General features: G+C 32.1%; 44 protein-coding genes (2 of these 44 only partly in view). 21 read left to right on the top strand and 23 right to left on the bottom strand.

Annotation, left to right across the window (positions count from 1 at the left end):
* The 6 genes from APR43_RS10425 to APR43_RS24465 all read left to right on the top strand — a co-directional run.
* Positions 1-841, top strand: partial view of a TonB-dependent receptor gene (locus APR43_RS10425; RefSeq protein WP_053472872.1) — the final stretch only. It extends 1,976 nt beyond the left edge of the window; the window shows 841 of its 2,817 coding nt (coding positions 1,977-2,817); the start codon falls outside the window, past its left edge; its stop codon occupies positions 839-841.
* Between the two features lie 17 nt (positions 842-858).
* On the top strand, positions 859-2,208 hold the full coding sequence (locus APR43_RS10430; protein ID WP_053472871.1) for a DUF5689 domain-containing protein: 1,350 nt from the start codon (positions 859-861) through the stop codon (positions 2,206-2,208).
* 128 nt (positions 2,209-2,336) lie between these two features.
* A complete protein-coding gene (locus APR43_RS10435; RefSeq protein ID WP_053472870.1) occupies positions 2,337-3,194 on the top strand; it encodes a hypothetical protein in 858 nt (285 codons plus the stop codon).
* Between the two features lie 168 nt (positions 3,195-3,362).
* The gene (hflX, locus tag APR43_RS10440; RefSeq protein WP_053472869.1) at positions 3,363-4,592 is read left to right on the top strand and encodes a GTPase HflX; all 1,230 of its coding nucleotides are present in this window, start codon (positions 3,363-3,365) and stop codon (positions 4,590-4,592) included.
* Positions 4,593-4,725: 133 nt separating this feature from the next.
* On the top strand, positions 4,726-5,310 hold the full coding sequence (locus APR43_RS10445; protein ID WP_053472868.1) for a zeta toxin family protein: 585 nt from the start codon (positions 4,726-4,728) through the stop codon (positions 5,308-5,310).
* On the top strand, positions 5,297-5,458 hold the full coding sequence (locus tag APR43_RS24465; RefSeq protein ID WP_165590695.1) for a hypothetical protein: 162 nt from the start codon (positions 5,297-5,299) through the stop codon (positions 5,456-5,458). The genes APR43_RS10445 and APR43_RS24465 overlap by 14 nt, the downstream gene beginning before the upstream one ends.
* A 90-nt stretch (positions 5,459-5,548) precedes the next feature.
* Here APR43_RS24465 and APR43_RS10450 read toward each other — a convergent pair whose 3' ends face one another.
* From APR43_RS10450 to APR43_RS10475, 6 genes are all read right to left on the bottom strand, one after another.
* Positions 5,549-6,499 (bottom strand): DUF3078 domain-containing protein, encoded by a 951-nt coding sequence (locus APR43_RS10450; protein WP_053472867.1) that lies wholly within the window; start codon positions 6,497-6,499, stop codon positions 5,549-5,551.
* 80 nt (positions 6,500-6,579) lie between these two features.
* Entirely contained in the window at positions 6,580-7,089 is a 510-nt protein-coding gene (locus tag APR43_RS10455; protein WP_053472866.1) for a DUF2480 family protein, read from the bottom strand.
* 131 nt (positions 7,090-7,220) lie between these two features.
* A complete protein-coding gene (locus APR43_RS10460; RefSeq protein WP_053472865.1) occupies positions 7,221-7,544 on the bottom strand; it encodes an SUF system Fe-S cluster assembly protein in 324 nt (107 codons plus the stop codon).
* A gap of 89 nt (positions 7,545-7,633) precedes the next feature.
* The gene (locus APR43_RS10465; RefSeq protein ID WP_053472864.1) at positions 7,634-8,059 is read right to left on the bottom strand and encodes a SufE family protein; all 426 of its coding nucleotides are present in this window, start codon (positions 8,057-8,059) and stop codon (positions 7,634-7,636) included.
* A 2-nt stretch (positions 8,060-8,061) separates the two neighbouring features.
* The gene (locus APR43_RS10470; protein ID WP_053472863.1) at positions 8,062-8,487 is read right to left on the bottom strand and encodes a hypothetical protein; all 426 of its coding nucleotides are present in this window, start codon (positions 8,485-8,487) and stop codon (positions 8,062-8,064) included.
* An 11-nt stretch (positions 8,488-8,498) separates the two neighbouring features.
* The gene (locus APR43_RS10475) at positions 8,499-9,713 is read right to left on the bottom strand and encodes an aminotransferase class V-fold PLP-dependent enzyme (RefSeq protein WP_053472862.1); all 1,215 of its coding nucleotides are present in this window, start codon (positions 9,711-9,713) and stop codon (positions 8,499-8,501) included.
* Positions 9,714-9,933: 220 nt separating this feature from the next.
* Here APR43_RS10475 and APR43_RS10480 point away from each other — a divergent pair, with 220 nt between their 5' ends.
* Together APR43_RS10480 and APR43_RS10485 are read left to right on the top strand one after the other, a co-directional pair.
* Positions 9,934-11,289 carry a serine hydrolase domain-containing protein gene (locus APR43_RS10480; protein WP_053472861.1) on the top strand — a complete coding sequence of 452 codons (1,356 nt, stop codon included), beginning with the start codon at positions 9,934-9,936 and terminating at the stop codon, positions 11,287-11,289.
* 115 nt (positions 11,290-11,404) lie between these two features.
* On the top strand, positions 11,405-12,532 hold the full coding sequence (locus APR43_RS10485; RefSeq protein WP_053472860.1) for a Fic family protein: 1,128 nt from the start codon (positions 11,405-11,407) through the stop codon (positions 12,530-12,532).
* An 84-nt stretch (positions 12,533-12,616) separates the two neighbouring features.
* On the opposite strand, the gene sufD is transcribed toward APR43_RS10485, so the two are convergent.
* The 6 genes from sufD to APR43_RS10515 all read right to left on the bottom strand — a co-directional run bounded on the left by sufD (position 12,617) and on the right by APR43_RS10515 (position 17,572).
* On the bottom strand, positions 12,617-13,933 hold the full coding sequence (gene sufD, locus APR43_RS10490) for a Fe-S cluster assembly protein SufD (protein WP_053472859.1): 1,317 nt from the start codon (positions 13,931-13,933) through the stop codon (positions 12,617-12,619).
* Positions 13,934-13,980: 47 nt separating this feature from the next.
* On the bottom strand, positions 13,981-14,370 hold the full coding sequence (locus APR43_RS10495; RefSeq protein ID WP_053472858.1) for a four helix bundle protein: 390 nt from the start codon (positions 14,368-14,370) through the stop codon (positions 13,981-13,983).
* Between the two features lie 85 nt (positions 14,371-14,455).
* Complete coding sequence (sufC, locus tag APR43_RS10500; protein ID WP_053472857.1) at positions 14,456-15,202, bottom strand: Fe-S cluster assembly ATPase SufC; 747 nt, start codon at positions 15,200-15,202, stop codon at positions 14,456-14,458.
* A 13-nt stretch (positions 15,203-15,215) separates the two neighbouring features.
* A complete protein-coding gene (locus APR43_RS10505) occupies positions 15,216-15,704 on the bottom strand; it encodes a flavodoxin family protein (protein WP_053472856.1) in 489 nt (162 codons plus the stop codon).
* Positions 15,705-15,711: 7 nt separating this feature from the next.
* Positions 15,712-17,160: a Fe-S cluster assembly protein SufB gene (gene sufB / locus APR43_RS10510; RefSeq protein WP_053472855.1), complete on the bottom strand. Its 1,449-nt coding sequence runs from the start codon at positions 17,158-17,160 to the stop codon at positions 15,712-15,714.
* A gap of 82 nt (positions 17,161-17,242) precedes the next feature.
* The gene (locus APR43_RS10515) at positions 17,243-17,572 is read right to left on the bottom strand and encodes a HesB/IscA family protein (RefSeq protein WP_012023267.1); all 330 of its coding nucleotides are present in this window, start codon (positions 17,570-17,572) and stop codon (positions 17,243-17,245) included.
* 373 nt (positions 17,573-17,945) lie between these two features.
* Between APR43_RS10515 and APR43_RS10520 the strand changes: the two genes are divergently transcribed.
* Positions 17,946-18,875 carry a hypothetical protein gene (locus APR43_RS10520; protein ID WP_240514945.1) on the top strand — a complete coding sequence of 310 codons (930 nt, stop codon included), beginning with the start codon at positions 17,946-17,948 and terminating at the stop codon, positions 18,873-18,875.
* A gap of 217 nt (positions 18,876-19,092) precedes the next feature.
* Positions 19,093-19,950 carry an MBL fold metallo-hydrolase gene (locus APR43_RS10525; RefSeq protein ID WP_053472853.1) on the top strand — a complete coding sequence of 286 codons (858 nt, stop codon included), beginning with the start codon at positions 19,093-19,095 and terminating at the stop codon, positions 19,948-19,950.
* A 69-nt stretch (positions 19,951-20,019) separates the two neighbouring features.
* Here the strand turns inward: APR43_RS10525 and APR43_RS10530 are convergent, their stop codons facing one another.
* Together APR43_RS10530 and APR43_RS10535 are read right to left on the bottom strand one after the other, a co-directional pair.
* Positions 20,020-23,205: a T9SS type A sorting domain-containing protein gene (locus APR43_RS10530; RefSeq protein WP_053472852.1), complete on the bottom strand. Its 3,186-nt coding sequence runs from the start codon at positions 23,203-23,205 to the stop codon at positions 20,020-20,022.
* 149 nt (positions 23,206-23,354) lie between these two features.
* The gene (locus APR43_RS10535; RefSeq protein ID WP_088636407.1) at positions 23,355-28,613 is read right to left on the bottom strand and encodes a T9SS type A sorting domain-containing protein; all 5,259 of its coding nucleotides are present in this window, start codon (positions 28,611-28,613) and stop codon (positions 23,355-23,357) included.
* A gap of 233 nt (positions 28,614-28,846) precedes the next feature.
* Between APR43_RS10535 and APR43_RS10540 the strand changes: the two genes are divergently transcribed.
* The 3 genes from APR43_RS10540 to APR43_RS10550 all read left to right on the top strand — a co-directional run bounded on the left by APR43_RS10540 (position 28,847) and on the right by APR43_RS10550 (position 33,103).
* Positions 28,847-30,481: a S8 family peptidase gene (locus APR43_RS10540; protein ID WP_053472850.1), complete on the top strand. Its 1,635-nt coding sequence runs from the start codon at positions 28,847-28,849 to the stop codon at positions 30,479-30,481.
* A gap of 65 nt (positions 30,482-30,546) precedes the next feature.
* On the top strand, positions 30,547-32,427 hold the full coding sequence (locus APR43_RS10545; RefSeq protein ID WP_053472849.1) for a M1 family metallopeptidase: 1,881 nt from the start codon (positions 30,547-30,549) through the stop codon (positions 32,425-32,427).
* Between the two features lie 280 nt (positions 32,428-32,707).
* Positions 32,708-33,103: a helix-turn-helix domain-containing protein gene (locus tag APR43_RS10550; RefSeq protein WP_088636408.1), complete on the top strand. Its 396-nt coding sequence runs from the start codon at positions 32,708-32,710 to the stop codon at positions 33,101-33,103.
* 88 nt (positions 33,104-33,191) lie between these two features.
* Here the strand turns inward: APR43_RS10550 and APR43_RS10555 are convergent, their stop codons facing one another.
* The 6 genes from APR43_RS10555 to htpG all read right to left on the bottom strand — a co-directional run bounded on the left by APR43_RS10555 (position 33,192) and on the right by htpG (position 40,754).
* The gene (locus APR43_RS10555) at positions 33,192-34,448 is read right to left on the bottom strand and encodes a hydroxymethylglutaryl-CoA reductase (protein WP_082356437.1); all 1,257 of its coding nucleotides are present in this window, start codon (positions 34,446-34,448) and stop codon (positions 33,192-33,194) included.
* Between the two features lie 214 nt (positions 34,449-34,662).
* The gene (locus tag APR43_RS10560) at positions 34,663-35,397 is read right to left on the bottom strand and encodes a DUF4369 domain-containing protein (protein WP_053472454.1); all 735 of its coding nucleotides are present in this window, start codon (positions 35,395-35,397) and stop codon (positions 34,663-34,665) included.
* 133 nt (positions 35,398-35,530) lie between these two features.
* Positions 35,531-36,352 carry a hypothetical protein gene (locus APR43_RS10565; protein ID WP_053472445.1) on the bottom strand — a complete coding sequence of 274 codons (822 nt, stop codon included), beginning with the start codon at positions 36,350-36,352 and terminating at the stop codon, positions 35,531-35,533.
* 125 nt (positions 36,353-36,477) lie between these two features.
* On the bottom strand, positions 36,478-37,749 hold the full coding sequence (locus APR43_RS10570) for a patatin-like phospholipase family protein (RefSeq protein ID WP_053472444.1): 1,272 nt from the start codon (positions 37,747-37,749) through the stop codon (positions 36,478-36,480).
* A gap of 203 nt (positions 37,750-37,952) precedes the next feature.
* Positions 37,953-38,630, bottom strand: a complete 678-nt coding sequence (locus APR43_RS10575; RefSeq protein WP_053472443.1) for a hypothetical protein — start codon at positions 38,628-38,630, stop codon at positions 37,953-37,955.
* A 240-nt stretch (positions 38,631-38,870) separates the two neighbouring features.
* Positions 38,871-40,754, bottom strand: a complete 1,884-nt coding sequence (gene htpG, locus APR43_RS10580; protein ID WP_053472442.1) for a molecular chaperone HtpG — start codon at positions 40,752-40,754, stop codon at positions 38,871-38,873.
* 202 nt (positions 40,755-40,956) lie between these two features.
* Between htpG and APR43_RS10585 the strand changes: the two genes are divergently transcribed.
* The 3 genes from APR43_RS10585 to APR43_RS10595 all read left to right on the top strand — a co-directional run bounded on the left by APR43_RS10585 (position 40,957) and on the right by APR43_RS10595 (position 43,226).
* Positions 40,957-41,457 (top strand): lipocalin family protein, encoded by a 501-nt coding sequence (locus APR43_RS10585; RefSeq protein WP_053472453.1) that lies wholly within the window; start codon positions 40,957-40,959, stop codon positions 41,455-41,457.
* A 17-nt stretch (positions 41,458-41,474) separates the two neighbouring features.
* Positions 41,475-42,170: an OmpA family protein gene (locus APR43_RS10590; protein ID WP_053472441.1), complete on the top strand. Its 696-nt coding sequence runs from the start codon at positions 41,475-41,477 to the stop codon at positions 42,168-42,170.
* 105 nt (positions 42,171-42,275) lie between these two features.
* Positions 42,276-43,226, top strand: coding sequence for an ABC transporter ATP-binding protein (locus APR43_RS10595; protein WP_053472440.1), 951 nt, complete (start codon positions 42,276-42,278; stop codon positions 43,224-43,226).
* Between the two features lie 111 nt (positions 43,227-43,337).
* On the opposite strand, the gene APR43_RS10600 is transcribed toward APR43_RS10595, so the two are convergent.
* Complete coding sequence (locus APR43_RS10600; RefSeq protein WP_053472439.1) at positions 43,338-45,749, bottom strand: alpha/beta hydrolase family protein; 2,412 nt, start codon at positions 45,747-45,749, stop codon at positions 43,338-43,340.
* 265 nt (positions 45,750-46,014) lie between these two features.
* Here APR43_RS10600 and APR43_RS10605 point away from each other — a divergent pair, with 265 nt between their 5' ends.
* Positions 46,015-47,022, top strand: coding sequence for a 3-oxoacyl-ACP synthase III family protein (locus APR43_RS10605; protein WP_035650216.1), 1,008 nt, complete (start codon positions 46,015-46,017; stop codon positions 47,020-47,022).
* Positions 47,023-47,202: 180 nt separating this feature from the next.
* Positions 47,203-47,874 carry a copper homeostasis protein CutC gene (locus APR43_RS10610; RefSeq protein ID WP_053472438.1) on the top strand — a complete coding sequence of 224 codons (672 nt, stop codon included), beginning with the start codon at positions 47,203-47,205 and terminating at the stop codon, positions 47,872-47,874.
* Positions 47,875-47,976: 102 nt separating this feature from the next.
* Here the strand turns inward: APR43_RS10610 and APR43_RS10615 are convergent, their stop codons facing one another.
* Complete coding sequence (locus APR43_RS10615; RefSeq protein ID WP_053472437.1) at positions 47,977-50,382, bottom strand: TonB-dependent receptor domain-containing protein; 2,406 nt, start codon at positions 50,380-50,382, stop codon at positions 47,977-47,979.
* 323 nt (positions 50,383-50,705) lie between these two features.
* Here APR43_RS10615 and argS point away from each other — a divergent pair, with 323 nt between their 5' ends.
* The 3 genes from argS (at position 50,706) to APR43_RS10630 (ending at position 57,429) form a co-directional block, all read left to right on the top strand.
* Complete coding sequence (gene argS, locus APR43_RS10620; protein WP_053472436.1) at positions 50,706-52,484, top strand: arginine--tRNA ligase; 1,779 nt, start codon at positions 50,706-50,708, stop codon at positions 52,482-52,484.
* A gap of 475 nt (positions 52,485-52,959) precedes the next feature.
* Entirely contained in the window at positions 52,960-56,034 is a 3,075-nt protein-coding gene (locus APR43_RS10625; protein WP_053472435.1) for a SusC/RagA family TonB-linked outer membrane protein, read from the top strand.
* A gap of 18 nt (positions 56,035-56,052) precedes the next feature.
* Positions 56,053-57,429 (top strand): SusD/RagB family nutrient-binding outer membrane lipoprotein, encoded by a 1,377-nt coding sequence (locus tag APR43_RS10630; RefSeq protein ID WP_053472434.1) that lies wholly within the window; start codon positions 56,053-56,055, stop codon positions 57,427-57,429.
* 75 nt (positions 57,430-57,504) lie between these two features.
* Here APR43_RS10630 and APR43_RS10635 read toward each other — a convergent pair whose 3' ends face one another.
* Positions 57,505-57,671: the end of a DUF6607 family protein gene (locus tag APR43_RS10635; protein WP_053472433.1), read on the bottom strand. 736 nt of this gene lie beyond the right edge of the window; 167 of the gene's 903 nt are visible here — the last part of the coding sequence; its start codon lies off the right edge, out of view; its stop codon occupies positions 57,505-57,507.

Below are 57,671 nucleotides of genomic sequence, written 5' to 3' on the forward strand. Positions count from 1 at the left end.
TGCCGAAGCTAATTATATTTATCGTGCACCAAACTTGAAATTACGTTTAACAGCTTTTTATACGCTAATAAAAAACACATCGAAAACTTCTTTTTTCTATGCCGAAGGAATCTTTGATAACGGAGCCGGTTATGACCCAACAGATGCTTTTGTGAGCCAGACTTTAACTCAGCTGGATAAGAAAAATACAGGAGCAGAATTGAGTTTTGAATATCAGATTTCCTCAACTTTTAAAACAACTTTATCAGCGGCTTACGGAAATTATATTTACAACAGCAATCCAAATGTATCGATTACAAACGATGCAAACGCAGCAAAAGACGGGGCGCAGACTACTTTTGATTTTGGTAAAGCGTATCTTAAAAATTACAAACAAGCCGGAACGCCTCAAAATGCACTTTCATTAGGTTTAGAATACCGAGATCCTAAATATTGGTGGATTGGAGCAAATATTAATTATTTAACCGATAACTATATTGATGTTTCACCCATTTCTAGGACATCACAATTTTACATTAATCCCGCAAATGGATTTCCTTTTCCCGAAGCAACTTCTGAGCGAGGAAATGAATTATTACAACAAGAAAAATTTGATCCCATAACCTTATTAAATATCAATGGAGGAAAATCCTGGCGAGTTCATAAAAAGTATATCGGACTTTTTGCCAGCGTTAATAATGCATTAGGTTTAGTATATAAAACGGGTGGTTTTGAACAGGCCAGAAATGCAAATTTTAGAGCACTGAATCAAGATGTATCCAGCGGAACACCATCATTTGGTCCAAAATATTATTACGGTTACGGAAGAACTTATTTTTTAAATCTTACAATCGGTTTATAAATCGAAATATATTTATCATGAAAAACATAATTTTAAATACATTTTTAGCTTCATCATTATTATTTATTTGCAGCTGCAGTACAGAAATAGCAAACCCAAAATTAGAGTGTACTCAACCTGATTTTAAAGTAAACAAAACGGTCGAAAAAGTTTATGAACTTTCAAGTAATACGGCTAAGCAATATTTATATGATGATATTATAGAAGCTTATGTTGTTTCGAGTGACGAAGGCGGGAATTTTTTTAAATCTATTTCATTCCAAACAAAAGCCACTGAAAAAATTCCTGCAATAGGTTTTAGTATCCCAATTGATGCGTCAAACACTTACATTGATTATCGACTTGGGAATAAAGTATATGTAAAACTTAAAAATCAATTTACAGATTTGTATTATGGAGGATTACGGATTGGCAGTTTATATGTCAACAACGCCGGGGATCCAACAATTGGCAGGATTTCTCAAAATGAATATAAAAACGTTTTAAACGCTTCGTGTACTATTATTGATGAAAATCAACTGGTTGAATCACTTTCTATAGAACAGGCATTATCAGATAGTAAATTAAATACATTGATTGAACTTAATGATGTTGAATTTACAGAAGCTGCATTGGGACGTCATTATTTTGAAGAATCGAATAATATTGGAGGATCAACAAACTGGAACCTGCGTGATAAAACCGGAAATCAAATTATTTTTAGAACAAGTAGTTATGCAAAATTTGCAGATCATTTTGTGCCGGAAGAAAGCGGGAAAGTTAGAGGAATTTTAACCAAGTTTGGTACAGATTATCAATTAATGGTTCGTTCAGAAGAAGATGTGGTTATGAACGGAAAAAGAAGCGTTCCATTTTTTGCAGAGGATTTTCAATCGGTTAAAAACAATGTCAATTTTGCACTTCCAGGCTGGAGTAACATTGTAGAAAAAGCAACAAAATTATGGAAAAGCATGGTGTATGCCGGAAATGGTTATGCAGAATTTAATACCACAAGTACAACAGCGGCCGAAAATATTGCCTGGCTGGTTTCTCCCAAAATTAATTTGACAGGTTATAAAAATGCGGTTCTTTCTTTTAGAAGCGCACAGCATGATTTAAAAGTCGATTCGCCATTAAATACACTCGAAGTATATGTTTCAACAAACTTTGACGGCTCAAGTGTAACTAAGGCAAAATGGACAAAATTAGAAGCGAAAATTCCCACATTGTCAAATCCTTCTCGTGAATTTATGAGTTCTGGCGGAATAAATTTATCTGCCTATACCGGAAATATAAATATTGCCTTTAGATATGTAGGTTCAGGAAAAGATAAAACATTAAATGGCGCATTTATGGTCGATGATGTGAAGATTTTTGGTGAGAAATAAGAATTGTATTTATATAAGTTGTTGATTTATAATTTTCTAAAATTGATTTTCTGTTTTTTTAAATTTTAAATTGCCAAATTTTGGCAGAATTTTGTATTTTGGTCATCCCAAATCAATACAAAAACAAAATGAAAACCTACTTTATTGCCATCTTGATGATGGTGTTTCCATTCTTGATGCAGAGTCAGGAAAACGTTAGATTGAAGCAGATCAATATTGTAAAAACAAATTACCAAAACTCTAAAGACGGTGAAATTGTAAATAAAACAATGGTCTTTAAAGAGGGTAAACTTCAAACCATTACAACTTCAGACGTTATTCAGAACTTTTTTTATAACAAAAAGGGCTTATTGGATATGTCTGTTAAAGATAAAGTGGGAAGCGACTGGAAAGAAGTTATCAATTACACTTATGATGCTGATAACAACATTACAAAATTTGTAAAAAAATATCAGGAAGGACCGGATTATATTACAAAAGTTGTCTCTTTTGTTTATGAAGGTGCAAGAGTAAAAGTAACGACTAAAAAAAGTACAAATCACCAAAATTTAGTTGAAGATATTGAATATATCATTGAAAACGGTACTATTGTTAGACGTACATCACGCGATAGAAACAAAGCAATTATCGGGAAAATCGAGTATGTTTATGTAAACGATAATGTATCAAAACATAAAGGATTAGTGGGAGATAAAATCTCTAAAACCTATACTTATGATGATAAGAAATCGGTCGATCAGTTAATTGTTCAAAGCCTTTTTGGAGATAATTATAAAATAATTGTACCAATGATTTCATATCATGAAGACGAATTTACTTTTGAGTCGATTTCATATAATAACGAAATGAATTTCAGCCCTTCGTCAACAGCTTTAGTTGCAGTAAGCCGAAAATACAAATACAACAAATTAAACTTTCCAATTTCATGCTCTCAAATTGAAGAAAATGGAATTGTAAAAACTGAAAAAACTTTTATCTACGAATAAAAAGTTTTCGAATCTTTTTTAAGCCATTTAAAAATCAAGTTTTATTAAAGAAATACTTTTTGTAAAACATGATTTTTAGATGGTTTATCATTTTAAATAATATTTAAAAACGTAATTCTATAATTGTAGTAGTATACAAATGATTAAATTTGTAGCTTATTTTAAGATATGTTAGAGAAAGAAGTTATAAATTTTGAGAAAACAGCCATTGTTGGTATCATAACTCAAAATCAAAGTGAGGAAAAACTTAATGAATATTTAGACGAATTAGAGTTTTTAACTTTTACCGCAGGTGGTGAAGTTATTAAACGCTTTTCGCAAAAAATGGAACGCCCGAATCCGAAGACTTTTGTGGGAACGGGAAAAATAGATGAAATCAATCTTTTTGTAAAAGAAAACGGAATATCGACTTTAATTTTTGATGATGAATTATCGCCATCACAACAAAAAAATATTTCCCGAATTATAGATTGTAAAATCCTTGACAGAACGAATTTGATTCTGGATATTTTTGCGCAAAGAGCCGAAACTTCATATGCAAGAACGCAGGTAGAATTGGCGCAGTGTATATATTTATTGCCAAGACTTTCTGGTTTATGGACACACCTTGAACGTCAAAAAGGGGGAATCGGTATGCGTGGTCCTGGTGAAACAGAGATCGAAACAGACAGACGTATTGTACGTGACCGAATTTCGTTATTGAAAGATAAAATCAAGACAATCGATAAACAAATGAGTATTCAACGAAGCAATCGCGGCGCAATGGTTCGTGTGGCTCTTGTTGGTTATACAAACGTTGGGAAGTCGACTTTGATGAATGCTATTGGAAAAAGTGATGTTTTTGTTGAGAATAAATTATTCGCAACATTAGATACAACAGTTCGAAAAGTGGTGATTAAAAACCTTCCGTTTTTACTTTCTGATACGGTTGGATTTATACGAAAACTGCCAACTCAATTAGTAGATTCTTTTAAAAGTACACTTGATGAGGTTCGTGAAGCCGATTTACTTTTGCATGTTGTAGATATTTCACACCCTGATTTTGAAGATCATATAGAATCTGTAAATCAGACCTTGCAGGAAATTAAGAGCAATGATAAACCAACCATTATGGTTTTCAATAAAATCGACGCTTACAAACATCTAACGATTGACGAAGATGATTTAATTACTGAAAGAACCAGAAAACATTGGACTCTTGAGGAATGGAAACAGACTTGGATGAGTAATGTAGGAGAAGATAACGCTTTGTTTATTTCGGCAACTCAAAAAGAAAATTTTGAAGAATTTAGAGAAACGGTTTACGAAGCTGTTCGTCAGATTCACATAACAAGATTCCCGTATAATAAGTTTTTGTATCCTGATTATAAGGATGCAGTTGAAAAGAAAGAAGAATAAAAATAGAAACGGCTTTTGATTTATTTCAAAAGCCGTTTTTTTATATAATGAATAAACAGGAAGGTTATAAAACTTTATTAAATATCTCTAAAATAAGATTTAGTAAAAATTGATATTTCATATCTTTGTTTAAATTAGTAAGAATTTATATACAGTTTCAGGATGTAATGGAGCTGGTAAAACTACGGCTTCTTTTACAATACTCCCTGAAATTTTAAACTGTAAAGAATTTGTAAATGCAGATGAAATTGCTAAAGGTCTTTCTCCATTTCAACCTGAAAAAGTAGCTTTTGAGGCTGGTAGAATAATGCTTCATAGAATAAATGAATTATTAGATACTAATACAATATTTGCTTTTGAAACCACACTAGCGACTAAAAGTTATAAATCTAAAGTTGCGTTAGCACAAAAAAAAGGTTATAAAGTGATTCTTTTATTTTTCTGGTTACAGGATGTTGAGCTTGCGATTGAAAGAGTAAAAACTAGAGTTACAGAAGGTGGACATAATATAGAAACAGCTGTTATTAAACGAAGATACATTAATGGAATATTAAACTTATTTAATATATATTTGCCAATAGCTGATGAAGTTATGATCTTTGATAATTCATTTGGGAAACCTGAATTATTGGCAGAAAAAATGCTCGAAAGTGAGATTGATATAATCAATGAAATTAAGTACGATAAACTAAAAGGAATTTATAATGAAAACATATAAAAGATCGGCAACTCAAACTAAAATTTTAGATGCGATGGATTTGGTTTATGATAAATTAATTGAGTTCAAAAAGAAATCAAATACTGAATTGGTAATTATGAAAGACGATAAAATCGTTCGAATAAAACCAAAATCATTTAACAAGTAAATAAAAATAGAAACGGCTTTTGAAATAAATCAAAAGCCGTTTTTTATTGTATTATATTTTATAAGAATCTTTTCGCTGTGTTGCGGATTATTAAAATCCAAAATTAACCCCTAAACCAAATACTTCTCTGGTTTGAAGACCTTGAAAAGCATTATCGTCATAAATAGCCTGGAAGGCCAAATTTGCCGATAAGAATTTATTAACCTTCATTATGATATTTAAAGAATAATTGATATCTACGTTTTGAGGATCTTCCAGATAATTAGAATACAAATTCAGCGTGTTTTCTGCAGTAACGTTAGTCATAATAGCTAATTTGTAATAAACAGAAGCATAAAAACCTAACTCGTAACGCATGGTTTTGCCTTCGTCAACTCCAAAATAATCGCCATCTACATAAGGCAGACCAGTAAATCTATCAATTCCACTAGTATAAGCGTTGTCTACAAAAGTGAATTTTGAAGTTAGAGGAGCAAAGTTTATTTTTAAGTTTTCATCTTTAGACCAGTAAATACCAGGTCCAGTAGTAAGATACCCAGGCGACATAAATTTAGTCTGCTCGGTTCTAATTTCTTTTCCGTTGGCATCCTGACCGTAAATATAACCGGTTGTAAATTGAGTTCTAAAGTTTAAAAAGAAAGAGTAATACCATTCACCAAAAGCTCTTTTACCAACAATTGAATTAAATTCTAAACGGTCATCAGTCTTTTTTCCGAAATCAGTATTTTTAGTTTGTAAAAGCCCGTAAGAAGCAAGGATTTTATTGTCCCATGTTACATCGTCTTTTTTATAATTGAAGTCATAGTTTATTCCTAAAGTCCCAGAGAAACTATCCTCACCACCTGCGATCCAGTTATTGAAGCTGGATTGGTTTAATAAAAGAGAAACTGTTCCTTTTGCTTTCCATCCTTCGTCCTCAATTGTATCGTTTATTTTTTTTACCGCTTTTTCGGTATTCTGAATTAGTTCTTTTTCTGAATTTTGGGCCTGAACAAAAGTAAAGTTCGCTAAGATAAATAGTAATAACGTCAGCTTTCTCATGGTTGTTTAGTTTAAGTGTATATTAACAAATATACTAAAAACCAACTGAAGGTTAAGGGAATATTACTTTAAAATGAAGGTTATTTCTTAGATTCTTTGTATAAAGGCACAGCAGAACATGCTTCGCCATACATAATACTGCGGGCAAAAGGCTGTAAATAAGTTGTAGCTAAAATATAAGCACGCATAGGAACCGGTTTTTTAGAACATCCTTTTACAATTACAGGTTTATTTTGGTACGCAGAATAATCAATCTTACTTAAGATTTCTTCGTATAAACTTGAATCTAGATCCTCAATGGTTCCGTTTACTACTTTTTTAGCAAAAGGCGCCAAATGAACACTAACTAAAATTAATGCCCAAGCAGGAATTATAGCGTCTGTAGCGCAATGTACAGCGACATATTGATCTTGGTATTGTGACCAATCATGATTTTTAAGATGCTCTCTAAAGTCTTTTTCTTTCAATAAAAATCCTTCCAAAAGCCATTGCGAAATGTCAATTTGTACACGCATTCCTTTTGGATAATAATCCTCCAAATCAAAAACTTCTAAAGCACTATTGGCAACTTTATTGATAATTTCTTCCATTTCTTTATAGTTTTCAGTCGCAGTTTTCAGTCACAGTTAAAAACTGGGACTGAGACTGTAAACTGTATATGTTTTCAATTGTTTTAGCCACAGTTGAATACTGAAAACTGCGACTGAAAACTGAAAACTCTTTAAAGCATTCCTAATTCTAACTTAGCTTCTTCGCTCATTAAATCTTTACTCCAAGGCGGATCGAAAGTGATTTCAACATCAACATCTTTAATGTGTTCGATTGTTTTTACTTTCTCTTCAACCTCTCTTGGTAAGCTTTCTGCAACTGGGCAGTTTGGAGATGTTAATGTCATCAGGATTTTTACTTCGTAATCTGTATTTACCATTACGTCGTAAATTAATCCTAACTCATAAATATCTACAGGGATCTCAGGATCGTAAATTCCTTTTAAAACTTTTACGATTGATTCTCCTAATTCGTTTGTGTCTATTTCTTGTTCCATTTTGTTATTTGTTTTTTCGCCACGAATTTCACAAATTTCCCGAATTTAAAAATTAGTGTTAATTCGTGAAATTCGTGGCAGAAAGAAATTTAATTTTTATTTTTTGCATCAAAAGCCAAAGCGTACATTTTGATGTTTTTTATCATCGAAACCAAACCGTTGGCACGTGTTGCAGATAAATGTTCTTTTAATCCAATTTCGTCTATAAATTCAGTGTCAGCATTTATAATGTCTTCTGCTTTTTGATTAGAGAAAGCGCGAATTAAAATTGCAATTATTCCTTTAGTTAAAATAGCGTCACTGTCTGCGGTGAAAACAATTTTATCATCATTTTGTTCGCCTTGAAGCCAGACTTTTGACTGACAGCCTTTGATTAAATTCTCGTCGGTTTTGTATTCTTCTTTAATTAACGGAAGACTTTTTCCCAGTTCGATAATGTATTCATAACGCTGCATCCAGTCGTCGAACATTGAAAATTCGTCTATTATTTCGTTTTGTATCTCTTTAATTGTCATAATTATTCTTTAGCAAAATCAACCAGTAAATTTACCAGTTTTTCAATTTCCTTTGGAGGAAAACCATTGTCGAAACCTGCAGTTTCGTATGTTTTTTGATCTTGAGTTATTTTTAAATTTCCAATCGCGGCACCGTCATAAAAACGTTTTTCAGTTGGTGCTTTTAATGCCGAAAGTTTGTTTAAATCTACTTTTGAAAATTCAGCAACAATTTTATTCCATTTCGCATCATCAATTTTAGTTTCAATCGGCTGTTGATCTCTGCCGTTTGTAACATAAACAGTCTGGTTTTGAACCACAATCTTTTTGAAATACCCTCTTGACATTGCAGAATATTCAATTTGAGTTGTAGCCATGTTTGTCTTTTTTTGACTGCAGCAGCCGGTAGCAATAAAAACCGTTAAAAGCAATAAAGATAGTATTCTCATAAAAATAGATGTTAGCTTAGCATTGTTTGTGCCTTTTTAACGGCGTCGACCATTTGGTCAATTTCTTCTTTTGTATTATAGAATGAAAAAGAAGCACGAATCGTTCCCGGAATGCAAAAGAAATTCATAATTGGCTGTGCACAATGATGTCCGGTTCTAACTGCAATTCCTAATTTATCGATAATAGAACCAATATCGTATGGATGAATTCCATCAATATTAAACGAGATTACAGAAGCTTTATTTTTTCCTGTCCCGTAGATTCTTAAACCTTCAATTTCAGATAAACGTTTTGTAGCGTAATCTAAAAGCTCAGTTTCATATTCGTGAATATTCTCAAAACCAACACTGTTTAAATAATCAATTGCAGTTCCTAAAACAATTCCGCCGGCAATATTTGGTGTTCCGGCTTCAAATTTATGTGGAAGATCTGCGTAAGTTGTTTTTTCGAAAGTAACTTCTTTAATCATTTCACCACCACCTTGATAAGGAGGGAGTTTGTTCAGCCATTCTTCTTTTCCGTACAAAATTCCAGTTCCCGTTGGACCACACATTTTATGACCAGAAAAAGCATAAAAATCACAATTTAATTCCTGAACATCCGGTTTTAAATGCGGAACAGCCTGCGCACCGTCAATTAAAACTGCAGCGCCAACAGCGTGAGCTTTATCAATGATATATTTTATCGGATTAATAATTCCGAGTGCGTTTGAAATATGATTTACAGTAACAACTTTTGTTTTTTCTGAAAGCAAAGCATCAAATTCTTCGATGATTAATTCTCCGTTTTGATTAATCGGAATAATTTTTAAAGTTGCTCCCGTTCTTTCACATAACATCTGCCACGGCACAATATTACTGTGATGCTCTAATGAAGAAACAAGTACTTCGTCACCTGGTTTTAAAATAGAAGCAAAACCATTTGTAACTAAGTTGATTCCGTGCGTAGTTCCCGAAGTAAAAAGAACTTCGTGAGCATGTTTTGCATTGATATGATCTTTCACCTTGCCACGAGAAATCTCGTAAGCGTCAGTAGCTAACTGGCTTAAAGTGTGAACGCCGCGGTGAATATTGGCATTAATTTCCTGATAATATTTTACTTCTGCATCGATCACAATTTGTGGTTTTTGCGAAGTAGCTCCGTTGTCGAAATATACTAAGGGTTTTCCGTTTACAGTTTGTGAAAGTATCGGAAAATCAGCTCTTATTTTTTGAATATCTAGCATGTCTTATTTAGAAAAAATCTATTTACAAAAGTACTAAAACTAAATTTGTTTATACAGCAATTCTATAATTTCCTTTTATGGTGTCATTGTTACAAGGCGTTAATGCTGATTCTGTAAAAATAGATTCGGTTTTCTGAATTATCCGAATCAGATTTATAATTTGACTTCTAAAATCGTGAACATAAATTATTTATATTGCAATAAAAATACTGACATCATCATGAAAAAATTTCTTAAAGTACTTTTGCTTCTAGTCGTTCTTGCGTTTTTGTATTTCGTATTTACAACTTATCCAAAACTGGATTTGATTTCCGGTTTTTCGGCCAAAAGTGTAGCTTCGGGGCATTTTATTGATAACCGTTCGCTCGATTTAATTCAAAAAACAGACAATGATATCGATTTGGTTGATTTGGCTAAAAATTCAATTGATGATGCTGGAAAATTTGCCATTTCAAATGTTTATGGTTTAAAGGAAAGAAAAGCAATTTATCGTGAAGGCTTAGGAGCAGTTTTGATAAATGATGATTTTGATGTTTCAAAACCATATTTGCTTCCAAAGAGAACAAAATTGGTAAATAATCTTCCTTTTCCTTACGGAAATAATGAACCAAAAGATTCTGCTTTTGCGAATATTGATTACTCGAAATTAAAAAATGCAGTTGAAAATGCTTTTGATAAAAATGGAGGAAGAACAAAAAGAACCCGCGCCGTTGTCGTTTTATACAAAGACAAATTAATTGCCGAAAAATACGATACCGGATTCAATAAAGACAGTAAAATTTTAGGCTGGTCGATGACAAAAAGTATCACAAGTTCTGCTTTTGGTGTTTTAGCCAAACAAGGAAAAATTGATATTTACAAACCAGCACCAATTGCAGAGTGGAAAAATGACGATCGTAAAATTATTACGATTAATGATTTACTTCACATGAATTCCGGTTTAGAATGGGGAGAGAACTATAGCACCATTTGCGATGCCACACAAATGCTTTTTCAGGCTGAAGATATGGGAAAAGTACAAATGGATAAACCAGCTCAATTTAAGCCAAACACGCATTGGAATTATTCTTCAGGAACTACTAATTTATTGTCATTGATTTTAAGAAGACAATTTAAAACACAGCAAGAATATCTTGATTTTTGGTACAGTGCCGTAATTGACAAAATTGGAATGAATTCTATGATTGTCGAACAAGATATGTCAGGAACTTTCGTAGGTTCATCTTACGGATGGGCAACACCAAGAGACTGGTCAAAATTTGGATTGTTATATCTTCATAAAGGAAACTGGAACGGAGAACAAATTTTAGATGAAAGCTGGGTAAAATATACCGCAACGCCAACAAATACTTCTGAAGGAAAATATGGAGCGCAATTTTGGTTAAACGCGGGAGGAAAATTTCCAGATGTTCCTCGTGATATGTTTTATTGCAGTGGTTATCAAGGGCAAATGGTGGCGATTATTCCATCTCTGGATATGGTTATTGTGAGAATGGGAGTGAGAGAAGGCGATAAAAGTTTTGATTTTAATGGATTTTTGAAAGGGATAATTGAAAGTGTGAAGAAGTTAAAGTAATATTTAGTTATTTAAGTTTTTTAAATTATTTGTTAATTAATAAAAATGCTATTTAAGTTTTTTACGGTTTTCCTTAAATAAGATTATCTTTGTTTAAGTTTTTAAATGTTTTAAAATGGATGTATTTAAGTCTGGCCAATATATTAATCAAGGATATTATAAAAGTTTTCAGCCTAATCTTATAAATAGGAATTGGATCTTAAATAATATGGAAGTTATTCAGCTTTTAAGTAGAGCAGATAGGCATTTAGGTCGATTAGATATGTATTCTGAATATGTAAATATTGAATTATTCATTAGGATGCACATTGCAAAAGAAGCAACTCAATCTTCTAAAATTGAAGGAACCCAAACAAATATGGAAGAAGCTTTTTTGAAAAAAGAAGAAATTGCATATGAAAAAAGAGATGATTGGGAAGAAGTCCAGAATTATATAAGTGCAATGAATGAAGCGGTAAAGTTATTACACAGATTACCATTTTCATCAAGATTGATAAAGCAAACACATAGTATTTTATTGCAAGGAGTAAGAGGAGAGCATAAATTACCAGGTGAATATAGGTCTAGTCAAAACTGGATAGGAGGAGCAAGTATAAGTGATGCTGTATTTATTCCTCCATTTCATGGAAGTATTAATGAATTAATTTCAGATTTGGAGTTTTTTGCAAATGACGAAATTAATCCCTTGCCTGATTTAATAAAGATTGCAATTATTCATTATCAATTTGAAACAATTCATCCTTTTTTGGATGGTAATGGAAGAGTTGGACGTTTGTTAATCACAATTTATTTGGTAAGTAAAGGAATTTTGAAACAACCGATTTTGTATTTATCTGATTTTTTTGAGAAAAATAGAGTTTTATATTATGATAATTTGATGCGAACAAGGACTCATAATGATATTAATCAATGGTTGAAATTTTTCCTTACTGGAGTTATCGAGACCGCGCAAAAAGGAGTTACTACTTTTGACGGGATTTTGCAATTACAAAAAAATCTGGAAGAAAAGTTAAAAACTCTGGGTAATAGAAGTTCAGATGCACGCAAGGTAGTTGATTATCTGTATACGCAACCTATTATAGAAATATCAAAAGTGGAAGAATTAATAGACAAATCTTCAGTAACAGGGTATAAATTATTAGCAGATTTGGAAAGATTAAATATTATTAAAGAGATTTCGGGAGCTCAAAGAAATAAACTTTTTGTTTTTAAAGATTATATTGATTTGTTTAATCATGAATAATTTAAAATGCAAAGTTCGCAAAGTTTTGTAATAAACCTTTGCGAACTTTGCGTAAACCTTTGTGTCTTTGTGGTAAAAACTAAACTACAAATCAAATCCTAAATTCACGCCTAATTTCATGGCAATGATTTTAGTAATTCTTTGTTTTAATTCTGGTATTTTGATGCTTTCGATAACGGCATTTGAGAATGCGTACATCAATAAAGCTTTTGCTTCTTTTTGTGGAATACCACGTGACTGCATATAGAACATTGCTGTTTCATCAAGCTGTCCAACGGTACAACCGTGAGAACATTTTACATCATCTGCAAAAATCTCTAATTGTGGTTTCGCATTGATAGTTGCTTTATCGCTCAATAAAATGTTGTTGCTTTTTTGAAAGGCATTTGTTTTTTGAGCTTCTTTATTTACTAAAATTTTCCCGTTGAAAACTCCTGTTGAGCGATCAGAGAAAATTCCTTTATAATCCTGGAAACTCTCACAGTTTGGCTGTGCGTGATTTACCAAGGTATAATGATCAACGTGTTGTTTATCATTTAGAATTGAAATTCCGTTTAACGTACTTGTCAATCTTTCTCCAAAGTGGTAAAAGTTTAAGTTGTTACGAGTTAAATTTCCTCCAAATGAAAAAGTGTGTACGTAAGCATGACTTTCTTGTTGTTGAGAAACATAAGTATTGTCAACTAAGTTTGCTTCGCTATTATCGTTTTGAATTTTGTAATAATCAACAATGGCACGTTTTTGAGCAAAAATCTCTGTAACTGAATTTGTTAAAACAGGATTTTCATTCAAACTTTGGTGGCGCTCGATAATTTGAACATGTGAATTTTCACCCACAATAACCAAATTTCTTGGTTGAACCATTAATGCAGCTTCATTTCCGGTTGAGAAATACATGATTTCAATTGGTTTATCGGCTACTTTTTTCTTCGGAATATTGATAAAAGCTCCTTCCATTGCAAATGCAGTATTTAATGACGTTAAACTGTCATCTTTACTTGCAATTTGATTAAAGTATGTATCAATAACCATTTTATATTTTGGTTTGGTCAATGCCGATGACATTAAGCAAACATCAATTCCGTCGTGCGTTGTAGAAGATAAATGTGAACTAAAAACACCATCAACAAATACTAATTTATAAGTATCTATTTCGTGTAAAAAGTATTTTTTTACCTGATTAAATTCGATTGCATTTTCTTCCTTTGGAAAAACCGTAAAGTCATTTTTTAAGATGGCATTTAGCGATGTATATTTCCAAGCTTCTTCTTTTTTGGTTGGGAAACCTTTATTTTCGAAGTTTTTTAAAGCATTTGTGCGTATGTCATGTAAATCTGAATGTACATCGACACGCTCTTCAAAAGCCATAAAAGACGATACTAATTTTTCTTTTAAATCCATTTTGTTTTTGTTTCCTTCGGTGTTTCAGGTTTCAAGTTTCAGGTTGCCTATTGAAACTTATTCCCCTTGAAATCTTTTTTATTTAGATAAGTGATAAAGTTTTTTATTTTACCGCTTAAATTTTCATAATCCTTTTTTAAAGCTTCGAATTTTTGTTCCGAAATATATTCAAAATCAAAAACTCGATATAATTGAGATCTTGTTTCTCCGGCTGAACCTTTTGCGATAGATAAAAATTGTCGAAATTCTAAATTTCCATCTCTTTCAAATCCTTCAGCAATATTATCCATCACTGAACCAGAAGAATTTTTTATTTGATTTTTAAATCTAAGATCGGATCTTAACTCTGTATGAACTGCTATAAGATGAATTTCTTTTGCTAATCTTCGAGCTTCTTTCCAAATTTCTAAATCCTCAAATCGAGTTATTGTTGCCATAATTTCTGTTTTAATAATTTTAAGTTTAAACTTACAAAATATAGTTTAACTTTAAACTAAAAAACATGAAACCTGAAACAAAAATTTAGTTCTCGGCCTTAATCCAGTCGTATCCTTTTTCTTCTAATTCGTAAGCTAATTCTTTTCCTCCAGATTTTACGATTTTTCCGTTGTAAAGAACGTGAACGAAATCAGGAACGATATAATCTAGCAAACGTTGGTAGTGTGTGATAACGATAATAGCGTTTTTGTCGCTTTTTAATTTGTTTACACCATTAGCCACAATTCTTAAAGCGTCGATATCAAGACCAGAATCTGTTTCGTCAAGGATTGCTAATTTTGGTTCTAACATTGCCATTTGGAAAATCTCGTTTCTTTTTTTCTCTCCTCCAGAAAAACCTTCGTTTAGGGAACGAGATAAAAATTTACGGTCAATTTCTAATAATTCAGATTTCTCACGAATTACTTTCAACATTTCGTTTGCCGGCATTTCTTCTTGTCCGTTTGCTTTACGAGTTTCGTTGATTGCAGTTTTCATGAAGTTAGTAACGCTAACTCCAGGAATTTCTACAGGATATTGAAACGAAAGAAAAACACCTTTATGTGCTCTCTCTTCAGGAGCTAAATCAGCAAGATCTTCTCCGTCAAGAATAACTTCTCCGTCTGTAACTTCATAGTTTTCGTTTCCTGCAATAACTGCAGAAAGTGTACTTTTTCCAGAACCGTTTGGTCCCATAATAGCGTGTACTTCGCCAGCTTTAACTTCTATATTAATTCCTTTCAGGATTTCTTTATCACCAATTGAGGCGTGAAGGTTTTTTATTGATAACATTGTTTTTTTTATTTTATATAAATGTCAATTCTATTTTTGTTTGTTGGTTTAGGATGTTGGCATTAAAATGCGCGTGTCCTAAATATTCCATGCCTAAATAATCGGCAGTTTTTTTAAACGGAATGTAGAAACTTTCTTCGATTTCATTATCGTGTGAATTTGATATCACACCAATTTTCTTTCCTCTAAGTTTTCTTCCGGTTTCTTTTTCAATTCGGATTAAATCTGAAAACCGATCAAAAAAGACCTTCATTATTCCGCTCATATTATACCAATATATGGGCGTTGCAAAAATGAAAGTGTCATGATTTTCGATAATTCTTTTAATCAAGGGCAAAAAATCATCTTCTATATTTTTGCTTTCGTAATCATAATACGAAATAGTATAATCACTAAGATTTACTACATCAATATTGTATTCTTTTGCAATTTCATCTACAATTCTTGTTGTATTTCCGTTTTTTCTGGAAGAACCTAAAATGATGACTTTTTTATTTTCCATCTTCCAATTATCCTACAGAACCTTCTAAAGAAATCTCTAATAATTTTTGAGCTTCAACAGCGAATTCCATTGGAAGTTTGTTCAATACATCTTTACTGAAACCGTTTACAATTAAGGCAATCGCTTTTTCAGTTGGGATACCTCTTTGGTTGCAATAGAAAACCTGATCTTCTCCAATTTTACTTGTCGTTGCTTCGTGCTCAATTTTAGCAGACGGATTTTTACTTTCGATATAAGGGAAAGTATGTGCTCCACAATTGTTCCCCATTAAAAGGGAATCACATTGCGAAAAGTTTCTCGCATTCTCAGCTCTTGGACTAATTTGCACTAATCCGCGGTAACTGTTTTGTGATTTACCAGCCGAAATACCTTTAGAAATAATAGTCGATTTAGTGTTTTTACCTAAATGGATCATTTTAGTTCCCGTATCAGCTTGTTGGTAATTATTGGTAACGGCGATAGAATAAAATTCTCCAACCGAATTATCTCCTTTAAGTACACAAGAAGGATATTTCCACGTTACAGCAGAACCAGTTTCTACTTGTGTCCAGGAAATTTTAGCGTTTGTTTCGCATAAACCTCTTTTTGTAACGAAGTTGTAAACTCCACCTTTTCCTTCTTTGTTTCCTGGGAACCAGTTTTGAACGGTAGAATATTTAATTTCAGCATCGTCAAGAGCGATTAATTCAACTACAGCAGCGTGTAATTGGTTTTCGTCACGACTTGGAGCTGTACATCCTTCAAGATAAGAAACGTAACTTCCTTCATCTGCAATAACCAGAGTTCTTTCGAATTGTCCGGTTCCTGCCTGATTGATTCTGAAATAAGTTGAAAGTTCCATTGGGCAGCGAACACCTTTTGGAATATAACAGAAACTTCCGTCAGAGAAAACTGCTGAGTTTAATGCTGCGTAGAAGTTATCTTTTTGAGGTACAACAGTTCCTAAATATTTTTTTACTAATTCAGGATGTTCTTTGATAGCTTCAGAAATTGGACAGAAAATAATTCCTTTTTCGGCCAATGTTTTCTTGAAAGTTGTTGCTACAGAAACAGAATCGACAACAATATCCATTGCGACATTGTTCATCATTTTTTGTTCATCAACAGAAATTCCAAGTTTTTTGTACATCTCTAACAGTTCCGGATCAACATCGTCCAGAGTTTTATTAGGATCTACTTGTTTTGGAGCTGAATAATAAGAAATTGCCTGGAAATCTGGTTTTTCGTAACGTACGTTTGCCCATTCTGGCTCAATCATTTCTTTCCACGCGCGAAAAGCCTCGATGCGCCATTCGGTCATCCATTCCGGTTCTTCTTTTTTTAGCGAAATAGCTCTTACAATTTCTTCGTTTAAGCCAATAGGGAAAGTCTCAGATTCTATATTAGTATAAAATCCGTATTCATATTCTTTGGTTTCGAGTTCGATTTTTAAATCGTCTTCTGTGTATTTGCTCATTATTTTTTATTGTCTAATAGTTTTAAAGTCCAAAGTTTGAAGTCAATTTAGTCTTTATGACTTTACGACTTTCGGCTTTTGACTAAAGAGAGAATGATTCGCCGCAGCCACAAGTTCTGCTTGCATTTGGATTATTGAAAACGAATCCTTTTCCGTTTAATCCGCCAGAGAATTCTAAAATTGTTCCGGCTAAATATAGAAATGATTTTTTTTCAACTGCAATTTGTATATCATTGTCTACGAATATTTTGTCATCTTCGCCCTTTGTTTTGTCAAACTTTAAGTCATAAGACAAACCAGAGCATCCACCACTTTTTACGCCTACTCTTACGTAGTCGCTTGCGGCGTCAAAACCATCATCTGTCATCAAATCGATGATTTTCTTTTTGGCTGTATCAGAAACCTTTATCATTGTTTATGGTATTTGTTTTTAAAAGATCATTTTAATCTGCATTTAAATAGTAATCAATTTATTACATAAAATTTAAATGCCAATTTCAACGTTCAAATCAAATTGTCTGCAAAGATACGACTTAAAAACCTTTTTCCATAACGGTTCACATTATTATAACAAATGTTAAAATAGAGAGAAGTTATTTTTGCCTAAAAGTCCTTTGTTGAGTGACTTTTAGTTTACAAGGAATTTTGTTTTTGAACGAAAAGTCAGATGATTCTGTAAAATACTGGTTTACTGTGCTTTAAGTTATTGTAAATAAGCTAAAAAACCGTATTTCTACTTGTTTAGTCGAATAAAATAATGGTATTTTTGCAATAAATTGTGATGAATGATGAAGAAAAACCACACAAACGAATGGATCAGGGCAGTTTTAGCAATATTCTTTATTTTTGGAATAGGTGCTACTTTTTATATATTTAGTAAAGAACTAAAAGACGAGGCAGACAAGGAGGAAGCAAGCAATAAAAAAATTAAACTTGTCAATAACAATAAGGAGTACATTGCTCAAAAAAGTATTCTTGATTCTTTAAATGTTTTGAAATTAGAATATGATGTTGCAATTTTAGAAAAAACGGCCCTTTCGCAGCAATTGGCATTTGAAAAGAAGAATGTCGAAAATTTAATGGAAATTATAAAAGCATCTGAGAATCCTTCAAATACTCAAATTCAAATTTTTAGAAAACAGCTTTCAGATATGCAGACAGCATTAGCCTTTAAAATTGCAGAAATAAAAAGTCTTAAATCTCAAAATAAAAGCTTGCTTACAGAAATTGAATCTCAGAATGTTGTAATGTATAAGCAAAAAGCAGAAAATGATACTTTAATTTTAAAGCAGAAAAAGTTAGAATCAACCATAAAAGATGCTTCAAAACTAGTTCTAAATAATTTTAAAGTGATTGCGCTTCGTGAAAAAAAATCAGGAAAAGAACAGGAAACAGACAGAGCAAAAAGTACTAATAAATTAAAAGTAAGTTTTTCGGTTAACGGAAATGCTGTTGCCAAAACAGGAAAAAAGGTGTTTTATATTCAGGTTTTAGACCAAAAAAATACTGTTTTGGGCGAAAATAAATTAATAGAATTTGGCAACGATAAAGCTTTAGTTTACAGTTTTATTGTAGCAGCAGATTTTCAGGGAAAGGCTTTAAATCTATATGGAATTTTGAATTCTGATGAAAATCCATTTAAAAAAGGAACTTACTTTGTCAACTTCTTCGACAAACAAGAAATAATGGGAAGCGCTTCCATTACTTTGGAATAAAAGTGTTTTTTTTAGCCCACGGATTTTACTGATCTAAGAGGTTTACACAGAATCATTTAATTAGCTGCGTAGCTAAAAATAAAAACACAGTGGAAATCCGTTGAATCCGTAAAATCTGTGGGCAATGTATATTTGTGAGAGAAACATTATTTTGAGAATGCCTAGCAAAAGGAATTTGGATTTCCTAGCTTTGTTTTCTTATTAGAAATTTAAGCTCATGAAACTTTACCCTATAGAATCCGGAAATTTTAAATTGGATGGCGGCGCTATGTTTGGCGTTGTTCCAAAAACTATTTGGAATAAAACCAATCCGGCGGACGAAAATAACCTTATTGATATCGCGGCGCGCTGTTTACTTATTGAAGATGGAAACCGCCTGATTTTGATTGATACCGGAATGGGAGACAAACAATCGGAGAAATTCTTTGGTTATTATTCACTTTGGGGATCACATTCTATTGATAAATCATTGGCAAAATATGGTTTTCACCGAGATGATATTACCGATGTTTTTATGACACATTTACATTTTGATCATTGCGGCGGAAGTATTCAATGGAATTCTGAAAAGACTTTTTATGAACCGGCTTTTAAAAATGCAAAATTCTGGACAAATGAAAATCACTGGAATTGGGCAACAAAACCAAATGCAAGGGAAAAAGCATCTTTCCTTACAGAAAATATTATCCCAATGCAGGAAAGCGGGCAATTGAATTTTATTGAAAGACCAGAAAGTGATTTTGGTTTCTCTAAAGAATTAGGTTTCGGAATTTTCTATGCAGATGGCCATACCGAAAAACAAATGATTCCACATATTCAATATCAGAATAAAACGATAGTTTTTTGTGCCGATTTAGTGGCAACGGCGGGACATCTTCCGCTTCCGTATGTTATGGGTTACGACACAAGACCTTTATTAACAATGCCGGAAAAAGCTAAATTTTTAAATGCCGCGGCTGATAATAATTATTATTTGTTTTTGGAACACGATGCTCACAATCAAATTATAACAGTCGAACATACAGAAAAAGGCGTGAGACTAAAAGAGGTTTTTACTTGCGAAGATATTTTCTAAAAAACATAAAAAAATCCCATTTTCAACTTAATGAAAATGGGATTTTTTAGTTGAACTAAATTGTATTGTTTATTCCAGGATTATTTTTTTTGCAGAAGCGGCATCGCCATTTATTAAGTATACATAATACACACCTCTAGGCAAACCAGATAAGTTTATGGTATTATTGTTTTCGCCATTGCTGAAAGTGAACGATTTTACTAATTGGCCTAATGAATTGTAAACGTTTGCTTTTTCTAAAATAATGTTGTTAATGTGAACCTCACCTTTAGTCGGATTTGGATAAACTAAAGCTTTATCGAAAACAGATTCTTCGATTCCTAATGAGGAACAATTTGAAGAATAAACTGCTGTCACATCTTTTTTATCCAACCAATTTGTATTTGAATAATTTTCATCATCTACGTTAATACAAGTTAGAGTATTGTTTGTGAAATTAGAATAAGTCATATCAAAATTTTTGTTATTCCCATTTTTCAAATTCAAATATCGCAAATTATTATATTGACAATCAAATTTGTTTAACATAACATTTTTAGTTAAATCTAAAAAAGATAGTTTATTATTATTACAATTAAAAGTCTCTAAGGCCACGTATCTATTCACGTCTAAATTTTCTAGATTATTATTACTGCAAGTAAAAGTCACTAACGAGTTTTTACTCACATTTAAAGTTCTCAGTAAATTGTTATCACAGTTTAAAGTGGTTAAAGCTGGATTATTAGTTATGTTTAAAGTCGTCAATTTATTATAGGAACAATTTAAATTTGTTAAAGCAGTATTAAAAAACACATTTAGATCTTGAGAATCGTTAGAAATAGAATTATTACTTACATTTAGATAAGTTAGGTCTAAAAGGTAATATACATTGAGTGCTTTTAATCGATTTGTGTTACAATCTAAATAAGTCAAGAATGTATTTTTGTAAAGATTCAAACCTTCCAGATCGTTTTTGGGACAAAACAAAGTAGTTAAAACAGTATTTTCCGTTAAATCAATATTGGAGATTTTATTTGAACCGCAATCTAAGTAAGTTAAAGATGTAAAGTCTTCAATTCCTGTTAAATTTGTAATATTGCTCGAAGACACATCTAATGATTTTAGTGAAGCTATATTGGTTGTAATTACTTTTCCATTTTTACCATCAGTATCAATTCCCATATCTATCAATTTTTGCTCAAAAGCTGGATCAGGGACAAGAGTATAAGGAGTATTTTCACCACTGCAGTTTGAGTTGTAAAAAGCTTTTGGATCTTTATTAGGTCCCCAACTCGAAGTGCTGAAAGCGTCAACATTAATGCATGTCAAATTTGGATTGTCGATAAAGTTACGTTTACTCAATCTAAGGTTATTACCATTTTTTACATTCAGGTTAAACAGATTGTTAGAGTTGCAATAAAAAGTAGTTAGAGAACCATTATTTGAAACATCAAGATTCAATAACTTATTATTGGAGCAATCAAAGTAAGTTAACTTAATATTCTTCGAAACATCTAACTGTACCAATCGATTATTAGAACAATCAAGATAATTAAAATCAGGATTATGAGGAATTTCTAAACTAGTCAAAGCATTATAACTACAAGTTAGTTGAGTCAGCTTTAAATTATTTTTTAGGTTTAAATCTCTTATTTTTAGGCTATGGCAACTTAGGATTTTTAAATTAATATTTTTAGAAACATCAAGAAAATCTATTGTATAATTATATGAACAATTTAATGTCGTTAAAGCAATATTTTTTGAAATATCTATTGAAGACAACTTATTTTTACTACAATCTAAGGAAGTTAATTCAGTAAAATCCTCAATTCCTGTAAGATCTGTGATGTTTTTAGAAGATAAATCAAGAGTTTTCAGGGAAGAAATGTTTGCTGTTAGTACTTTTCCAGAAAAATTACCTGAATCTAGTCCGAGATTTATTAGTTCTAGTCGAAATCTTGGATCAGGAATAGCGGTGTACCGCCCATCACAAGCTAAGGCATAAGTAGCTCCAGATTCTTTGTTTCCCGTCCAATTTTTATTTGAATAGACTATGTCATCTACAGTGATACATTTCAAATCTTTATTTCCAGAAAAGCTTAAATGATAAATAGAATTCCAGTAAAAAGCGTTATTATTTCCATTTTTTACATTTACACTTGTTAGGGAGTTGTCTGTACAATATAAAGATGTCAAAGCTATGTTTTTTGAAGCATCCAGACTTGTTAGTAAATTCGCTGAACAATCTAAAGTGACTAAAGCAATGTTTTTTGAAATATCAAGACTTGTTAGTGAGTTCTTGTCGAAAAGTAGCGTGATTAAGGCAGTATTTTTTGACACATCCAGACTTGTTAATTTATTAGATGTACATTGTAAATTGGTCAAGGCTAATTTTTCAGAAACATCGAGATTTGTTAGTTTATTATTATTGCAAATAATAGTAGTTAAAGCTGAGTTTTTAGAAATATCCAAGTTTGTCAGCAAGTTGTTTTGGCAATTTAAAGTAAGTAAAGCAGTATTTTTAGTCAGATCTAAAGTTGTCAATTGTTGGCCTTGACAATTTAGTAATGTTAATGCTGTGAAATCTTGGATTCCCGTCAAATCTTTAACTAAACCAACCCCATTACTATTAGCAGTAATGTTTAAAGAAGTTAATGTAGAAATATTAGCGGTTAGCACTTTCCCGTCTGTTGGGCCAGAGTCGTGACCAAGAGCAATCAAGTTTTTTTCAAAACTCAAATCTGGAATAAGAGTATATTGCTCGGTTCCTTTAGCATAGATCTGTACATGATCTATAGTGGCATTAAACCCGATATTATCAAGAGTATTTAAAGAAATACTCAAATCGTAAGATAAATTTTGATCTGGTGTAAAAGTAGTTTCAACAGCTGTCCAGTTGTTGTTTGCGGCAAAATAACTGCTAGAAAGAGTTGTCGCACTTCCGTTTTTGCTAATGTTTAATACAATTGGGTGAGAGCCGTTATAATTGCTGCTTAAATATTTGTATTTAAATTTTACTACATAGGTAACTCCTTCATTTAAAGGAACTTGTGTTGTAATTTTCGGAGTCAAGGCACTATTTGTAAAAGATAGCGTTGCGCTGTTAAATCCTTCCCAATAATCTGCCGTATTTTGAGCAACATTGTTTTGAGTTGTCCAATCGGACAATGCTGTTTTGCTCGTCCACTTTTCGAATCCTCCGTTTGGGACTAAATTTGTCTGTGCATAAATAGAAAAATTTGCTAAAAATAGCAATAAGAGTAGTTTTGTTTTCATAGGCTGATTAATTATTGGAATACAAGGGTATAAAATATTAACGAGATTTCTTTACGTCTTTCCGTAAAAACACTATATTTCTTAATGAAATAAAATCCCATTTTCAACTTAATGAAAATGGGATTTTTTAGTATAATGGAAGTATTATTTTATTCGATGATTACTTTTTTAGCCGAAGCTGCATCTTGATTGATTAAATACACGTAGTAAACTCCTTTTGGCAAACCGCTTAAATTGATTGAATGATTTACATCGGCAGAATTTAAAGTAAATGACTTAACTAATTGCCCTAATGAATTGTAAACATTCGCTTTTTCTAAGCTTACATTTTTAATATTCAATTGGCCTTTTGTCGGATTTGGATAAATTGCCGCTTTGTTAAATACAGAATCTTCAAGTCCTAATGTACAAGTTTCAGAATAAACGGTGGTGCTTTCCTTAATCTTAGACCAATTTGCATTTGCGTATGCAGCATTGTCAACTTTTATACAACCAAGTTTGCTATTTTGCAAGAAGCTTGTATAAAGACCAGCAGCAGCTTTTTTACCATTTTCTGAAGGCAGAACAAAGTTTTCATTATTGCCATTTTGAACATTCAAGGACGTCAATGGGTTTAGTACTAAATAAATGATAGTTAAATTTGGGTTTTTAGATAAATCCAAAGTTGTTAACTGATTTGATGAGGAATTTAAAGTTTTTAGTAAAACATTATTACTTAGATCCAAAGTCGTTATTTTATTGTTGCTACAATCTAAATATGTAAGTAAAGTAAATTTTTCAATTCCTGTTAAATCAAAAATATTACTGTTAGAAAGATCTAAATTAGTAATTGAAATGATGTTTAACGTTTCAATTTTTCCATTAAAACCATCCGTATCAATCTTCAAATCAATTAGTTTTTTCTCGAAATTCGAATCAGGAATTAAAGTATAAGCAGCACAATTTGTGTTGTAAGCCGCTGATGAGTCTTTAAGATTTGACCAATTATCTGTTGAAAAAATGGCATCATCAACCTGAATGCAGGTTAAGTTTGGATTAACTCTAAAATTTGATTGTGAGAAAGAACGATTATTTCCATTTTTCAAATTCAGAAATTCTAATTGATTTCCTGAACAATCTAAAGTAATTAAGGCAGGATTTTTAGAAATATCCAAGTTTTTCAAATCATTTTTATAACAAATTAAAGAGGTAAGTGATGTGCATTTTGAGACATCTATAACTGCTAATTTATTTCCTCTACAGTCTACGGTTTGAAGTTTGGTATTTTTTGACAAATCTAAATTTCTTAAAACGTTCGAACTGCAATCTAAAGTTGTCAGGAAAATGTTCTTGGAAAGATCTAAATATGATAGCTGGGTTGAATTACAATCTAATGAAATTAAAGCGGTATTTGCTGTAAAATCTATTTGATTCAAAGCATAATTGTTTTTGATTGTCAGCGATGTCAATTTGATGTTTTTAGAAAGGTCAATTGTGCTCAATTTATTTGATGAACAATTCAAAGATTCTAAATTTGTAAAATCTTGAATACCGGTTAGGTCAGAAATAGAACTAGAAGAAACATTTAATGAAATTAGGCTATCTATACTTGAAGTAAGTACTTTTCCATTTATTCCATCAGTATCAATTCCTAAATTAATTAGTTTTTTTTCAAAATTAACATCAGGGATTAATGTATAAGCTTTCTCACAAGGAATTTCGCTGTAAACTGCAGTATTATCTTTGCTTGTTTTCCAGTTATAACTTGAAAATATGGCATTATCAACAAGTATGCAAGTTAAATTTGGGTTTAACGTAAAATTAGTATCGTATAAAGAAATGTTGTTTCCATTTTTTAAATTTAGATTTTCAAGCTTATTAGAGTTGCAATATAAAGTACCAAATTCTTTATTTTTGGTTATATCCAAATCTTTTAACTGATTGTTATCACAGCGTAAATGTTTCAAAGCTGTATTGTTAGAAATATCTAAACTTGTTAATTGATTTTGACTGCAAAGAAGCTCGGTTAGTAAAGTATTTTTTGAAACATCCAGATTTGTCAATTGGTTTTTCCCACAGTAAAGAGAAGTTAATAACAGGTTTTTAGAAACATCTAGGCTTGTTAGATTGTTGTCTTCACAATTTAAAGATTCAAGATTTTTAAAATCCTGTATACCAGTTAAGTCAGAAATAGAACTCGAAAAAATATGTAAAAAAGTAATTGATGCAATACTTTTGGTTAGTACTTTTCCATTTTTCCCATCAGTATCAATCTCATTTTTTATTAGTATATCTTCAAAATTAGAATCAGGAATCAAGGTAAAAGCAGTATCACAAAAAGTGTCAGAATAAGTTGCTTGTGTGTCTTTGCTCCATGAGGTATAATTAGCATACGAGTACGCAGCATTATCCACCAGAATGCAATAAAGATTAGGATTATATGCAAAGTAAGCTCTCAATAAACTTTTATTACTTCCGTTTTTTGCATTTACAGATTCCAGATCATTAGTGTTGCATTCTAGAATTGTCAGAGCGCTATTTTTAGTAACATCTAAGTTTTTTAATTTATTATTAGAACAGATTAATTGTTTTAAGTTAAGATTCTCAGAGACATTTAGTATCTCAATTTTGTTAAACTTGCACAGAAACCATGTTAATGAGTAATTTTTTGAAATATCAAGGCTTGTAAGTTGATTTGTTGAACAGTCTAAATTAACCAAAGCAGTGTTTTGACTAACATCTAAGGCTGTTAATTGATTTTGAGAGCAATTTAGATAAGTTAATAGACTATTTTTTGATACATTTAAATTTGTTATCTTATTTCTGTCACAAGATAAAATCTGTAACGTCGCATTTGAAGAAAAATCAAGATTTGTAAAAAGATTAGAATAGCAAGTTACATTTGTTAAACCTGTGTTTTTTGAAAGATCAATATTTGTCAGCTTATTCATTGGCATGCTCAATTCTTTTAAATTGGTGTTTTTTGACAAATCTAAAGTTGTTAGATTATTGCCTCCACAATTTAAAATTTCTAAATCTTTAAAACTTTGAATTCCTGTTAAATCAGCTATTGAGCTACTTGCCACATTTAAAGAAGTTACACCTAAGACACTTGATATGGCGATTTGACCATTTTTGCCATCTTTATCAATACCTAGTCTAATTAATTTGTCTTCAAAATAAGCATCAGGAATTAAAATTGAACAAGTAACTTCATTATAACTAGCAATATCCTCTTTTGCACTAGCCCAATTTGTATCAGAATAAGAAGCGTTGTCGACTAAAATACAAGTCAGTTTTGGATTGTTTTTGAAATCGGGTTCGATTAAAAGATTGTTTTTCCCATTTTTCAAATTCAGATATTCAAGTTTATTCCTACTACAATTTAAATTGATAAGAGTAGTATTTTTTGAAAAATCCAAAAATGCGAATTGATTTGCTCCACAATCTAAAGTTGTTAAGGCAGTATTTTTAGAAATATCTAGTGTTTTTAATTGATTTCCATTAAAATTAAAACTAACTAGTTTTGTGTTTTTTGATACATCAATCGTAAGAAGTTGATTGCTTACACAATTGAAGTTAACAAGATTAATGTTGTTAGAAATATTTATAGAAGATAAATTATTATTGCTTACAATTAAATCTGTTAATAAAGTGTTTTTAGAAAGATTTAGTATCGTTAAAGCATTTTTATCGGCATCTAAATATGTCAGATCATAATTTTGTGAAAGATTTAAGCTGGTTATTCTGTTTTCGAAACATATTAGCTCTTTTAGCGAGGTAAAATTTTCAATTCCCCTTAAATCTGTGATTGAACTTGCAGATACATCCAAAGTAGTTATTGCGCTAATGTTTGCGGTTAACACTTTTCCATCGATATTGCCGGAATCAATTCCAAGAGCAATTAATTTAGATTCAAATTTATTATCAGGAATTAAAGTATAAACATCACAAGTTGAATGGTTAAAGCTTGCCGAAGCATCTTTTTTAGTTGCCCAGTTTGTGTCAGAATAGGCTTTATTATCTACTAAAATACAGCTTAAAGATGGATTTGTTCTTAAATCAAGAGTGGTTAAAATGTCATTATTGTTATTTTTTAAATTTAAACTCGTCAGGTTATTATTTGAACAGTTTAAACTTTTTAAAGAAGAATTTAAGCTAAAATCTAATTGTGTTATCTGATTAAAAGCACTCGAAAAATTAGCCAATGCTAAATTTTTTGACGTATCAAGCCCTGTCAATTGGTTAGAATCAACTTTTAGATCAGTCAGAGCAGTATTATTTTTAATATTTAGATTTGTTAATTTATTTGATGACACATCTACATTAAACAACTTTAAATTTTTAGAAAGATCTATATTTGTTAATTGATTAGATGGACAATATAAAATTTTTAAATTAACAAAACCTTCAATTCCTGTTAAATCGGTAATAAAGCTAGACGCTATATTAAGTTGTGCAACTCTGGAAATATTAAATGTAAGTACTTTTCCGTTTTTTCCATCTTTGTCAAAGCCCTCAGCAATTAGTTTATCTTCAAAATTTGGATCTGGAATCAAAGTATAACCATAACAATTATTACTGAAAACAGAGGTTGCATCTTTTAAACTTAACCAATAACGATCAGAATATTCTGGATCATCTACCTGAACACATTTAAGACCATCATTTCTTTTAATATTGAAAACAGTAAAATTGATATTATTACCGTTTTTTAAATTTAAGGAATTCAGAGAACCATCATTACATTTGAACGAGGTTAATTTTGGGCAATTTGAAATGTCTAGACTTTTGATGCCTGAACCGGAACAATCTAAACTAAGCAATTCCGTGTTTTTAGAAAGATCTAAAACGGTTAATGCACCGTTTGAACAGCTTAAGCTTTTCAATTTTGTATTATTCGTTACATCTAAAGTTGTTATTGGATTAAAAGTGCTGTAAAAATCGATTAATAAAACATTTTTAGAAATATCTATACTTGCAAGTTTATTAAAACCGCAATAAAAGGTTTTTAACGCGGTATTGTTTGTAACATCTAAACTAACCAATTCATTTCTTTGAATATCTAACAAATCTAATTTAATATTCTTTGAGAGATCAATTGTTGTTAATTTGTTATTGGAAAGACCCAAAAAAGTCAAAGCTGTTAATTTTGTAATATCTAATGTCGTAATATAATTATCACTGCATATAAGTTTTTCTAAACTAACAAAGTCTTGAATTCCAGTTAAATCATTGATTGAACTGCCTCCTACATCTAAAACAGTTAATTTGGAAATTTTAGATGTAAGAACTCGTCCGTCAATGACACCAGAATCTATTCCTGATGCAATTAATTTTTTTTCAAAATTAATATCAGGAATTGAAGTGTATTGTGCATAAATTGAAAAATTGATTAAAAAAAATAGTAAAAGTAGTTTTGTTTTCATTGGCAGAGCTAAATGTTTTGACGGCACAATAATACGATAATCATTTCAGATTTTATTACGGGAAGCCGTATTAAAAAAAATATTGAATGAGTAATAAATATCTTATCAGAAGGAAATTAATTTTTTTTAAAAACAGACATAATTTCATAACACAGTGTTAACAGTTAGCTTTTTGTAACAAAAAAGCATAATTTAGACCCCACTTTTAACTTTTACAATTATATTCTAGATACATGAGTCATATAAAACCTCTCAAATTATCTGCTTTTGCATTACTTGTTTTAGCAGGTTACAGCGCGACTTTACAAGCGCAAGTTTCAACTTCTAAAGAATTTATTACAGCGCCTTTATCAGTTGTAAAAAAAGCTCCGGTCAGCGAAAATGAATTAAAAAGATGGAGTCATCTTGATTTAATAAAAGATTCTATTCCGGGAATGAGTGTTGATAAGGCTTACGCCGAATTACTTCAGGGTAAAACAGGAAAAAAAGTTATTGTAGGAATTGTAGATTCTGGTGTTGATATTGAGCACGAAGATCTTAAAGGAATGATTTGGACTAATCCAAAAGAAATTCCAGGAAACGGAATCGACGATGATAAAAACGGATTCATTGATGATGTTCACGGATGGAACTTCCTTGGAAATGCTGTTGCCGAAAATCTTGAAATGACCCGTATCATTAAAAAGAAAGACGACGGTTCTGCAGAATACAAACAAGCTTTAGAACAATATACTAAAAAATATGAAGAAGCTTTAAAAGACAAAGAACAAGTAGATTTTTTATTGGATGTTCATGCAACAATCAAAAAAGAGCTTAATAAAACAACATATAAAGTTGAAGATTTAGCAGCAATTACTTCTACAGATCCAAAAGTAGCAAGAAGTAAAATGATCATGACTCAAATTTTCACAAACGCAGGACCAACTTTTGATCCTGAAGCTGATTTTGAAGAATACAGAGAACAAGTTTACGATCAGTTGAACTACAATTTAAATAAAGAGTTTGACGGAAGAAAAGTGGTAGGCGATAATCCTGAAGATATTAAAAACAACCATTATGGAAATAATATTGTTTTTGGTCCGGATAAAGAAAAAGCACTTCACGGAACTCACGTTGCCGGAATCATTGCACAAGTTCGCGGTAATAATCTAGGCGGCGACGGAGTAGCAAACAATGTTGAAATCTTAACAGTTAGAGCAGTTCCAGACGGAGACGAATATGATAAAGATATCGCTCTTGCAATTCGTTATGCAGTCGATAATGGTGCAAAAGTGATCAACGGAAGTTTCGGAAAAAGCTTTTCTCCGCACAAACAATGGGTTTACGATGCTATTAAATATGCAGCAAAAAAAGACGTTTTAATTGTTCACGCAGCAGGTAACGATGGTTACAATATTGACGAAACAAAAAACATTAATTATCCAAACGATTCTCAGGACAATATCAAGGAATTTGCTGATAACGTAATCACAATTGGAGCAATTAACAAACAATATGGAGAAACTGTTGTGGCAGGGTTTTCAAACTTCGGAAAAATAAATGTAGACGTTTTTGCTCCGGGTGAAGAAATCTATGCAACAGTTCCAAACAACAAATACAAATACTTGCAGGGAACTTCAATGGCATCTCCAAATGCAGCAGGTGTTGCAGCATTGATTCGTTCTTATTATCCAAAACTAAAAGCTTCTCAGGTTAAGAAAATTTTAATGGATTCTGGAGTTGCTCTTCCAGCAAAAGTGGTTCTTGGCGCAAGCGAAAATCCAAATGAAAAACCAGTTGCAGTTTCTTCTGCAGAATCATCAAAAACAGCAAAAATGGTAAATGCTTACAACGCTTTATTAATGGCTGAAAAAATGTCGAAGAAATAAACAATATATAGAATACTAATCCAATGGAAGAGCCGCAGCTCTTCCATTTTCATTATTAAATTAACATGCGAAAAATTATTTTACTTTCTTTTTTGAGCTTAGGTTTAAACGCTTCTTTTGCCCAAAGTACCCCATATTGGCAGCAACATGCCGACTATAAAATGGAGGTTTCAATGGATGTAAAAAACTATCAGTATAAAGGGAAACAAGAATTGGTTTATACCAATAATTCTCCTGATACATTAAGAAAAGTGTTTTATCATTTATTCCCAAATGCTTTTCAGCCGGGAAGTGAAATGGACGCTCGTCTTCATTTTATCAAAGATCCTGACGGAAGAATGGTAAATAAAGTTAAAACTGCCGATGGAAAAGAAGTAAAACAAAGTCGTATTGAATCTTTGAAACCTAATGAGATAGGATATTTAAAAATTTCTGATTTCAAACAAGACGGAATTTCAGCGCAGACAAGAGTTTCAGGAACTATTTTAGAAGTGATTTTGCCTAAACCAATTTTGCCAAATTCAAAAACTACTTTTACTTTAGGTTTTGATGGTCAGGTTCCGGTACAAATTCGTCGTTCAGGAAGAAATAATTCTGAAGGAGTTGAACTTTCAATGTCACAATGGTACCCAAAATTAGCCGAATTTGATTTTGAAGGATGGCACGCAGATCCATACATCGCAAGAGAATTTCACGGTGTTTGGGGTAATTTTGATGTAAAAATTACAATCGACAAAGACTATACAATTGGAGGTTCTGGATATTTACAAGACAAAAACACAATTGGTCACGGTTATGAAGATGCTGGTGTAACAGTTGTTTATCCGAAAAAAGCAAAAACATTAACATGGCATTTTATTGCGCCAAACGTTCACGATTTTACCTGGGCAGCTGATAAAGAATATACACATGATATTGTAAAAGGGCCAAACGGTGTTGATTTGCATTTCTTCTACAAAAACAATGAAAAAACAACTGCAAACTGGAAACAGTTAGAACCATTAATGGTAAAAGTAATGGATTATTACAACCATAGAGTTGGAGCATATCCATACAAACAATACTCTTTTATTCAGGGCGGTGACGGCGGAATGGAATATGCAATGTGTACTTTGATGTTAGGAAACGGAACTCTTGAAGGAATTCTTGGAACTGCAACACACGAATTAGGGCACTCTTGGTTCCAGCATATTTTAGCTTCAAACGAATCAAAACACCCTTGGATGGACGAAGGATTTACAACTTACATCGAAGACAGTGCTTTGAATGAATTAAAAGGAGATAAAAAAGAAGCAAATCCGTTTAAAGGAACTTATGCTGCTTATTACAGTTTAGTTAATTCTGGAAAAGAACAGCCACAGACAACACATGGAGATCGTTACGATGAAAATCGTCCATACAGTATTTCATCTTATGTAAAAGGATGTATCTTTTTAGCACAATTAGAATATGTAATTGGGAAAGAAAGCCTGGACGCTACTTTAAAAAGATATTTCAATGATTTTAAATTCAAACATCCAACTCCAAACGATATCAAAAGAACTGCAGAAAGAGTTTCTGGAGCAGAATTAGATTGGTATTTAATCGATTGGGCACAAACTGCTAATACAATTGATTACGGAATTAAAGACGTTGCTGATAATTCAGGAAAAACAACAATTTCTTTAGAAAGAATTGGAAGAATGCCAATGCCAATCGATTTAAAAGTAGATTATACAGACGGAACTTCTGAAAACTTCTACATTCCGTTAAGAATGATGAATTTCATTAAACCGAATCCAAATCCAAACGAAAAAAGAACAGTTTTAGAAGATTGGGCTTGGGCAATGTCAAACTACAGTTTTACAATTGACAAGAACAAAACAGCAATCAAAAAAATCACAATTGATCCAAGCGGATTAATGGCTGATGTAAAACCTGCAAATAATGTTTTTGAAGTAAAATAATTCAAAACACACTTTAAAATTAAAAGCCCTTAAAATTAAATTTAAGGGCTTTTTTGCTTTAATTCAAAACCTGTGTTAAACGGAAACAAACGGCATCAATAATATTAAAACATAAAATCTCCGAAACACTTTTACTCAATACTTGTATGAAAAATTGTATTTTTGTTATTGCGAATAAAATACAGATCATAAAGAAACTATTTAAAATTGTTTCTTACCGAAACAATGTGTTTTTTACCAAAAACTATTTTGCAAAAAGAATTTTAAATATCTTTGAATTATGAGCACACTAACAAAACCAAATCATATAGGGCGAAAAATAAGCCGTATTCGTGAACTTCGCGATATGAAGCAGGAAGCTTTGGCACAAGCTTTGGGCACAAATCAACAAGCTATTTCGATTATTGAAAACAGCGAAACAATTGATGATGAAAAACTTCAGGCAATTGCCGAAATATTAGGTGTTTCTGCTGAAGCAATTAAAAATTTCTCTGAAGAAGCGGTTTTAAATAATATTCAAAATAATTATGAAGGTTCTGTTATTAATAGCGGACCGGTAGTAAATCATAATTGTAATTTCAATCCTCTTGATAAAGTTGTTGAACTTTATGAGCGTTTGGTTCAGGCAGAAAAAGAAAAGGTTGAATATCTGGAAAAATTATTGAAAGAGAAATAAACTGAAATAAATACATAAAAAAGGACTTGAAAACTCAAGTCCTTTTTTATTTTAATCATAATTTATTTTATGGGATTCAATAGAGAAATTATCTGCCTAATTTTTGATGAGCAGCTGTAAATTGTCCTGAAGACATTGCTGCAAAAATTGATAACTCGCCTGTTAAACATAAAGCAATTGCAATTTCGGCAAGTTTACCGCTTTTTCCTGCGCCATAGCATCCTAATAATTCAAGACATTCTTTTTGGGTAGGAAATGAAGTGCCGCCGCCAACTGTGCCAACAATCATATTAGACATGGTGATGGCAAAGTAAATGTCGTTGTTTTCGATTATTTCCATTCTTGTGACGGCAACAGAAGCTTCACCTGTACAGGCAACATCCTGTCCACAGGCAATAAACAAAGCCGCAAGTCCATTAGAGGGATGCATGCCGCTTCCTACTACGCCGGCTTTTTTTGCACCCGAAACACATATTCTCCATTGTTCGTATAATAATGCCGGAGTAGTCTTTAATACTGATTTAATGATCTCTTCTTTTAACACGATTTCAGCAGTAACTTTTTTTCCGCGGACTCTTGTGTTTAAAGGGCTTATTTTTTTATCTCCCGAAAAATTACCTTCAATAGTCCAGAATACGGGCTTTATTGGGCAGTTTTCGAGTATAAACTGGCATATCCTGTCAGAACAGATCGTAACCATATTTTGACCCGATGCATCGCCAGACGTATATTCTAATCTTAAAATTGAAATATTGCCTTCTATATTTACATTTACATCGTTTAAAATGGCGTAATTACTGCTTTCTCTGGTTAAGGCTGAAAATGTTTCGGTGTGATCCATAACCCATGATGAAAACTTTCCTGCCTCAATTAAGTTTTTAAATTTAAAAGTTGGTGTTCTTTGTACACCTTCCTGAAGCGTAATAACAGTTATTGGCCCGCATTCCCTACAAGCTTTTGCGCCTCTGTTGTAAGAGGCAAGAAGTGCACCCTCAGTAGTGGCAAGCGGTATGTAAAAAGCTCCCTGCGCAACACTTCCGTTAAGTATCAATGGGCCAACAATTCCGGTGGGAATCTGGCTCATTCCAATATAATTTTCAATATTGCCTTTTAGGCTTTCGTTATTATTAAATACTTTTTCACCTGAGATGAAGTCCATGTCTAAATTAAGTGTACTTCGAATGAAATTCAAACGTAGTTTTTGACCATTTATAGAATATGGATCCTGATCTGGTATCCTTTCTGCTTTTGAAAGTTGATGATCGTAAGATTCTAATTTGTCAATAACTGACGAATCTATATAATCATATTTAGGGCTGCTGATGTTACTGGTTAAGTTTTTCATAAGTTTATTTTTTAGATTGCAGCTAAGTTATTACAAATCAATCTATTAACGGTGTAAATTCTGACTTTTTAATTTATAATTATCTAATTGTCAGATATTTATGTTAATTTTGATTAAAGCTTGAAAAAAGGCATAAAAAAATCCTGTTCTATTAAATAAAACAGGATTAAACTTTGACTCAAACCGAGTATTTTTAAATGTAAGCTATTGTTTGTTATTTACTTACGTTTGTTTTTTGTTCTTCTTTTTTGATTTCAGCTACATATTTGGTAAGCTTTTTTCCATAAAGTGACTGTGCCACTTTTGGAGTCATTGATTTTTGAATTGTATCAAGAAACTTGATATTAATATCGTAAATCTCTGCTAAAGCAATATAAGGTGATACTTCGTGATCTTTGTTGTTAATGGCGAAGTTTGTAGCGTACAAATATTTTCTTTTGATATTTGACTGTTGTTTTGCGTCAATGCTGTCAATTGCTTTTTGGTCTTGTCTTTTAATTGCTTTAAATCTTGCTTCAACCATTGATAAATTCTCATCAATAAAACGAGAATTTACTTTTTTGTATTCTTCAAATAATTCCTGATTTTTAGATCCGGTAATTTTTGCACTCGAAATGAAATTATCCAGATTAGTATCAATATTGATATTTCCTGGTTCAGCAAAAAATAAAATATTATTGTCTAAAGAATTCGTTACGCCGCGATCAAGAAATAGATAAAGCATTTCTGGAGATTCTAATTTAATATCTCTTTCAAAAGAAGCATTTCCGTCAATTTTAACACTGTCGATAGCAACAAGCGATGTATCAACAATTCTTTGAATATATAAAGTTCCGGTTTTTAAACCTTTTATATTTCCTGTAAGGTGTAAGTTGTCTGCAGCAGATTCTTTTTTGCTACACGATGCAAGCAGTGCAAGAGTAACAAAGGCAATAATTGATTTTTTCATTAGTTTATTGGATTTTGGTGCAAAATAAAGAAAATAGTTTGAATGTAAATAAGTCACCGTTAATTTTTCTAAAAAATAAAATCCCAATCTATTTCTAAATTGGGATCTCTATATTTTTTTAAAAATGAATTGGTTACATTACTAAAGTGTAAATCGCTCCATCTTCATGCGTATACGTATATTTGGCATCACAGTCATTGTTTCCATAATCAATAACACCATTTAAATATCCGCCCTGAATTTTTAATTTTCCTTTAGAAACATACTCGCAGGAATATTTTTTAACTAAGGTTTCCTGTACAGTTAAAGTCAAAGTTCCTCCTTTTTCTGTAGTTACAGTATGAGTTCCTTCAGGCATTTCATAAATATTATCTTCTAATACGTATGGAGTATCAACACCAGCAGTTTGTTTTATGGTGTGTATTCCTGAATTTGTAAAAACTCTTCCCAGTAAATCTGTAAATTTTCCGTTTGTTACCTTTCTGCTCCATTGCGGTACAGTTGCAACAGTAGTTGTGTTAGTATATTCTATAGTTCCTTCCAGTTTAAATCCGTTTATAGAATAATCGATTCTTTCTATCGTCATTTTACTTCCGGTTGTAATTACCGGACCAGAAAGCGTAATTTTTAGTTTTCCTTTTCTTGTAATTTGATTTATCGTACAGCCTGTACCATAATCAACAGTAAAAACTTTTGGATAAGGAGTTCCGTTTGGAGTTGTAACCGCAATATTGTAGCAAGCTTCGGGAGAAGCTTCAGATGGTTTTGCCGCAGGATTTGTATTTGTTACAGTCAATCCTGTTTTAATATCCATTTCATTTATAGCGTCAATTACAACAGATGCGCTGACAGCAGTTGTGTCTGCCTGATTGACAACTTCATCGCTGCTCGAACATGAAACATAAATAAATGCCGAAGCAAACATTACAGAAAGTAAAATAGCCGTTTTTTTCATATTGGTTTTTGTTTAAGATTAGATTAAAGGCTTTCAAATGTAATAAAAAAAATAATTCACAAAAAAAATCCTGAAAATTCTATTTTCAGGATTTTGGTTTTTAATTATTTGTAAATCAATTGTTTTTAAACTGTTTTGTAATATTCGCTTTTGGCTTTTCTGATTTTTTTATATTCTTCCCAATCAAATTTGTTTAGGAACTCTGCCGCTTTTTGCGCTCCGCGAATGAACAAATCAATTTTTGCGTCATCAGTAAGATTAAAATTCAGCCAGTTGTGGTTTCCGGTATCGATATATCCTATAAGGTTTTTAAAATCAGGATTTTTTCTTAAAAATTCTGAATCATAACCAAATCTCGCCGTGTCAAACATAGAGCTTATTACATTGGTTATTTTTTCGTTTGTATTGATTTCATTTTTATCATATCCCAGTTTTATACCAAAAGTAGGTGAGGCCGGAACATTCATATTTTCATGAAAAATATCGATAGGAAAATTTGAAATTATTCCACCATCCATAAACATAACTTCTGACGGAACTGAAGCGCGCAAGCAAGTTGCTTCGTTCCATTTATTCCAGGCTTCAATACCGCCGGGAATATTTTTAATTCTAAACGGAGTAAAAAATAGTGGAATCGACATGGAAGCTCTCACAAAATCGGCAGGATTTTGAACATCCGGATTAGAATAAAACAAGTCGATCATTTTAGGGAAAATAATTTTGCTTTCTGTAGTAATATCTGCGGTTATTATCGCTATTTCACTCCAATGATCTTTTCTGGTATAATCTTCTTTGTCACCAAGTTTTACTTTGTTAATTCTAAATAATTTATTGTCGTTTGAAACGCCTTTTTCACGCAGCGCTTTTAAATCGCCATAATTTTTAATTCCTTTCTGCGAAAGCAAATTTGTCATCCATTGATGAAAATTAGTACCGGGATTTAATCCTAAATCATCTTTAAAATTATCTACAACCTGACAGCCTTTCATAACTAATTTAAGATTTCCGGCATCACTCAATAAAGCGTCAATAAATTCGCGTGCATCATGATCGCCGTCGACAAAATCGTATAAATTCTTATTACACAAACATTCTAAAATCCACTCTGACTTTGTAATATCAATTGGTCCGGCAGCCGCCATAAGCATGGTATTAATACTTCCGGCTGAAGTTCCGGCTAAACTTAAAAACCGAATTCCTACTTGTTCTAAAACATAAACATATCCAACTAATGCAACGCCGAGAACGCCGCCGCCTTCCTGAACTAAATCTACATATTCATTACCGTTTGCATCTACAATATCTGAGAATTTCTTTTTCTTCTCTTTAATTTGTTCCTTTAAATCTTTTATGATCGCTAAGACTTCACCGTTTTCTGTAAATTTCGTTTTCTCCATGATTTCCAGTATTTAGGTTTATGATTTGTTTTTTACAAAATAATTTTATTTAATTGTTTGATTTTCAGGTATGTAAAAATACAAATTCGATTAGCGGCATAAAAGGGGAGAATTACCCTTTTTTAAGATTTTTGAAATTTGTATAAAGCAAAAAAATCCCGCAGAAATTAATCTGCAGGATTTTAAATATCTTGAGGAGATGTTTACAATGATTTTAAATTTTCAACAGCTTCGACTGCGTAATCCTGATATCCAAAAATGGAATAATCTACAAACATATTGCCTGTTAAATCGGGAATGTCCTGTCTGTCTCTAATTCCGTTTGGATAATCTAACTTTTCAATAAAAGAAGTAAGGTAATAACCAATTTGGTCGTCTTTTTTATTTTTTGCAATGTCTAAAATAACTCCAACAACTAATTTAGAAAGCTCAACAACAGCACCGCTAACAGGATTACTTGCTTTTGCAAGTGCTTGTATTCCTTTTGTAATCGTATCAACATTAGAATCTGTCAAGACCGATTTAATCAATGCGGCATTATCGCGGGTTTTTTTATCTAATTCTACAGCGACGATCTGCCAGCTAAAATCTTTTGGGATTTTTTCGTCTTTGTAAACAATATATCCTGTGTCTCCAAAAGTGATAATACTTTTATCTTTTACTTTGTCGATAGTCATTAAAATTCTGGATTGGATAACTCTTGATACAGAATCTTTAATGATTTCCTTTTTTCGATCTTCATCATTGGTTTCAAAAAATTCATTTAGATTCGGCAAACTATCATTTGATTGGTTTATAAAACTCATGAATTGGATTTCACCTTTTCCTATTATATCACCATTCTTGATGATTCTTAATTTGTTTAGTCTTACATAAAACATAATCTTAGAATTTATTTGCCTACTCTATTTAGGATTTTTGGCTCGCTCCGGTTATAAGTTTCTATTGTTTATAATAGAAAAGATGGTAAAGAAAACGGAGTTAAAAATATGTGATTTTTCTTAAATCACTACATATAAAATAACCTAATTTTTAAATTTTTATGATTTTGTTTTTTGTAAAAAAAACAGCCCGCAAGTTTTACCTGCGGGCTGTTTAGAATAAATTATTTTATGCTACTCTTATTTGATCATTTCAAAACTTCTTTTTACAAAAGCAGTCAACGCTTCACCTTTTAAAAGGTTTTGAGATAACTTAGCTAAGTCTAAAGCTTGTTTTACCAAATGTTCCTGATGCGTTTTATCTTCTGTATTTAAAATACTTGAAGCTAAATCAGAATTAGTGTTTACAACCAGATTGTACATTTCCGGCATATTTCCCATTCCGAACATTCCGCCGCCGCCTGTTTGGCTCATTTCTTTCATTCTACGCATAAATTCTGGCTGCGTAATAATAAATGGAGCTGCCTGACTGTCCATAGCTTCCAGCTGAACGCTGTATGCTTTAGGAATATAAGCTTCTAATGAAGTTTTTAATGCTGCTTTTTCTTCATCAGATAATTTAGAAATCGTGTTTTCGTCTTTTTTGATTAAGTTATCAATATGGTCAGAATCTACACGAACGAAAGTCAAATCGCTGTTATCGCCTTCAATTTTTTGAATTAAATGTGAGATAATTGGAGAATCTAAAAGTAATACTTCGTATCCTTTTTCTTTTGCTGCTTCAATATAAGAGTGCTGTGCATCTTTGTTTCCGGCATAAAGAATAACTAATTTACCATCTTTATCCGTTTGGTTTTCTTTTAGTTTTTCTTTTAATTCTTCTAAAGTAAAGTAAGTATCGTCAACCGTTGGGTATAAAACAAATGCACCTGCTTTTTCGTAGAATTTATCTTCAGAAAGCATTCCGTACTCTAAAACGATTTTAATATCGTTCCATTTTGCTTCAAAATCAGCACGGTTTTCATTGAATAAAGCTTTTAACTTATCGGCTACTTTACGCGTAATGTAGTTAGAGATTTTCTTAACGGCTCCATCTGCCTGTAAACCAGAACGAGAAACGTTTAACGGAATATCCGGTGAATCGATAACTCCTTTTAACATGGTCAAAAATTCAGGTACAATTCCTTCTACGTTATCTGTAACGTAAACCTGGTTTTGGTACAATTGAATTTTATCTTTCTGGATTTGCATATCTGAACCTAACTTAGGGAAATACAAAATACCAGTTAAGTTAAACGGATAATCTACGTTCAAGTGAATGTTGAACAAAGGATCTTCAAATTGCATTGGATACAATTCTCTGTAGAAGTTTTTGTAATCTTCATCAGATAATTCAGAAGGTTGTTTTGTCCAAGCCGGATTTGGGTTATTAATGATATTATCAAGTTCGATAGTTTCATTAACGTAATCTTCCGGTGCATCTTCTGGTTTTGGAAGGGTTTCTGTTCTTGTTCCAAATTTAATTGGAATAGGCATAAACTTATTATACTTATTCAATAAACCGCTGATTTTAGAATCTTCTAAAAATTCTAAAGAATCTTCGGCAATGTGCAAAATGATTTCTGTACCACGTGAAGTTTTGTCAGCCGGCTCTAAAGTAAATTCAGGGCTTCCGTCACAAGTCCAGTGTGCAGCAGGTTCATCTTTGTATGATTTTGTAATGATTTCTACTTTTTCTGCAACCATAAAGGCAGAATAAAAACCAAGACCAAAGTGACCAATAATTCCAGAATCTTTTGCAGAATCTTTGTATTTATCTAAAAATTCTTCAGCTCCGGAAAAAGCAACCTGGTTGATGTATTTTTCAACTTCATCAGCTGTCATACCTAATCCCTGGTCGATAATATGGATTTTTTTTCCTTCTTTATCTACTTTAATTTCGATAACCGGATTTCCATATTCTACTTTTGCTTCGCCAATACTAATTAAATGTTTTAACTTTAATGTAGCATCAGTTCCGTTTGAAACCAGCTCACGTAAAAAGATTTCGTGATCGCTGTATAAGAACTTTTTGATTAAGGGAAAGATGTTTTCTACTGAAACATTAATTTTACCTGTTGTCATATTTTTTTATTTTTTGAATTTAACTTGATGATTTTCATTTAGTCAAATAAAATACCAATTTTTTTTAGGTGACAAATTGTCGTAAATGTTAATTTTGAAAGAAAATAATTAGATTTTGGAACTGTTAATATTTCAATGAATCGTATATTTGTGGTACACTAATTGTTAAAGGTGTAAGTATTAACTTAAATAAATGTACAAAATGAAGAAAATAATTTTCATTTGCATGATTGCTACAGTGTTATTCGCGTGCAAATCATCTTCGTCTACAGCTTCAACAGAAGCAACAACGCTTTCGACTAAACTTGACAGACCTACTCAAGTCGCTATTAAAGGGAACTGGGTACTTACTAATGTATCTTATGCAGGTTCTGATTATATTAAAGTAACTTCATTTGATCTTGCAGATTCTAAATGTTTTATTGGCAGTACCTGGAATTTTATTTCAAATAATAACAAAGGTACAATGAATCTAAATTCTCCAAATTGTACAGCTTTTACTTCTCCAATTGTTTGGAGTATTAACAATCAGGGACTTTTTGTTCTAAAAATTGTAGATCCGGGATTGAAATCTAAAAATGTAAAATCAGGATATTTACTAAAAGTTGCAGGTTTAACAGATAACTCTTTTCAGTTAATCGACAATATCAATGTTGGCGGACAAACAAAAGATGTTACGTACCAATTTCAAAGAGCTAATTAATATTAAAAAGGATAAAAATGAAAAAGATAACAGTTTTAGGTTTAAGTAGTTTACTTGTATTAGTTAGTTTATTTACAAGCTGCGATTCAGTTAAAAACGCAAACAATACTCAAAAAGGTGCCGGAATTGGTGTAGTTGCCGGAGGTATCATTGGAGGTATTTTAGGAAATAATTTAGGAAAAGGCGGAAACGCTGCTTTAGGAGCTGCAATTGGAGCTGCTGTAGGTGGTGGAACCGGAGCCTTAATTGGTAACAAAATGGATAAACAAGCCCGTGAAATTGATCAGGCTTTACCAGGTGCGTCTGTAGAAAGAGTAGGTGAAGGGATTCACTTAACTTTAAATGAAAACGCTGTTCGTTTTGATACAAACAAATCAACTTTAACTCCTCAGGCAAAAGCAAACTTAGATAAATTAGTTCCTGTTTTTAATGAGTACGGAGATACTGATATTCAAATCTTTGGTTATACTGATAATACAGGTAAACCAGAATATAATTTGACACTTTCTGGACAAAGAGCTGCTTCTGTACAGTCTTATTTAGTTTCAAAAGGATTAAAATCAAGCCGTTTTAAAACTTCAGGTTTAGGTATTGTTGATCCTATTGCAACAAATGATACTCCGGAAGGAAGAGCTCAAAACCGTCGTGTAGAATTCTCTATTACAGCAAATGACAAAATGGTTAACGATGCTAAAGCTGAAGCTGGAAAGTAATTTCAGATAAAATAAAATATAAAAAAAGCTGTTTCATAATTGAAGCAGCTTTTTTTTGACTTTAGAAATTAAACATCGTAAATTTGACCTCTCTAATTACAACACATGCTTGATATTCAAAATATATCTTTTTCGTATACTGATAAACCAGTTATAAATAATGTTTCTTTTTCGATCAATAAAGGCGAAAATATTGCCATTATTGGCGAAAGCGGTTGTGGAAAAAGTACGCTGTTAAAGCTTATGTACGGTTTGTTCGATTTAGATGAAGGTAAAATATTTTATAACGAAAAACCTATTCTGGGGCCAAAATACAATTTGATTCCGGGAATGCCTTATATGAAATATCTGGCGCAGGATTTCGATTTGTCTCCATATGAAACTGTGGCAGAGAATGTTGGAAAGTTTCTTTCAAACGGTTTTGCAAACATGAAAAAACTTCGTGTTCAGGAATTATTGGAAATGGTAGAAATGGAACAATTTTCTAATGTTAAAGCCAAGTTTTTAAGCGGCGGGCAACAGCAGAGAGTAGCTTTAGTAAGGGTTTTAGCTTTAGAACCAGAAGTAATTTTGCTTGACGAACCTTTCAGCCAGATTGATGCTTTCCGTAAAAATGCTTTACGCCGAAACTTATTTAAATATTTAAAACAAAAAGGAATCACCTGTATTATTGCTACGCATGACAGTACAGATGCTTTATCTTTTGCAGATGAAGCGATTGTAATGCGACACGGAGAAATTATCGTGAAAGGCGATCCGGCAAAAATATACGAAGACCCGCAGACTAAATATGTAGCTTCATTATTTGGAGAAGTAAATGAGGTTGCGACACATTTATTGCTTCCTTACGAAGATGAAACTCATAAAACATTAGTGTATCCGCATCAGTTTAAAATGGTTTCAGAATCTAAACTTCCGGTAAAAATTAGAAGAACTTATTTTAGGGGAGGACATTATTTAGTTGAAACCGTATATAAAAGACAATTAATATTTTTTGAAAGTGAAATTGATTTACCGCTTGAACAGGAAATATTTCTTGGACTGAATTATCTTTAATGAGATAATTTGCCAATTAGATAATTCGATAATTTTTGATCTTTAAAAAAGTAAACCCGACAAGTTTTTGAAACTGTCGGGTTTACTTTTTATAGTCGTTTAAGAAATAAATTAGTTTTTCAAATACTTCTCTAAAAACTGATCTTGTTCCCAAAGTAAGTGCAGGATATTTTCTTTGGCTACATAGCCATGTGCTTCTTTCGGTAAAATTACCATTCTTGCAGGCGCTCCCAAACCTTTTAAAGCCTGAAAATAACGTTCTGTCTGCAAAGTGAAAGTCCCCGGATTATTATCGGCTTCGCCATGAACCAATAAAATTGGAGTTTTCATTTTTTCGGCATTCATAAATGGCGACATAGCATTGTAAACTTCTGGTACTTCCCAGTAATTACGTTGTTCAGATTGAAATCCGAAAGGAGTCAATGTTCTGTTATAAGCACCGCTTCGCGCAATTCCACAGGCAAAAAGATTAGAATGTGTCAATAAATTTGCAGTCATAAACGCACCGTAGGAATGTCCGCCAATAGCTACTTTTTTACGGTTAATATATCCCAGAGCATCTACTGCATTAATTGCAGCTTCGGCATTGTCTACTAATTGAGAGATAAAATTGTCGTTTGGTTCTGTAGTTCCTTCGCCAATAATTGGGAAAGCAGCATCATCTAAAACAACATATCCTTTTGTAACCCAATACACAAACGATCCATAATACGGAAACGTAAATTCATTTGAATTTTGAGTGGACTGGCCAGCGCTGTTTCTGTCTTTATATTCTGCCGGATAAGCCCAGATTAATAAAGGCAGTTTTTCTTTTTTAGCTTTATCATACCCCGCAGGAAGGTATAAAGTTCCCGAAAGTTCCAGCCCATCTTTGCGTTTGTATTTAATTACCTCTTTGCTGACATTTTTAATGCTTTCAAATGGGTTTTTGAAATCAGTTATCGCAGTTAGACTATTTGGTTTTTTAATGTTTCTGAAAAAGTAATTTGGATATTCTGTTTTGGATTGAATCTGAACCAGAACTTTACCTGATTTAAAATCTTCAATTTCTAAAATTTCTTCTTTTTTATCTTTGTATGGAGAAGTATAAACACGTTTTGATTTTAATGTTTTAAAATTAAATTCATCAATAAAAGGAAACTGGCCATCTTTAGTATAACCATCTCCAATTCGGTATAAATTATCTTTTTCAAGAGCTAAAACATATTTGTTGTATTCATTCTTTCTGGTTTCGAAAACGCCGGGATCAGAGTAAACATCTTGTGAATTTCTGTCGGTTATTAGTTTTGGCTGTTGATTTGCATCTGAAGGATTTATCAAATACGTTTTCTCATTTCGGGTATCGTACCATTCATCAGAAACAACGGCAACATTGTCATTTCCCCAAGTAATGGTATTAAAACGCTGAGGTGTTTTGACTAATGATGCAGCTTCTTTATCAAAAGGTGCATCCCAAAGAAAAACTTCGTCTCTAAAATCTACTTTGTTTGCAGGATCTCCTTCATCTAAAGCCGTTACGTATGATAATGTTGCAGGTTTATCATTTCTCCAGGCCATTTCTCTTTTTCCTTTTCGAACAGCCATAAAACCTTTTGGCATAATTTCATTCAGCGGGACTTCGTTAACCGTTTTAATTTCTTTTCCTCTAATGTCATAAACAATCGTTTTAGAAGGAAACCTGTTTAAAGGCACCACATACGAAAATGGTTTTTGAATTGTAGTCAGCATAATATAATTGCCGTCTGGCGAAATTTTCTCGCCTGCAAACATCGCTGCTTCTTTAAATAAAACAGCATCACCATCTAATTTGACTTTGTATAATTCAGATGTAACGCTGGTTTCGAAATTAGCTTCGTCATTTTTGTTTTTCAACATATCAGGATAGGTTCTGTTTTGAGATTTTTCTCCAGATGTATTAGAAATAATAGGGCCGGTTGGTAAATCTTTTTTAGAATCTAAAAGCGGCAGTCTGTTTTTTGGAAGCATTTTTACCAAAATTGTTTCGTTGTCTGAAAACCAGTTAAACGGATTTCCCAGATTGGCATTTACAGTTGCTTCTGTAAGTTTTGTGGCCTGCGCCGATGCTACATCTAAAACCCAAAGTTCAACACCAGTATTTGTAGTGTGAGAAAACAGGATTTTTTTATCGTTTGGCGACCAAAGAATATTGGCAATTTTTGGATTTTGCGGCAAACCAGAAACCTGAATTTCGTCTTTACCATTTATTTTTCTAAGTTTTAAATTCGTAACATACGTTACTGTACTTGATATATTAGTAACGGGATTAATTCGTATTCCGGCTAAACGAATTTCGTCCTGATTTAAATCGTCGAGCGTTTTGTATGTGTTTCGGTACAATAAAAGCATATTTTCTTTTTTTGTATCCATTGAAACGGTTGGAGCTCTTTGGTAATCGACCAGATCTAAAATAGATTTAGAAGGCTTTTGATAAGTTAAATTCTCCTGAGCAAAAGAGAAAAAACCGATATTTAAAAATAGGAACAACGTAACCTTTAATTTCATGAGTTGAATTTTTTGGGTTTAAAAAAAATGGTATTCAAAATGTTTGTCTAAGATACTTTAGTCTTGTTACATTTTAAATCTTATTTTTCATTCTTTTCAATGAATTCCTCAATAAACTGGTTTTTCAAAAACTAATTGTTTTTAAACAGTCTGATAATTAAAGTATATTAAATTGCTAATACCGAAAAAAATAGTATTTTGTACTCTTATGTTTTAAAGTATACGTAAATTTGCATTCTAAATTTTTAACAAATAACAATATTATATGTATCATTCAAAAATAGCAGGCTTAGGATATTATGTTCCTTCAAATGTTGTGACAAACGATGATTTGTCTAAGATAATGGATACCAATGACGAATGGATTCAGGAACGAACAGGGATTCAGGAGAGAAGACATATCATTCGTGGAGAAGATACTACGACTTCAATGGGTGTAAAAGCTGCTAAAATTGCTATAGAACGTTCTGGCGTTGCCAAAGAAGATATTGATTTTGTAGTTTTTGCTACATTAAGCCCGGATTACTATTTTCCAGGACCTGGAGTTTTAGTACAACGTGATTTAGGATTAAGAACTGTTGGGGCTTTAGATGTTAGAAACCAATGTTCTGGTTTTGTTTACGCAATTTCTGTTGCTGATCAATATATTAAAACCGGAATGTATAAAAATATTTTGGTTATTGGTTCTGAGGTTCATTCAACCGGATTAGACATGACAACTCGCGGACGCGGGGTTTCGGTTATTTTTGGAGATGGAGCAGGAGCGGCAGTTTTAAGCCGTGAAGAAGATTTGACAAAAGGGATTTTATCTACGCATTTACATTCAGAAGGACAGCATGCCGAAGAATTGGCTCTACAGGCACCTGGAATGGGAGCGCGCTGGGTAACGGATATTTTAGCAGATAATGATCCAAATGACGAAAGTTATTATCCGTATATGAACGGTCAGTTTGTATTTAAAAATGCAGTGGTTCGTTTTGCCGAAGTTATCAACGAAGGTTTAGAAGCAAACGGACTTCAGGTTTCAGATATTGATATGCTGATTCCGCATCAGGCTAATTTGAGAATTTCTCAGTTCATTCAGAACAAATTCAAATTGAGCGATGATCAGGTTCATAATAATATCCAGAAATACGGCAACACAACTGCAGCATCTATTCCAATTGCTTTAACTGAAGCTTGGGAACAAGGTAAAATAAAATCTGGTGATACTGTTGTTTTAGCCGCTTTTGGTAGTGGATTCACTTGGGCAAGTGCAATCATCAAATGGTAAATTAATTCATCTTACATTATATTTAAAACCTGCTTCGTTTTGGAGCGGGTTTTTTTATACTTTAGTATTGTCATTGCGAGGAACGAAGCAATCTTAGGGCTAATATTACGTTACTAACTAAAAATGAGATTGCTTCGTTCCTCGCAATGACAAACGATGAGAAAATAGATTATAATTACAATGAAAAAAAATCAATTAGAAATAGCATGCTTTAATTACGAATCAGCCATAATAGCTCAGGAAAATGGTGCAGATCGAATTGAGTTATGCGAAAACATGAAACTTGGCGGAACAACTCCAAATTCTATTTTAGTAGTGAAAGTCCGCGAAAGCTTAAATATTAAAATGCATGTTATTATTAGACCTCGCGGCGGCGATTTTGTTTATTCTGATGAAGAGCTTGTAGAAATGAAACAAGATATTAAACAGTATAAAAAATTGGGTGTTGATGGTTTTGTTTTTGGAATTTTAAAAGACAGCGGAAATATTAATAAAAGACAGAATAGGGAATTAGTGCATTTGGCACATCCGCTTCCTTGTACTTTTCATCGTGCTTTTGATGTGGTCAAAGATGTAGAAAAATCTCTTGAAGATATTATCGATTGTGGGTTTAAAACGATTTTAACTTCGGGACAAGCGATAAATGTAGAGGAAGGAATTTTGGCCTTGGAACGAGTACAAGACCTTGCTAAAAACAGAATCGAAATAATGCCGGGCGGCGGTTTACGATCTTCAAATATTAAATTATTACAGGAAAGATTAGATTTGACTTTTTATCATTCATCTGCAATTACAAACAATTCAGAAACTGCAAATCCCGAAGAAATAAAAGAATTGAAAAATTTTCTATAGTATTTACAAAAAATAAAAAAGCCTGAAGCTGGCAAACTTCAGGCTTTTTTCTACAAGAAAATTATTTAAAAATATTAAAATTGATTCTAATAAAAGCAGTGATTAGAACATTCCGCCACCGCCTTGATTAGTGTTTTCTTCTCTTTGTTTACGCTCTAATTTTTTGATTTTTGCTCCACCAAAGTTGTAAGTTAAACCTAAATAAACCGTTTGGCTTTCCCAGGTAAACTGACCAGTTTGAGGATAAGGATAAACACCGTCAAATGAATATTTCATTGTATTGAAAACATCATTAAAACGTACGCTGATATTCATCTTATTGTCTAACAATGTATAGCGTGAACCAATATCCATTTTGTACATTTCATTTCTATGTTGTTGAATTTCTTCAACTCCGCCTCTGTAAAACCCGAATAATAAAAAGCTTAAACGTTTTGTAGGTTTAAAGTTTGAGTTCATACGAGCATTAAATGCAGAAGTTGTTACGCTGCGTTCTAAAGGTGAACTTAATTTTGTTGCAGGATCATACTGGAAGACAACACCTTGTTGATTTATACTAGAAAAGTCAACAGAAGGCTGAATATCCCACCATTTAGTAATTTTATAGTTAGCAGAAATGTCAAAACCATAAGCGCTATTGTGATCGTAATTAGCAAAACTTAAGATTTGTTTGTAACCAGAAGCATCATTAGGATCTGGGCTTAAAGTTCTGCTTATTTGATCGTTAATACTTCTTACAAAAACTCCCGCAGTAATGCTTCCTTTTTCAAGAGTTTTAGTATAATTTACTTCAACAGAATTTGTAAACTGAGGTCTTAATTCTTGATTTCCGTATGAAGTTACTAATGGAGTAGAAAACTCACGAATAGGTTTTGTCTGCTCTAAACTTGGTCTGTCAACACGACGGCTGTAGCTTAATTGCAACACGTTTTTCTCATTTAAGTTATAAGTTAAATAAGCTGATGGATATAATGTAATATAGTCATCATCAAATTTTGTCTCACCATGATTTAAATTAGCAGCAACTTTATAACTCTCAAAACGAGTTCCTAGCTGATAACTGAATTTTTTGAATTTCTGACCAAAAGTTACGTATGCAGAATAAATATCTGTATCATAAGTATAAATAGAATTACTAAATGCAGCATTGGTTGTGTTGTAAATATTGTCAGTTCTTGTAATTCTTGCCTCAGCACCTGCTTCAAGAGTCGTTTTATCATTTAGCGGATTTACGTAATCAACGTTTACAGTACCTAATTTTCTTTTATCATTAATATAATCAGAATATAAAAGAGAGTTGGCAGTATTATCCGGCTTAGTTGTTTTAGTGTCAAAACTTGCGTCCTGAGTTTCTCTGGTATTACTAAAGTTCCCTTCAAAATCTAAAGTATGACCTTCTTTTTTAAAGATATGTTTGTACGCTAAATTATAAGTTCCGGTTTCGTTTGGACCTTCGTATCTCGCTTTTTGGTAAATATTTTTAATATCCGGATCTCCGTTATTGTAATCAATATCTGTATTTACTAATCCAGTTCCTTTTGATTTATTTTGATTGGTATAAAATGATAAAGTATTGTGGTCATTGATTAAATAATCCATTCCAACTTTATACAAATAATTATCATTGTCATTAGAAATATCTAATTTTTGAACCACATCCTGATCTAATCTTTTGATATGTCCATCGTTAAAATAAGTTCCAAAATTATTACCTGCATTTCCAAAGAAATTTACTTTTCCGGTTTTATAGTTTAAATCTAAAGACTGGTTATATTTTGCCGTTTCACCAAAAGTAATACCACCGCTGTAACTTCCGTTAAAACCAGTATTAGCATTTTTGTGTAAAATAATATTAATAATCCCAGACATTCCTTCCGGATTGTATTTTGCACTAGGATTTGTAATCAACTCAATTTTTTTGATAGAAGTTGAAGGAATTTGTTTCAATAACTGAGCAGGATCAATGTTAGAAGGTCTTCCGTCAATTAATACACGAACATTGTCATTTCCGCGAAGCGAAAGTTTTCCGTCCTGATCCACATTTACAGAAGGAATATTGCTCATAATATCTGATGCAGAAGCTCCGGCAGTCGTCAAATCTTTCCCGACAGTAATTACTTTTCGGTCAATTTTTTGTTCCATTGTCGAACGTTCAGCAACAATATTAACACCTTTAAGCTGAGTTGCTTCTTCTTCAAGAGAAACATTTACAGTTGCAGATTTTTTGTTATCAGCTAAAATTACGGAACCAATATATTTTCTAAATCCAATATATTGAATTTCGATAGTATAACTTTTTAGCGCTACGTTTTTAAAAGTAAAATCTCCGTTATCATCTGTATTAACGCCTGATACTACTTTTCCGTTTTCTTTAAGAGAAACCGTTGCGTAAGAAATTGGTGCATTGTTTGACTTTTCGGTAATTTTCCCCGTGACCGTTCCGGTATTTTGGGCTTGTGCTGTTGCAATTACCCCCAGTAATGCAAGCAGAAAGAATTTTAATTTCATAATGAGATAATGATTATTTGATTTGATTGATGATGAGGTTGTTTTTTTGTTTTTGTTTTGATTTTCTTTGCTTCAAATAAAATTTAAAGTCTCTATTAAGACTATTTTGTTGTCGATATGTTACATAAAAAGTAAAAAAACTTTTTATTTTTTTGGGAAGTTCTGTTTTGTAGCAGGTTAGCGTTTTGATTTTTTGATAATTTTAACATTCAAAACAAAACCTTTTTTAAGAAATTCTAACAGGATTATGTTATTTAATATGTTTTTCATTTTCTCTAATTGATGAATAAGCAGTATCTTTGCTCACTTTAAAATAAGTTTACATGTCATTATCACAAATTCTTACACCTTCTATACAAAAAGCAATACAAGCATTATTTGACGTTTCTGTTGATAAAATCGAGTTTCAAACTACCAGAAAAGAGTTTGAAGGCGATATTACAATGGTGATTTTTCCTTTGTTAAAAGTGATCAAAAGCAATCCTGCCGAATTAGGAAATAAAATTGGAAACTACTTAGTTGAAAATGTTTCTGAAGTGGCACGTTTCAATGTAGTTTCGGGGTTTTTGAATATTGTAATTTCAGATAGCTATTATCTGAATTTTTTCAATGAAATAAAAAACAATCAAAAGTTTGGATATGTAACACCAGATCCTGCCGATAAAGCAATTATGGTTGAATATTCTTCACCAAACACCAATAAACCTTTGCACTTAGGACACGTTCGTAACAATTTGTTAGGCTATTCTGTTGCAGAAATTATTAAAGCATCGGGTAAAAAAGTGTATAAAACACAAATCATAAACGATCGTGGAATTCATATTTGCAAATCGATGCTGGCTTGGGAGAAATTCGGAAACGGAGAAACTCCGGAAAGTTCAGATTTAAAAGGTGATAAATTAGTAGGTAAATATTATGTTGAGTTTGATAAAGCTTACAAAGCAGAAATCAACCAATTAATAGAAACCGGTAAAACCGAAGAAGAAGCAAAAAAACAAGCGCCAATTATTATTGAAGCGCAGGAAATGCTTAAGAAATGGGAAGCTGGAGATGAAGCAGTTATTGCGCTTTGGAAAAAAATGAACCAATGGGTTTATGATGGTTTTGCAACTACTTATACGAATCTTGGGGTTAATTTTGATAAATATTACTACGAAAGTAATACCTATTTATTAGGAAAAGATGTTGTACAAGTTGGTCTAGATAAAGGTGTTTTCGAAAAAGATCCGGATGGTTCTGTTTGGATTGATTTGACAGATGAAGGTCTTGATCGTAAAATTGTATTGCGTTCTGACGGAACTGCGGTTTATATGACACAGGATATTGGGACGGCAATTCAGCGTGTAAAAGATATGCCAGATGTTGGCGGAATGGTTTACACTGTTGGTAACGAACAAGATTATCACTTTAAAGTTTTATTCTTAATCTTGAAAAAACTTGGTTTTGACTGGGCTTCAAGTCTATATCATTTATCATATGGAATGGTTGATTTACCATCTGGGAAAATGAAAAGTCGTGAAGGTACTGTTGTTGATGCTGATGATTTAATGCAGGATATGACAGATACAGCTAAACAGATTTCTGAAGATCTAGGAAAATTAGACAGTTATTCTGCCGATGAAAAAGCAAAATTGTATAAAACAATTGGTCTTGGTGCTTTGAAATATTACATTTTAAAAGTAGATCCTAAAAAACGTATTCTGTTTAATCCGGAAGAATCTGTTGATTTTGCAGGAAATACAGGTCCGTTTATTCAATATACTTACGCCAGAATTCAATCAATCATCCGTAAAGCCGATTTTGATTTTTCTGAAGAAACCAACATCGAAGAACTTCACGAAAAAGAAAAAGAATTGGTAAAACAAATCGAACTTTTCCCGGAAGTAATTCAAAATGCAGCACAAAATCATAGTCCGGCATTAATTGCAAACTATACTTATGATTTAGTAAAAGAATATAATTCGTTTTATCAATCTGTTCACATTTTAGGTGAAGTTGATTTGACAAAAAAGATTTTCAGAGTACAGCTTTCGCAGAAAGTTGCCGAAGTTATAAAATCTGCTTTTACGTTATTAGGAATTGAAGTTCCGGAAAGAATGTAAAAACTTTTTACAAGAATTTAAAAAGCCGATAGTTTAAAACTATCGGCTTTTTGTTTTAGAATTGTTCACTAAAAGAATGAAAAATAATAAGATAAGACATATTTTAAGTTAAATATCGCTTTCGTATATGAATTAAAGATAATTCATGTTAATTTTGCACTCGCAAATAGAGAAGAATTAAATTTAATTGAATTAATTCCTTGTTTATTAATTAGTTATCATTTGTAAAAATAACGATTAGTTTCTCGGAATTTTATCTGCATATATGAAGATATTTTCCTTATAGCATTTTTATCTATTTTGAATTAGTACCCTTTTAGTAAGAATTATAAGGATTATCAACCGTCTAATTGAGTTTAGGCGGTTTTTTTATTTGTAAAAATTACACTACATTTTTTAATGTTAAAACGAAATAAAATCTTGTTAAAATTAATTTAATTTTATAAGTTGCGCCCCTTAATTCAAATAAACTATAATGAAAAGAAAAATTAAAGGGCTGTTAGTTCTGGTATTTGTTCTTACAACGCATTTATTTTTTGCGCAGGAAAGAACGATATCTGGGATTGTATCAGATAATGCAGGAATGCCATTGCCTGGTGTGAATGTTTTAGTGAAAGGGACAAAAAATGGAACGCAAACTGATTTAGACGGTAAGTACTCGATCAAGGCATCTTCGAATCAAGTTTTGGTATTTAACTACATCGGAATGAAAACTCAGGAATTATCTGCTGGTTCAACTTCTATAAATGTAAAATTAAAAGATGATTCTGTAGAATTAGAAGGCGTAGTTGTTACTGCTTTAGGAATAAAAAGATCAGAAAAGACACTTGGATATGCAGTATCGAAAATAAATTCTGATGAAATTAGCAGATCAGGAGAACAAAATGTTATGCAGGCATTAGCAGGAAAAGCTGCCGGTGTACAAGTGGTTGGATCTGGAGGAACACCAGGTGCTTCTAGTAAGATTATTATTAGGGGAGTTAATACAATTACAGGAAGCTCTGATCCATTAATTGTAGTAGATGGAGTTCCAATTGACAATAGTACTAGTCAAACTAGTGCAGGAGATAATCCTTTTAATGCAAATTTATCTGGTATTAATAATTCTAACCGTGCATTAGATATAAATCCAGATGATATCGAAAGTGTATCAGTACTTAAAGGTCCTGCGGCTGCAGCGTTATACGGAGAGCGAGCAGGTAACGGAGTTATTATTTATACAACTAAAAAAGGAAAAGCCGGAAAAGGTTTAGGTATTGATTATTCTACTTCATTAGCAATTGATAAAGTTAGTCAATTGCCAGCAAGACAAAATAAATATGTTCAAGGTGGTTTAAATCCTAAAACAGGTATTCCTGAATATAATGGAGGAACTCCACAAAGCTGGGGACCATCTGCAGAATCTCTTGGGATGCCAATGTATAATAATACAAGGAATTTCTTTAAAGAAGGTTTGACATTTACAAATAACATATCTTTTTATGGTGGTGATGAAAAAGCCGTCTATAGGGCTTCTTACGGAAATGTAACTCAAACAGGTATGATTCCTGAAACTGGTTTAAAAAGAAACACTTTAAGAGTTGTTGGGGATTTAAAAATTAATAATAAGTGGAAAACAGGAGGAAGTCTGCAATATACCCATACAACAAATACGTTAGCTCAAAACGGAAGTAATTCTTCTGGAGTGATGTTAAGTTTACTTCGTTCTCCTGGAAACTATGATCTAAGAAATTATAAAGATGCCGAAGGAAATAATATGAACTATTATTCTTCTTACGATAATCCTTATTTTACTGTTAACGAAAACCCAGCAACAAGTGATGTAAATCGTGTTTTTGGAAATATGTATTTAACCTATTCACCTGATACATGGTTATCTTTAACTGCAAAAGGTGGAATAGATGCTTATTCAGATTATCGAAAACAAGTTTATGCAATTTCATCTAATGGAGATAATCTAAGAGGAACTGGAGAAGTTGCCTTTAATAATATTAATAATAAACAATTTTACGGAGATTTTATAGCAAGCGGATTATTGCCTTTGAAATCAGAATGGTTTAAAATAAATTACACAGCAGGTCTTAATTTGCGTTCATCTCAAAATACAGATGTGTTTTCAAGAGGTAAAGAACTTGCAGTAAGAGGAGTATATAATTTATCAAATGCAACACAATTATATGCATCAAATGTAGAATCAGATATTATGTCCAGAGCTTTATTTGGACAATTAGAATTTGATATTAAAAATCAAGTTTTTGTTACAGGATCTCTTAGAAAAGAATGGTCCTCAACTTACGGAACTGATGCTAATAGTGCATTATTTCCATCAGCATCTGCTTCATGGGTTTTATCAAGTTCATTTGATTTGCCAGAATGGACAACTTTTGCAAAAGTAACTTATGGATATGGAGAAGTTGGTATTGCGCCGCAAGCCTATAAAACAATTAGTACCTATTCACAGCCATTTATGACTGATGGATTTACTGATGGATTAAGTTTTCCATATAATGGAGTTAATGGTATGGGGCTTTCAGGTACTTTAGGAAATCAGCAGTTAAAACCTGAAAGAGTTTTAGGTCATGAAGTTGGTTTAAACACTAAATTTTTTGAAAATCGTTTGACTTTCGATGTAAATCTATATTATAAAACTTCTAAAGATTTATTAATAAATGTTCCATTGCCACAATCAAGCGGATTTGCTGTTGTTTATCAAAATGCGGCTGAATTAGTTAACAAAGGTGTTGAGGTTGAATTAGGTTATGATGTTTTCAAAAAAGGGAAGCCATTACAATGGAATATTAATTTGAATTGGGCTAAAAACGAAAATAAAGTGACTGATATTTATGGAGGCTTAGATGAAATTTCTATTGAAACAGCTTTTGGATCAATTGGTTACTATGCTGTAAAAGGACAGCCATTAGGAAGTTTCTATGGTACAAAATGGGAACGTGATGAAAATGGACAAAAAATAATAGGATCTAATGGTTTGCCAATAATTGCTGACGAAACAGGAAATTTAGGTAATTCAGCTCCTAAATGGACAGGAGGAATTAGAAATACATTCACTTATAAAAGGGTTACTTTGTCAGGATTATTAGATTTCAGACACGGAGGAGTTGTGTATAATGGCACATTAGCAAGACTGCACAATTTTGGTGTTTCTGAAGCTTCAGCAGATAGAGAACATAACTATATTATTGACGGTGTGAAAGAAGATGGTACTCCAAATAATATTGCAATTTCAGCTAAAGATTATTACCAAAAATATTTAGGTGATGGAGGAGGAGCTTCTGAAGAAGCAGTAACAGATGTAAATTGGATAAGATTGCGTGACGTGACATTAAGTTATGACTTCAATGTGAAAAAATTTACTGCAATTAATTCAGCTCAATTATCATTTACGGGTAGAAACTTGTGGTTAAATACCAATTATAAAGGCGTTGATCCTGAAACTAGTTTAACAGGTGCAGGTTCAAGAATTAATGGATTGGATTATTTTAATAACCCAGGCAGCAAATCATTTATAATGACTCTTAAAGTGGGATTCTAAATTTTAAATTTAAAAGAAATGAAAAAATATATAAAAAGTTTAATCTTGACAGCTTTAAGCGTCGGGATGCTTTCAAGTTGTCAATCTGAATTGGATCATTTTAATGAAAACCCAAATGATCCTATGTCAAGCAATCCAAGTTTATTATTAGCCGCGATGGAAGTTTCGACTTTTTCAACACATACATCAGGTTTAATTAGAACTTCTAATATTTTTGATCAGCATCTTGCAGGAACTAGTATAGGTCAATTGGGAGATATTCAGCGTTATTTTATTAGTGAGCAAGATGTTAATAACGAATGGAATACTTTATATGGCACAACTTTGATGAATGGTCATATCTTAACACGTGATTTTGCACCTGAGTATCCATATTATACAGGTATGGGACAGATATTAACGGCTATAAATTTAGGATATGCAACTGATCTTTGGGGAGACGTTCCATATGATGAAGCTTTTAAGGCTGATCAAGGAAATAGAACTCCTAAATACAATACTCAGGAAGAAATTTATCAAAGGCTGCAAGCAATTCTTGATGAAGCGATTTTAAACCTGCAAAAACCTGTTTCAAATAATCTTTCTGTCCCAGCTAAAGATGATTATATCTTTAATGGAGATACAAAAAAATGGATTCAAATTGCTTATGTTTTAAAAGCAAGATATTCATTAAGATTAACAGAAGTTGATACGCAGGCAGCTCAAAAAGCATTAGAATATGTTGTGGCTTCAGGAATGAGTTCAAATAATAATGATGCAAATACTTTTTTCCCAGGTACTTCAAATGGGCTTAATCAATGGTATGCTTTTAATGAAAGCCGGGTAAATTATCTTAAGACAGGAGCTTATTTTGTTAATTCCTTAAAAGACTCTAACGATCCAAGATTGTCATTTGCAATTGCAAAAGATAAAAATGGTAATTATACTGGTAATGCTGCAGATGATTTAGATACAACTTCATCCTCCTATATTGGTTTGGCATTTGCAGATGAAACATCTTCAATCGGTATTGTTACCTATGCTGAAGCTAAATTTATTGAAGCTGAGGCGAAGTTTAGATTAGGACAAGATGCAAAACCAGCATTACAACAAGCTGTTGCTGCTTCGGTACTAAAAATTACAGGCAGTACTGCAAAAACAGAATTTTTATCTGCTGTAACTACAACGGTAAATTTAGAAACTATTATTCGGCAAAAATATCTGGCTCTTTTCTTAACTATGGAACCTTATAATGACTATAGAAGAACTGGATTTCCTGTATTAGTTCCAAACCAGTCTTCACAGACAAAGATTATTCCTGTAAGACTTCCAACTCCATCAGATGAAAGACAATATAATCCAAATGCTACAGTAGTTAGTAATGTAACGACTAATGTTTGGTGGGATAAAAATTAACCAATTTTAGTATAGAGTAAAAAAAGCCGGTAATCTTAAAATTACCGGCTTTTTTACAACTAACACAAACATTTTTTATTTTACGAACTTGTCGATAATTGCATCAGATTCTGCTTTTGTTGCAGTTGGTTTTAAATCAAACAAAAGAGAATAAAGCGCTTTTCTATCAACCTTAGCTTCTAAGTTTAAGTCTTTATGTCTGTCGAAAAGAGTCTGCCATTTGTCACGAACATTTTTCCAAA

The organism is Flavobacterium sp. NLM, assembly GCF_002210235.1.
GTDB classification, from domain to species: Bacteria; Bacteroidota; Bacteroidia; order Flavobacteriales; family Flavobacteriaceae; genus Flavobacterium; species Flavobacterium panici.

What these genes read in the sequence shown, in the direction of transcription:
- APR43_RS10590 (WP_053472441.1), top strand. Translation starts at nt 41,475, where the DNA reads ATGAAAAAGATAACAGTTTTAGGTTTAAGTAGTTTACTTGTATTAGTT.
- APR43_RS10570 (WP_053472444.1), bottom strand. Translation starts at nt 37,749, where the DNA reads ATGGAGAAAACGAAATTTACAGAAAACGGTGAAGTCTTAGCGATCATA.
- APR43_RS10455 (WP_053472866.1), bottom strand. Translation starts at nt 7,089, where the DNA reads ATGGAAGAAATTATCAATAAAGTTGCCAATAGTGCTTTAGAAGTTTTT.
- hflX (WP_053472869.1), top strand. Translation starts at nt 3,363, where the DNA reads ATGTTAGAGAAAGAAGTTATAAATTTTGAGAAAACAGCCATTGTTGGT.
- APR43_RS10600 (WP_053472439.1), bottom strand. Translation starts at nt 45,749, where the DNA reads ATGAAATTAAAGGTTACGTTGTTCCTATTTTTAAATATCGGTTTTTTC.
- APR43_RS10605 (WP_035650216.1), top strand. Translation starts at nt 46,015, where the DNA reads ATGTATCATTCAAAAATAGCAGGCTTAGGATATTATGTTCCTTCAAAT.
- APR43_RS10545 (WP_053472849.1), top strand. Translation starts at nt 30,547, where the DNA reads ATGCGAAAAATTATTTTACTTTCTTTTTTGAGCTTAGGTTTAAACGCT.
- APR43_RS10575 (WP_053472443.1), bottom strand. Translation starts at nt 38,630, where the DNA reads ATGTTTTATGTAAGACTAAACAAATTAAGAATCATCAAGAATGGTGAT.
- APR43_RS10465 (WP_053472864.1), bottom strand. Translation starts at nt 8,059, where the DNA reads ATGACAATTAAAGAGATACAAAACGAAATAATAGACGAATTTTCAATG.
- argS (WP_053472436.1), top strand. Translation starts at nt 50,706, where the DNA reads ATGTCATTATCACAAATTCTTACACCTTCTATACAAAAAGCAATACAA.
- APR43_RS10430 (WP_053472871.1), top strand. Translation starts at nt 859, where the DNA reads ATGAAAAACATAATTTTAAATACATTTTTAGCTTCATCATTATTATTT.
- APR43_RS10615 (WP_053472437.1), bottom strand. Translation starts at nt 50,382, where the DNA reads ATGAAATTAAAATTCTTTCTGCTTGCATTACTGGGGGTAATTGCAACA.
- APR43_RS10630 (WP_053472434.1), top strand. Translation starts at nt 56,053, where the DNA reads ATGAAAAAATATATAAAAAGTTTAATCTTGACAGCTTTAAGCGTCGGG.
- APR43_RS10560 (WP_053472454.1), bottom strand. Translation starts at nt 35,397, where the DNA reads ATGAAAAAATCAATTATTGCCTTTGTTACTCTTGCACTGCTTGCATCG.
- APR43_RS24465 (WP_165590695.1), top strand. Translation starts at nt 5,297, where the DNA reads ATGAAAACATATAAAAGATCGGCAACTCAAACTAAAATTTTAGATGCG.
- sufB (WP_053472855.1), bottom strand. Translation starts at nt 17,160, where the DNA reads ATGAGCAAATACACAGAAGACGATTTAAAAATCGAACTCGAAACCAAA.
- APR43_RS10520 (WP_240514945.1), top strand. Translation starts at nt 17,946, where the DNA reads ATGATGAAGAAAAACCACACAAACGAATGGATCAGGGCAGTTTTAGCA.
- APR43_RS10485 (WP_053472860.1), top strand. Translation starts at nt 11,405, where the DNA reads ATGGATGTATTTAAGTCTGGCCAATATATTAATCAAGGATATTATAAA.
- APR43_RS10550 (WP_088636408.1), top strand. Translation starts at nt 32,708, where the DNA reads ATGAGCACACTAACAAAACCAAATCATATAGGGCGAAAAATAAGCCGT.
- APR43_RS10515 (WP_012023267.1), bottom strand. Translation starts at nt 17,572, where the DNA reads ATGATAAAGGTTTCTGATACAGCCAAAAAGAAAATCATCGATTTGATG.
- APR43_RS10480 (WP_053472861.1), top strand. Translation starts at nt 9,934, where the DNA reads ATGAAAAAATTTCTTAAAGTACTTTTGCTTCTAGTCGTTCTTGCGTTT.
- htpG (WP_053472442.1), bottom strand. Translation starts at nt 40,754, where the DNA reads ATGACAACAGGTAAAATTAATGTTTCAGTAGAAAACATCTTTCCCTTA.
- APR43_RS10470 (WP_053472863.1), bottom strand. Translation starts at nt 8,487, where the DNA reads ATGAGAATACTATCTTTATTGCTTTTAACGGTTTTTATTGCTACCGGC.
- APR43_RS10610 (WP_053472438.1), top strand. Translation starts at nt 47,203, where the DNA reads ATGAAAAAAAATCAATTAGAAATAGCATGCTTTAATTACGAATCAGCC.
- APR43_RS10435 (WP_053472870.1), top strand. Translation starts at nt 2,337, where the DNA reads ATGAAAACCTACTTTATTGCCATCTTGATGATGGTGTTTCCATTCTTG.
- APR43_RS10585 (WP_053472453.1), top strand. Translation starts at nt 40,957, where the DNA reads ATGAAGAAAATAATTTTCATTTGCATGATTGCTACAGTGTTATTCGCG.
- APR43_RS10525 (WP_053472853.1), top strand. Translation starts at nt 19,093, where the DNA reads ATGAAACTTTACCCTATAGAATCCGGAAATTTTAAATTGGATGGCGGC.
- APR43_RS10475 (WP_053472862.1), bottom strand. Translation starts at nt 9,713, where the DNA reads ATGCTAGATATTCAAAAAATAAGAGCTGATTTTCCGATACTTTCACAA.
- APR43_RS10555 (WP_082356437.1), bottom strand. Translation starts at nt 34,448, where the DNA reads ATGAAAAACTTAACCAGTAACATCAGCAGCCCTAAATATGATTATATA.
- APR43_RS10505 (WP_053472856.1), bottom strand. Translation starts at nt 15,704, where the DNA reads ATGGAAAATAAAAAAGTCATCATTTTAGGTTCTTCCAGAAAAAACGGA.
- APR43_RS10495 (WP_053472858.1), bottom strand. Translation starts at nt 14,370, where the DNA reads ATGGCAACAATAACTCGATTTGAGGATTTAGAAATTTGGAAAGAAGCT.
- APR43_RS10595 (WP_053472440.1), top strand. Translation starts at nt 42,276, where the DNA reads ATGCTTGATATTCAAAATATATCTTTTTCGTATACTGATAAACCAGTT.
- sufD (WP_053472859.1), bottom strand. Translation starts at nt 13,933, where the DNA reads ATGGATTTAAAAGAAAAATTAGTATCGTCTTTTATGGCTTTTGAAGAG.
- APR43_RS10565 (WP_053472445.1), bottom strand. Translation starts at nt 36,352, where the DNA reads ATGAAAAAAACGGCTATTTTACTTTCTGTAATGTTTGCTTCGGCATTT.
- sufC (WP_053472857.1), bottom strand. Translation starts at nt 15,202, where the DNA reads ATGTTATCAATAAAAAACCTTCACGCCTCAATTGGTGATAAAGAAATC.
- APR43_RS10535 (WP_088636407.1), bottom strand. Translation starts at nt 28,613, where the DNA reads ATGAAAACAAAACTACTTTTACTATTTTTTTTAATCAATTTTTCAATT.
- APR43_RS10460 (WP_053472865.1), bottom strand. Translation starts at nt 7,544, where the DNA reads ATGGAACAAGAAATAGACACAAACGAATTAGGAGAATCAATCGTAAAA.
- APR43_RS10540 (WP_053472850.1), top strand. Translation starts at nt 28,847, where the DNA reads ATGAGTCATATAAAACCTCTCAAATTATCTGCTTTTGCATTACTTGTT.
- APR43_RS10625 (WP_053472435.1), top strand. Translation starts at nt 52,960, where the DNA reads ATGAAAAGAAAAATTAAAGGGCTGTTAGTTCTGGTATTTGTTCTTACA.
- APR43_RS10450 (WP_053472867.1), bottom strand. Translation starts at nt 6,499, where the DNA reads ATGAGAAAGCTGACGTTATTACTATTTATCTTAGCGAACTTTACTTTT.
- APR43_RS10530 (WP_053472852.1), bottom strand. Translation starts at nt 23,205, where the DNA reads ATGAAAACAAAACTACTCTTATTGCTATTTTTAGCAAATTTTTCTATT.